General features: G+C 66.4%; 53 protein-coding genes and 1 tRNA gene (1 of these 54 only partly in view). 14 read left to right on the plus strand and 40 right to left on the minus strand.

Translation table 11 applies throughout. The annotated features are described in order from the left end of the window. The 6 genes from HNO81_RS14900 to HNO81_RS14925 all read right to left on the minus strand — a co-directional run. Positions 1–1,534 (minus strand): protein kinase (locus tag HNO81_RS14900; protein ID WP_175318891.1); only part of this gene is annotated, 1,534 nt, incomplete at its 3' end. After that, positions 1,531–2,991, minus strand: a complete 1,461-nt coding sequence (locus HNO81_RS14905; protein ID WP_175318892.1) for a penicillin-binding protein 2 — start codon at positions 2,989–2,991, stop codon at positions 1,531–1,533. The genes HNO81_RS14900 and HNO81_RS14905, both read right to left, overlap by 4 nt. Then, positions 2,988–4,376 carry an FtsW/RodA/SpoVE family cell cycle protein gene (locus HNO81_RS14910; protein WP_175318893.1) on the minus strand — a complete coding sequence of 463 codons (1,389 nt, stop codon included), beginning with the start codon at positions 4,374–4,376 and terminating at the stop codon, positions 2,988–2,990. Before HNO81_RS14910 ends, HNO81_RS14905 begins: the two co-directional genes overlap by 4 nt. Continuing rightward, entirely contained in the window at positions 4,373–6,070 is a 1,698-nt protein-coding gene (locus HNO81_RS14915) for a PP2C family serine/threonine-protein phosphatase (protein WP_371818280.1), read from the minus strand. Before HNO81_RS14915 ends, HNO81_RS14910 begins: the two co-directional genes overlap by 4 nt. A 2-nt stretch (positions 6,071–6,072) precedes the next feature. After that, the gene (locus HNO81_RS14920) at positions 6,073–6,555 is read right to left on the minus strand and encodes an FHA domain-containing protein (protein ID WP_175318894.1); all 483 of its coding nucleotides are present in this window, start codon (positions 6,553–6,555) and stop codon (positions 6,073–6,075) included. Next, positions 6,552–7,298: a DUF3662 and FHA domain-containing protein gene (locus tag HNO81_RS14925; protein ID WP_175318895.1), complete on the minus strand. Its 747-nt coding sequence runs from the start codon at positions 7,296–7,298 to the stop codon at positions 6,552–6,554. Before HNO81_RS14925 ends, HNO81_RS14920 begins: the two co-directional genes overlap by 4 nt. 396 nt (positions 7,299–7,694) lie before the next feature. On the opposite strand from HNO81_RS14925, the gene HNO81_RS14930 reads away from it, so the two are divergent. Further along, positions 7,695–7,777, plus strand: a tRNA-Leu gene (locus HNO81_RS14930). A gap of 187 nt (positions 7,778–7,964) precedes the next feature. Here HNO81_RS14930 and HNO81_RS14935 read toward each other — a convergent pair. From HNO81_RS14935 to HNO81_RS14945, 3 genes are all read right to left on the minus strand, one after another. After that, positions 7,965–8,669 carry a FadR/GntR family transcriptional regulator gene (locus HNO81_RS14935; RefSeq protein WP_175318896.1) on the minus strand — a complete coding sequence of 235 codons (705 nt, stop codon included), beginning with the start codon at positions 8,667–8,669 and terminating at the stop codon, positions 7,965–7,967. A gap of 23 nt (positions 8,670–8,692) precedes the next feature. Beyond that, positions 8,693–9,820, minus strand: coding sequence for a mandelate racemase/muconate lactonizing enzyme family protein (locus HNO81_RS14940; protein ID WP_175318897.1), 1,128 nt, complete (start codon positions 9,818–9,820; stop codon positions 8,693–8,695). A gap of 105 nt (positions 9,821–9,925) precedes the next feature. Continuing rightward, a complete protein-coding gene (locus tag HNO81_RS14945) occupies positions 9,926–10,636 on the minus strand; it encodes a TetR/AcrR family transcriptional regulator C-terminal domain-containing protein (protein ID WP_175318898.1) in 711 nt (236 codons plus the stop codon). 136 nt (positions 10,637–10,772) lie between these two features. On the opposite strand from HNO81_RS14945, the gene HNO81_RS14950 reads away from it, so the two are divergent. Further along, on the plus strand, positions 10,773–12,164 hold the full coding sequence (locus HNO81_RS14950) for an NAD(P)/FAD-dependent oxidoreductase (RefSeq protein WP_175318899.1): 1,392 nt from the start codon (positions 10,773–10,775) through the stop codon (positions 12,162–12,164). 68 nt (positions 12,165–12,232) lie between these two features. Beyond that, on the plus strand, positions 12,233–12,715 hold the full coding sequence (locus HNO81_RS14955; RefSeq protein ID WP_175318900.1) for a pyridoxamine 5'-phosphate oxidase family protein: 483 nt from the start codon (positions 12,233–12,235) through the stop codon (positions 12,713–12,715). A gap of 27 nt (positions 12,716–12,742) precedes the next feature. On the opposite strand, the gene HNO81_RS14960 is transcribed toward HNO81_RS14955, so the two are convergent. Continuing rightward, positions 12,743–13,351 (minus strand): hypothetical protein, encoded by a 609-nt coding sequence (locus HNO81_RS14960; protein WP_175318901.1) that lies wholly within the window; start codon positions 13,349–13,351, stop codon positions 12,743–12,745. Between the two features lie 59 nt (positions 13,352–13,410). After that, on the minus strand, positions 13,411–14,028 hold the full coding sequence (locus tag HNO81_RS14965) for a hypothetical protein (RefSeq protein ID WP_254703502.1): 618 nt from the start codon (positions 14,026–14,028) through the stop codon (positions 13,411–13,413). A 171-nt stretch (positions 14,029–14,199) separates the two neighbouring features. On the opposite strand from HNO81_RS14965, the gene HNO81_RS14970 reads away from it, so the two are divergent. Continuing rightward, positions 14,200–14,580 carry a VOC family protein gene (locus HNO81_RS14970; RefSeq protein WP_175318903.1) on the plus strand — a complete coding sequence of 127 codons (381 nt, stop codon included), beginning with the start codon at positions 14,200–14,202 and terminating at the stop codon, positions 14,578–14,580. A gap of 90 nt (positions 14,581–14,670) precedes the next feature. On the opposite strand, the gene HNO81_RS14975 is transcribed toward HNO81_RS14970, so the two are convergent. Beyond that, positions 14,671–15,072, minus strand: coding sequence for a DUF5997 family protein (locus HNO81_RS14975; protein WP_175318904.1), 402 nt, complete (start codon positions 15,070–15,072; stop codon positions 14,671–14,673). On the opposite strand from HNO81_RS14975, the gene HNO81_RS14980 reads away from it, so the two are divergent. Together HNO81_RS14980 and HNO81_RS14985 are read left to right on the plus strand one after the other, a co-directional pair. Further along, complete coding sequence (locus tag HNO81_RS14980; RefSeq protein ID WP_175318953.1) at positions 15,035–15,856, plus strand: LysR family substrate-binding domain-containing protein; 822 nt, start codon at positions 15,035–15,037, stop codon at positions 15,854–15,856. The genes HNO81_RS14975 and HNO81_RS14980 overlap by 38 nt on opposite strands. Before the next feature lie 128 nt (positions 15,857–15,984). Continuing rightward, the gene (locus HNO81_RS14985) at positions 15,985–16,515 is read left to right on the plus strand and encodes a MarR family winged helix-turn-helix transcriptional regulator (RefSeq protein ID WP_175318905.1); all 531 of its coding nucleotides are present in this window, start codon (positions 15,985–15,987) and stop codon (positions 16,513–16,515) included. Positions 16,516–16,518: 3 nt separating this feature from the next. On the opposite strand, the gene HNO81_RS14990 is transcribed toward HNO81_RS14985, so the two are convergent. From HNO81_RS14990 to HNO81_RS15030, 9 genes are all read right to left on the minus strand, one after another. Then, positions 16,519–17,658, minus strand: coding sequence for a Vms1/Ankzf1 family peptidyl-tRNA hydrolase (locus tag HNO81_RS14990; RefSeq protein ID WP_175318906.1), 1,140 nt, complete (start codon positions 17,656–17,658; stop codon positions 16,519–16,521). A 159-nt stretch (positions 17,659–17,817) separates the two neighbouring features. After that, positions 17,818–18,156: a hypothetical protein gene (locus HNO81_RS14995; protein WP_175318907.1), complete on the minus strand. Its 339-nt coding sequence runs from the start codon at positions 18,154–18,156 to the stop codon at positions 17,818–17,820. A 22-nt stretch (positions 18,157–18,178) separates the two neighbouring features. After that, positions 18,179–19,429 (minus strand): D-arabinono-1,4-lactone oxidase, encoded by a 1,251-nt coding sequence (locus HNO81_RS15000; RefSeq protein WP_175318954.1) that lies wholly within the window; start codon positions 19,427–19,429, stop codon positions 18,179–18,181. 158 nt (positions 19,430–19,587) lie between these two features. After that, complete coding sequence (locus HNO81_RS15005) at positions 19,588–21,363, minus strand: amidase (protein ID WP_175318908.1); 1,776 nt, start codon at positions 21,361–21,363, stop codon at positions 19,588–19,590. Further along, positions 21,360–22,463: an agmatine/peptidylarginine deiminase gene (locus HNO81_RS15010; protein WP_175318909.1), complete on the minus strand. Its 1,104-nt coding sequence runs from the start codon at positions 22,461–22,463 to the stop codon at positions 21,360–21,362. The genes HNO81_RS15005 and HNO81_RS15010 overlap by 4 nt, the downstream gene beginning before the upstream one ends. 42 nt (positions 22,464–22,505) lie before the next feature. Beyond that, complete coding sequence (locus tag HNO81_RS15015; protein ID WP_175318910.1) at positions 22,506–23,222, minus strand: alpha/beta fold hydrolase; 717 nt, start codon at positions 23,220–23,222, stop codon at positions 22,506–22,508. A 46-nt stretch (positions 23,223–23,268) separates the two neighbouring features. Beyond that, positions 23,269–24,414, minus strand: a complete 1,146-nt coding sequence (rsgA, locus tag HNO81_RS15020; protein ID WP_217509483.1) for a ribosome small subunit-dependent GTPase A — start codon at positions 24,412–24,414, stop codon at positions 23,269–23,271. A gap of 334 nt (positions 24,415–24,748) precedes the next feature. Continuing rightward, entirely contained in the window at positions 24,749–25,789 is a 1,041-nt protein-coding gene (locus HNO81_RS15025; RefSeq protein WP_175318912.1) for a hemolysin family protein, read from the minus strand. Then, the gene (locus tag HNO81_RS15030; protein ID WP_175318913.1) at positions 25,782–27,143 is read right to left on the minus strand and encodes a hemolysin family protein; all 1,362 of its coding nucleotides are present in this window, start codon (positions 27,141–27,143) and stop codon (positions 25,782–25,784) included. The genes HNO81_RS15025 and HNO81_RS15030 overlap by 8 nt, the downstream gene beginning before the upstream one ends. A 207-nt stretch (positions 27,144–27,350) precedes the next feature. Here HNO81_RS15030 and HNO81_RS15035 point away from each other — a divergent pair, with 207 nt between their 5' ends. Further along, positions 27,351–28,502 (plus strand): diguanylate cyclase, encoded by a 1,152-nt coding sequence (locus HNO81_RS15035; RefSeq protein ID WP_175318914.1) that lies wholly within the window; start codon positions 27,351–27,353, stop codon positions 28,500–28,502. 33 nt (positions 28,503–28,535) lie between these two features. Here HNO81_RS15035 and HNO81_RS15040 read toward each other — a convergent pair whose 3' ends face one another. The 7 genes from HNO81_RS15040 to HNO81_RS15070 all read right to left on the minus strand — a co-directional run bounded on the left by HNO81_RS15040 (position 28,536) and on the right by HNO81_RS15070 (position 35,845). After that, positions 28,536–29,651 (minus strand): Gfo/Idh/MocA family protein, encoded by a 1,116-nt coding sequence (locus tag HNO81_RS15040; RefSeq protein ID WP_175318915.1) that lies wholly within the window; start codon positions 29,649–29,651, stop codon positions 28,536–28,538. Further along, on the minus strand, positions 29,636–30,334 hold the full coding sequence (locus HNO81_RS15045) for a ThuA domain-containing protein (protein ID WP_175318916.1): 699 nt from the start codon (positions 30,332–30,334) through the stop codon (positions 29,636–29,638). The genes HNO81_RS15040 and HNO81_RS15045 overlap by 16 nt, the downstream gene beginning before the upstream one ends. Before the next feature lie 48 nt (positions 30,335–30,382). Continuing rightward, positions 30,383–31,387 (minus strand): sugar phosphate isomerase/epimerase, encoded by a 1,005-nt coding sequence (locus HNO81_RS15050; RefSeq protein ID WP_175318917.1) that lies wholly within the window; start codon positions 31,385–31,387, stop codon positions 30,383–30,385. A gap of 69 nt (positions 31,388–31,456) precedes the next feature. Next, complete coding sequence (locus HNO81_RS15055; RefSeq protein WP_175318918.1) at positions 31,457–32,647, minus strand: Gfo/Idh/MocA family protein; 1,191 nt, start codon at positions 32,645–32,647, stop codon at positions 31,457–31,459. A gap of 30 nt (positions 32,648–32,677) precedes the next feature. Beyond that, positions 32,678–33,583: a carbohydrate ABC transporter permease gene (locus HNO81_RS15060; RefSeq protein WP_175318919.1), complete on the minus strand. Its 906-nt coding sequence runs from the start codon at positions 33,581–33,583 to the stop codon at positions 32,678–32,680. 1 nt (position 33,584) lies between these two features. Beyond that, complete coding sequence (locus HNO81_RS15065) at positions 33,585–34,520, minus strand: carbohydrate ABC transporter permease (protein ID WP_175318920.1); 936 nt, start codon at positions 34,518–34,520, stop codon at positions 33,585–33,587. Beyond that, positions 34,517–35,845: an extracellular solute-binding protein gene (locus HNO81_RS15070; protein ID WP_175318921.1), complete on the minus strand. Its 1,329-nt coding sequence runs from the start codon at positions 35,843–35,845 to the stop codon at positions 34,517–34,519. Before HNO81_RS15070 ends, HNO81_RS15065 begins: the two co-directional genes overlap by 4 nt. 237 nt (positions 35,846–36,082) lie before the next feature. Between HNO81_RS15070 and HNO81_RS15075 the strand changes: the two genes are divergently transcribed. Beyond that, positions 36,083–37,126 (plus strand): LacI family DNA-binding transcriptional regulator, encoded by a 1,044-nt coding sequence (locus HNO81_RS15075; RefSeq protein ID WP_175318922.1) that lies wholly within the window; start codon positions 36,083–36,085, stop codon positions 37,124–37,126. 88 nt (positions 37,127–37,214) lie between these two features. On the opposite strand, the gene HNO81_RS15080 is transcribed toward HNO81_RS15075, so the two are convergent. The 6 genes from HNO81_RS15080 to HNO81_RS15105 all read right to left on the minus strand — a co-directional run bounded on the left by HNO81_RS15080 (position 37,215) and on the right by HNO81_RS15105 (position 43,342). Beyond that, a complete protein-coding gene (locus HNO81_RS15080; RefSeq protein ID WP_175318923.1) occupies positions 37,215–38,075 on the minus strand; it encodes a phosphogluconate dehydrogenase C-terminal domain-containing protein in 861 nt (286 codons plus the stop codon). A 1-nt stretch (position 38,076) separates the two neighbouring features. Then, positions 38,077–38,877 (minus strand): sugar phosphate isomerase/epimerase family protein, encoded by an 801-nt coding sequence (locus HNO81_RS15085; RefSeq protein ID WP_175318924.1) that lies wholly within the window; start codon positions 38,875–38,877, stop codon positions 38,077–38,079. Then, entirely contained in the window at positions 38,874–39,677 is an 804-nt protein-coding gene (locus HNO81_RS15090) for a triose-phosphate isomerase family protein (protein WP_175318925.1), read from the minus strand. The genes HNO81_RS15085 and HNO81_RS15090 overlap by 4 nt, the downstream gene beginning before the upstream one ends. Next, the gene (locus HNO81_RS15095; RefSeq protein WP_175318926.1) at positions 39,661–40,131 is read right to left on the minus strand and encodes a ribose-5-phosphate isomerase; all 471 of its coding nucleotides are present in this window, start codon (positions 40,129–40,131) and stop codon (positions 39,661–39,663) included. Before HNO81_RS15095 ends, HNO81_RS15090 begins: the two co-directional genes overlap by 17 nt. Then, positions 40,128–41,870, minus strand: coding sequence for a dihydroxyacetone kinase family protein (locus HNO81_RS15100; RefSeq protein ID WP_175318927.1), 1,743 nt, complete (start codon positions 41,868–41,870; stop codon positions 40,128–40,130). Before HNO81_RS15100 ends, HNO81_RS15095 begins: the two co-directional genes overlap by 4 nt. A 107-nt stretch (positions 41,871–41,977) precedes the next feature. Next, positions 41,978–43,342 carry an MFS transporter gene (locus tag HNO81_RS15105; protein WP_371818281.1) on the minus strand — a complete coding sequence of 455 codons (1,365 nt, stop codon included), beginning with the start codon at positions 43,340–43,342 and terminating at the stop codon, positions 41,978–41,980. A 233-nt stretch (positions 43,343–43,575) separates the two neighbouring features. Between HNO81_RS15105 and HNO81_RS15110 the strand changes: the two genes are divergently transcribed. Beyond that, a complete protein-coding gene (locus HNO81_RS15110) occupies positions 43,576–44,319 on the plus strand; it encodes a FadR/GntR family transcriptional regulator (protein ID WP_175318929.1) in 744 nt (247 codons plus the stop codon). A 10-nt stretch (positions 44,320–44,329) separates the two neighbouring features. Here HNO81_RS15110 and HNO81_RS15115 read toward each other — a convergent pair whose 3' ends face one another. Next, complete coding sequence (locus tag HNO81_RS15115; RefSeq protein WP_175318955.1) at positions 44,330–45,781, minus strand: SulP family inorganic anion transporter; 1,452 nt, start codon at positions 45,779–45,781, stop codon at positions 44,330–44,332. A gap of 228 nt (positions 45,782–46,009) precedes the next feature. Here HNO81_RS15115 and HNO81_RS15120 point away from each other — a divergent pair, with 228 nt between their 5' ends. Together HNO81_RS15120 and mptB are read left to right on the plus strand one after the other, a co-directional pair. Continuing rightward, on the plus strand, positions 46,010–46,411 hold the full coding sequence (locus HNO81_RS15120) for a MerR family transcriptional regulator (protein ID WP_175318956.1): 402 nt from the start codon (positions 46,010–46,012) through the stop codon (positions 46,409–46,411). A gap of 150 nt (positions 46,412–46,561) precedes the next feature. Then, positions 46,562–48,187 (plus strand): polyprenol phosphomannose-dependent alpha 1,6 mannosyltransferase MptB, encoded by a 1,626-nt coding sequence (gene mptB, locus HNO81_RS15125; protein ID WP_175318930.1) that lies wholly within the window; start codon positions 46,562–46,564, stop codon positions 48,185–48,187. A 22-nt stretch (positions 48,188–48,209) separates the two neighbouring features. On the opposite strand, the gene HNO81_RS15130 is transcribed toward mptB, so the two are convergent. Then, positions 48,210–49,466 carry a glycosyltransferase family 87 protein gene (locus HNO81_RS15130; RefSeq protein WP_175318931.1) on the minus strand — a complete coding sequence of 419 codons (1,257 nt, stop codon included), beginning with the start codon at positions 49,464–49,466 and terminating at the stop codon, positions 48,210–48,212. Between the two features lie 28 nt (positions 49,467–49,494). Further along, positions 49,495–50,838 (minus strand): glycosyltransferase family 87 protein, encoded by a 1,344-nt coding sequence (locus tag HNO81_RS15135; RefSeq protein ID WP_371818282.1) that lies wholly within the window; start codon positions 50,836–50,838, stop codon positions 49,495–49,497. Between the two features lie 303 nt (positions 50,839–51,141). Between HNO81_RS15135 and HNO81_RS15140 the strand changes: the two genes are divergently transcribed. After that, positions 51,142–51,345, plus strand: coding sequence for a hypothetical protein (locus HNO81_RS15140; protein ID WP_175318932.1), 204 nt, complete (start codon positions 51,142–51,144; stop codon positions 51,343–51,345). 104 nt (positions 51,346–51,449) lie between these two features. Here the strand turns inward: HNO81_RS15140 and HNO81_RS15145 are convergent, their stop codons facing one another. Continuing rightward, positions 51,450–51,710: a DUF3072 domain-containing protein gene (locus HNO81_RS15145; protein ID WP_175318933.1), complete on the minus strand. Its 261-nt coding sequence runs from the start codon at positions 51,708–51,710 to the stop codon at positions 51,450–51,452. A gap of 136 nt (positions 51,711–51,846) precedes the next feature. On the opposite strand from HNO81_RS15145, the gene HNO81_RS15150 reads away from it, so the two are divergent. After that, complete coding sequence (locus HNO81_RS15150) at positions 51,847–52,719, plus strand: NAD(P)-dependent oxidoreductase (RefSeq protein WP_175318934.1); 873 nt, start codon at positions 51,847–51,849, stop codon at positions 52,717–52,719. A gap of 176 nt (positions 52,720–52,895) precedes the next feature. On the opposite strand, the gene HNO81_RS15155 is transcribed toward HNO81_RS15150, so the two are convergent. Further along, positions 52,896–53,468 (minus strand): MOSC domain-containing protein, encoded by a 573-nt coding sequence (locus HNO81_RS15155; protein ID WP_175318935.1) that lies wholly within the window; start codon positions 53,466–53,468, stop codon positions 52,896–52,898. A 61-nt stretch (positions 53,469–53,529) separates the two neighbouring features. Between HNO81_RS15155 and HNO81_RS15160 the strand changes: the two genes are divergently transcribed. After that, positions 53,530–54,489 (plus strand): alpha/beta hydrolase, encoded by a 960-nt coding sequence (locus tag HNO81_RS15160; RefSeq protein ID WP_175318936.1) that lies wholly within the window; start codon positions 53,530–53,532, stop codon positions 54,487–54,489. Here HNO81_RS15160 and HNO81_RS15165 read toward each other — a convergent pair. Beyond that, positions 54,486–56,388, minus strand: partial view of an excinuclease ABC subunit UvrA gene (locus tag HNO81_RS15165; protein WP_175318937.1) — the 3' portion only. The gene runs 485 nt beyond the window's last position; only the last 1,903 of its 2,388 coding nucleotides appear in the window; its start codon lies off the right edge, out of view — the gene reads right to left on this strand; it ends in the stop codon at positions 54,486–54,488. The genes HNO81_RS15160 and HNO81_RS15165 overlap by 4 nt on opposite strands.

The raw sequence follows: 56,388 nt of genomic DNA on the forward strand, positions 1-56,388 counted from the left end.
GGACGGGGGTGGGGGTGGGCGCCGTGGCGTAGACAACGGTAATCAGCGAGCCCTTCGGCACGGTTCCCGTGGGGTTCAGTTCCACCACCGTTCCAGGCGTATCGGTGCTGCTTTCCTGCGGAAGGACAGTCACCTGCAGGCCCAGACGTTCAAGTTCCGTACGGACCTGGCGGTAGTCCTTCCCCAAGTAGCCGGCCGCCACCACGTTGACGGTGGTCTGCGTTGGCGTCGGTGTCGGAGTAGGCGTCGGCGTGTTGCGTGTAGGCGTCGGCGTGGCCGACGCCGTGGACGGCGTGGGAGTGGCGGACGACGGCGGTGCGCTGCTGGCAGTGGCGCTGGAGCTCGGGTTGCCGGTCGGCGAGAAGAGCCCCACCTGGTTCAGGAGGAACCCCACCAAAGCAAAGAGGAGCAGCAGGATCAGGGCCACCAGCGGCCAGGTCCAGGGACTGCGTCCTTTGCGCCGGGGCTCATCGGTGGGCTCGTCGTCGTACGTGTCCTCGTTCTGGTCCCAGTTCCTCTCCGCAGCCACTCCCGCGGCCGCGCCGGCCTCGGCCGCACCAAGCACCGGAAGGGCTGATGTTGCAGTGGGGGCTGAGTCGCGCTGTGCGCCAATGACGCCGGTGGGGGCTGTAGCGGTGTCAACGGGCGCGGTGATGGGGCCGGTATCGCCGTCGAAAAGGAGCATGCCTGGCACCGCGGCGCGGGCTGCGTTCACATCCCCGTTGCGGATGGCCTCGGCGGCCTCGGCGAGTTTGATGGCATTCGCCGGCCGGTCCTTGGGGTCCTTGGCCAGCATGGACATCAGGAGTGCCCGGACCGGGGTGGGCAGGCTTTCCGAAAGGGGCGGCGGAGCGTCATTCACCTGCGCCAGGGCAATGGCGATCTGTGATTCGCCGGAGAACGGACGGTGGCCGCTGAGGCATTCGTACCCGATGACTCCAAGGGAGTAGATGTCCGAGGAACCGGTGGCGGTCTGTCCTGTTGCCTGCTCCGGCGCCAGGTACTGGGCGGTCCCCATGACCTGTCCGGTCTGGGTGAGCGGCACCTGGTCGGCGAGGCGGGCGATGCCGAAGTCGGTGACCTTGACCCGGCCGTCAGGGGTGATCAGGAGGTTGCCGGGCTTGACGTCACGGTGGACCAGGCCCTGTGCGTGCGCAACGGCCAGGGCGCGGGCGGTCTGCGCGATGATCGAAAGCGTACGGTCCGGCGAGAGTACCTGTTCGTGTTCGATGATGCTGCTCAGCGGCTGGCCGGGAACCAGCTCCATGACCAGGTAGGCCGAGCCTTCTTCCTCGCCGTAGTCGAAGACATTGGCGATCCCCACGTGGTTCAGGAGTGCGGTATGGCGGGCCTCCGCGCGGAAGCGCTGGAGGAAGCCCGGATCCCCGGTGTACTCCTCCTTCAGCACCTTGATGGCGACGATGCGGCCCAGGACCAGGTCTTTGGCCTTCCAGACTTCCCCCATGCCGCCGATCGCTATCCGCGTGGTCAGCTGGAATCTGCCGCCGAGGGTGATTCCCGTTGTAGGCCTCACTTATTCAACACCGCCTCAAAAATCTTCTTCGCGTTGGGACTGGTCAGCTTTGCTCCCGCGTAGATGTCTACGCCTTCCATGACGATCGTGACACTCACCTGTGGATTGTTGGCCGGGGCGAACCCGGTGAACCACGAGTTGTTGGTTCCGTTACCGAGTTCGGCAGTGCCGGTCTTTCCCGCCACCTGGACGCCGGGGACGGCGGCACCCTTGGCGATGCCGTCCGTCACCACGCTGGTCATCCAGTCAGTGATTTGCCTGGCGATCTCCGGGGTGGTGGACGTCCTGAGTTCGGCCGGCTGCGGCTCATCTATCACCCGCAGGTCAGGGGACCGCAAGGTCTTGATGAGGCTTGGCTGCATCTGCTTGCCGCCGTTGGCAATGGCGGACGTCATCATGTTGACCTGCAGCGGGGTGGCGCGGACATCCTTCTGGCCGATGGCGGACTGGGCCAGCCCGGGGGCGTCCAGCTTGTCCGGGAAGCCGTTGCCCGTTGCGTGTCCAAGCTTCAGCTGGTCCCCGACGTCCTCGCCGAAGCCGAACTTCCTGGCCTGCTCGGCAATGGCGTCGCGGCCCAAATCCAGGGCAATGCTGGCGAATGGGGTGTTGCAGGACTGCTGCAGCGCGAAAGCGAACGAGGCGGTGTCCTTGGTGTAGCAGTTGCCGCCTGCGTAGTTGGGCAGTTTGTACTGGATGCCGTCAAAGGGCATCTCTGCCGGGTTGGGCAGGACGCTGTCCTTGTTGTACTTTCCCGATGCCAGTGCAGCGGCTGTATCCACGAGCTTGAAGACCGACCCCGGGGCCAGGAGCTCACCCGTGGGGCCGCTGACGTTCTGGTTGAGATTGATGCCCGGGACCTTGACCAACTCGTTCATGTTGGTGCTCTCAGCGGCAGCATCCTGCGTGGCCACCAGGTTCGGGTTGTAGGACGGCTTGGACGCCATCGCCAGGATGGCACCGGTCTTGGGGTTGCTGACCACGATTGAGCCGCGCTGGCCGTCCGGAATCAAGCTGTAGGCAAGCTGCTGGATCTGGGGATCGATGGTCAGCTCCACGGATGCACCCTTTGGCTGGTTGCCCAGGAAGAGCTGGCCCACTCGGTCAAGGAAGAGCTGGTCGGAGTTGCCGGCAAGCTCGGCGCCCATGGCCTGCTCAAGGCCTGTGGCGCCGTAGTTCTTTGAGAAGTACCCGGTGATTCCGGCATACAGCTCAGGCTGTGGGTAGGTGCGCTGGAACTTGCAGGTTTCCGAACCGGTCTCCACCGACTCGGCGACGGGCGTGCCGCCCACAATGATGGCGCCGCGGTCATTGCAGTAGTTCTGCAGGATGGCGCGCTGGTTCAGCGGGTTGGTCTTGAGGTCGTCGGCCCCCACCACCTGCACATAGCTGATGGCACCGAAAAGCAGCGCAAACATGGCCACCGCGGCCACCCATGAATGTCGAATCGCCTGGTTCATGCCTGCTTCACCGCCTCGGTTGGAGTATCAATGCCGGTTGCCGCTGCGGCGCCGGTGGGCGGAAGCGGAGTGGTATCCACCGGCCCTCGGGCCGCGTGCGAAATCATCAGCAGGAGCCCCACAATGATCCAGTTGGCCAGGAGCGACGACCCGCCGGCCGCAAGGAAGGGCGTGGTGAGGCCGGTCAGCGGAATGAGCCGGGTGACGCCGCCGATGACCACGAAGCACTGCAGGGCCACGGCGAAGGACAAGCCGCAGGCAAGCAGTTTTCCGAACGCGTCACGGGTGCCCAACGCGGCGCGGAAACCGCGGGTGATGAACAACAGGTACAGCAGGACGACGGCGAACAGGCCGATCAGCCCCAGTTCCTCGCCCAGGGAGGCGATGATCATGTCGCTGTTGGCGAAGGGGACCAGGTCCGGACGCCCCTGTCCAAGGCCGGTGCCCACCAGGCCGCCGTTCGCCATGCCGAAGAGGCCTTCGATGACCTGCCGGCTGCCGTTCTCGTAGACGTCCGGCGAGAAGGCATTGATCCAGCCGTAGACGCGCTGCTGCACGTGGGAGAACACCTGCGCCGCCACGAATCCGCCGCCAATGATCAGGGCCAGGCCAATCACGACCCAGCTGATCCGGCTGGTGGCTACATAGATCATGACGATGAACAGGCCGAAGAACAGCAGGGATGAACCCAGGTCACGCTGGAAGATGAGCACGCCAATGCTTACCAGCCATGCGGTGATCATGGGGCCCATGTCCTTGAACCGCGGGAACTGCATGGGGCCGATCTTGCGGCCGGCGAGCAGGATGAGGTCCCGGTTGGAGGAAAGATACCCTGCGAAGAATATGGCAAGCGTAATTTTGGCGACTTCACCCGGCTGGAATGTCATGGGCCCGACCCTGATCCATACCCGGGCACCCAGGATTTCACCGGCGCTGATCCCCGGGACAAGCGGCAGGATCAGGAGCAGGGCCGAGGCCGCCAGCGAGATGAAGGTGAACCGGCGCAGGATGCGGTGGTCTTTCAGGAAGAAGACAACCGCAATGGCCACCGCCATGGCGATGAGGGTCCACCGGAGCTGGTTGTTTCCGGTGTCCTCTCCGGGGGCGTCGAGGCGGTGGATCATCGCCAGGCCCAGGCCGTTGAGGGCCACGACTATCGGAAGTATTACCGGATCGGCATACTTAGCCCGGAAGCGCAGGACGCCGTGAAATACCAGCGCAGCCACCGCCAGCAGGCTGGACTGGAACCAGAAATCGGAGTCGAAGGCCTTCTCCTGGTCCACGCCCACCAGCATGTTGGCGCCGATGCCGACGGCGAGGGCCAGCAGGATCAGCGCAAGTTCAACGTTCCGGCGAGGCTTGGGCATGGTGCTTACCTGGCTCATTTGGCCGCCTCGCAGGTGATGGTGGGAGTGGGTGAGGGGGTCGGTGTGGACGGAGCAGGCGCAGGAGCGGATGCATCAGGTGCCGGCGGGGGCGCCGCTGCGCTGGCAGGAGGCGCACTGCTGGACGGGGCGGTGGCAGTGGGCGTCGCGGAAGGCTTGGGGCACTCTTCCTCGGGGGAGGTTGTCCCGGTGAGCTCAAGGTTCTTCACGATCCGCTGGGCGTCATAGAGGTCATTGGCGGGAACCGTTTGGCGGACCCGCTGCTGCGAGAACGGCGGGAGCGAATCCATGCGGATATCCGTCACTGCCTCGAGGGAGGAGAGCTGGATGGGACCCAGCCGCTGGGACACTCCGTTGTAGATGGCCACGCGGGAATCGAATTCACCCACGTAGTAGCGGGTCTGGGTCCAGGCGTACCCGAGCCAAAGGCCAATACCCACCACCACAACCACGGCGGCCGCAATGGACCAGGTCAACCAGCGGCGCGGGCGCAGGGACGGCAGGGCCTCTTCCCCGTCTGCCGGGCCGGCTTTGTGCGTGAGCAGCGTTGCAGCCCGCCGGGCCACGGTACGGCCGGCCACGGTGGGAATGGAACCGGATTCGGCGGCAGCAGCCGCAGCGCCCACGAGTTCGTGCGGGCGGGAGGCAAGTTCTTCGCGCAGGACCTCTGCGGAGAGGTGTTCGCCCAGATGGGGGTCGGTGCTGCCGGATTCGGCCGCAGCGCCATCCTTGGCCACGCCATCTGCCGGCTGCTGTGCCGCCGGCGAGCCCGGCACCGTATCTGCCGGACCTGAAGTGGACGATTCCTTGCCCGCGGCGGTGGCGGCAGCAGCTGTGGTGGCCGGGCCGGCATCTGCTTCAGCAGCGGGCGTGCTGCCCTGCACGGGCGGGATGATTTCGACGGCGGCCGTGCTGACGTCGTCGGGCGTTTCCTCGACGATGTCCACCATGACCACGGTGACGTTGTCCGGGGAACCGGCCTCGAGTGTCAGTTCGACGAGGGTTTCGGCGCACTCATGCAGGTTGTGGGTTTCGCGGACAGTCCGCTCCACGGCATGGGCCGCAACGTAGTTCAGGCCGTCGGAACACAGCAGCCAGCGGTCACCCGGGCGGGCATCCAAGGTGTCCAGATCCAGTTCCGGGCTGGCATCAACGTCGCCCAGGACGCGCATGAGGACGTTCTTGTGGGGATGCGTTTCCGCTTCTTCGGGCCGCAGCCGGCCCTCGTCAATAAGCCGCTGGACAAAAGTGTGGTCCACGCTGATCTGCTTGAATTCACCGTCCCGGAGCCGGTAGGCGCGGGAGTCGCCAATGTGGGCGAAGTGCAGCTTGTCATCGGCCAGCAGGAGGGCGGTCACCGTGGTGCCCATCCCTGCCAGTTTCGGGTTGATGTGCACCAACTCGGAAAGCAGGGAGTTCGCTGTCTGGATTTCGTCGGCCAAAACCGTTCCGGCGTCCTCGCCGTACTCCGGGCTGTCCAGGTGGATCATGTCCAGGACTGTCGCGGCCGAGGCGACGTCACCGCCCGCATGGCCGCCCATGCCGTCAGCCACCACAGCGAGGTGGCGGCCGGCGTAGGCGGAATCGTCATTCTTGGAACGGATCCTGCCGACGTCAGAGCGTGCGGCGAAGCGCATGATGAGGGGCCGCTGAGCCGGACTGGAGCCGGTTGCGGGGTTTTCAGCCTCGGCCACGGTTACGGCCTCAATTCAATGACCGTCTTGCCGATTCTCACGGGTACCCCTGGCTCGACGGGCAGGGCACGGGTAAGTTGCTGGTCGCCAAGGTAGGTTCCGTTGGTTGAACCAAGATCCTCGATGAACCAGCGGCTGCCCTGCGGGAAGAGCCGTGCATGGCGGCCGGAAGCGTAATCGTCCTCGAGGACCAATGTGGCCTCCTGGGCGCGTCCCAGCAGGATGGGGCTGGCCGCCAACGGGAGGGTGCGGCCTTTGAGCGGGCCCTCCAGCACCACCAGTTCGCGGGCCTGCTGCTTCACGGGCTGCGGAGGTGCTTCGGCCAGTTCAGGGTTGCGCCTGACCTGCCGTGCCGTGGGCGCACCGGCCGCTGCTTTCCGGCCCACCATGAGGTCCCTGCGCATGGCGGAGACGATGCTGAAGATGAGTACCCACAGGAGCAGGAGGAAACCGAACCGCAGCGCGGTAATGGTGAGGTCGCTCATGCGCGGCCACCCTGGTTGGCAGGAAGCAGGCGGAAAATGATCTTTGTCCGTCCCATCGTGATGGTGGAGCCGTCTGTGAGTTCGGTGCTTCCGGAAACCTTTTGGCCGTTGACGTAGCTGCCATTGGTGGAGCCGAGGTCCACGGCACTGGTGGCACCGTTGGCCGTGCGGATCTCCAAATGGCGCCGCGATACGCCTGTGTCGTCGATGTGGATGTCTGCCTCGGACGACCGGCCCAGGATGATGGAGGGGGCATTCAGCGAATAGCGCTGGCCGTCTATGTCCAGCACGGGCTGGAGCCTGGCCGGCTGCCTGCTGGGGGCCGCCGGAACATTGGGCTGGGGCTTCGGCTGGGCCGGGCCTGCGCCCTGGGATTTCTCGGCAGAGGAAGCGATTTCGAAGTCCCCGGCCCGAAGCTGGGAATCACGCCGGAAGGAAATGCGGACGGGCCCCTGCAGGATGTAGCCCTGGCTGCGGACGTGGTTGATGACCACGTCGCAGAGTTCCTCTGCCAGCGGGGTGCCCCATTCCTGCGCGCGTCCGAAGTCATCGTCACTGAGCTGGACGTCGAAGATATTGGGGACCAGGGTGCGCCCGGCCGCCACAGTGAGGGCCTTGTGGTCCACCTCGCGGCGGAGCCGGCTGGCGATCTCCACGGGTTCGACCTGCGCTTTGGAACCGGTGGAGAAGACACCGCGGACGGCCTTTTCAATGCCACGTTCAACCTTGTCCAGCAGACCCATGGTTCTTCTCCTTTCCCCCCGGCTCCGGGGCAGTCGTTGTTGCTGTCCAGCACCTGCAGGAAGGTCCACCGTTGCACGGTGATGCCCGCGGGCAGTGGCCACTCCTACATCCGATACTAATGGCCAGCCCTGCGAATGACCTTAATCCACAACGGCCGGGTGCCGGCAAAAGTTCGGATCACCCGCTGTTCGGGGCTGCCCCGGCGGGGGCTGCCGGGTGCAGCGGCCGAACCCGTGGTGCCTGGTTTTGGGCGGTTTCAGGCCCGGTCCCGGAGGCTTGCGCGGGCGCTCCCGGGCGCCAATTGGTAATTTGCGGCATCTGTCCGTTATGCTTGATCTCGCTGCTTTTACAAGGCACGGAACGGGAAACCGGGCGGGCTTTGTTGGAGAAGTTGCGCGCGAGTGGCGGAACGGCAGACGCGCTGGCTTCAGGTGCCAGTGTCCGAAAGGGCGTGGGGGTTCAAATCCCCCCTCGCGCACGCAAATAAAAGAGCCCCGGTCTTGGACCGGGGCTCTTTTGCGTTTCCCGCATGACACAACCGTTCTGGTGGATGCACCCGCCGGGACACAGCACCCCCGCGTGGACGTTGCACCCGCGCGTTCCAGGGTGAATTGTCCGTTGGCGGGTGTGCTGGGCGCCTGGCCCGCGCCGCTAACGGACGGGACCTAGCTGGACGGGCGCGCCGAAGCCTTGAACCGGCGTCGTGAGTTGGCCAAATGGCTGCGCATGGCTGCCGCCGCGGCCGCCCCGTCCCCGTCGGCGATCGCTTCCAGGATGGAGCGGTGCTCCTGCACCACCTGGTCAAAATGGTCCCGGGCGTAATGCTCGACGCCGGTCATCAGGCGGGTGCGCGGCATGGCAATCATGGTCTGGCCCAGCGCAGCCAGGCAATCGGAGTAATAGGGGTTGCCCGATGCTGCAGCCACGGCCCGGTGGAACTCAAAATCCGATTTCATGGCACGCGCCGGATGGCCGGCACTGTCGGTGAAGGCCTCCAGCGCCGTGCCGACTGCCCGCAGTTGCCGGTCAGTGCGGTTCCGGGCAGCCAGGGCCGCAGCTTCCGTCTCCACGCCCATGCGGAACGCCAGCAGGTGCAGCCGGTCCTCGGTGCTGGCCACCGGCCGGACGCCCGGGACCGCCAGGGGGCCGTCCGACGGCGGCGTGAGCGCGAAGCTTCCGCGTCCGCGCTCGGTTTCCACCAGTCCCTCCGCCTGCAGCCGGGTGAGGGCGGCCCGGACCACGGTCCGGCTGACACCGAATTCAGTGATGAGCGTGTTCTCGCTGGGCAGCTTGTCGCCCGGCTGGATCACGCCGTCCACGATGCGGTTGCGGAGGTCGGCGGCAAGGTCCGAGGTGAGGTTCCGGCTCATGGCTCAAGGTTACGGCGTCCGCCCTAGGCTCCGAACTCAACGCTCTCGGTGGTCCAGGCGCGCGCCTGGTCGCTCAGTGTGATGCCAAGGCCGGGGCGGTCCGGGACGATCATCCGGCCGTCCTTAGTTTCGAGCCGCTCGTTGAACAGCGGATCCAGCCAGTCGAAGTGCTCCACCCACGGCTCGCGGGGGTAGGCGGCGGCGAGGTGCAGATGGATTTCCATGGCGAAATGCGGGGCAAGGCCCAGGCCGCGCTCGTCCGCAAGGGCCGCAAGGCGGAGGAACTGGGTGATGCCGCCGACGCGGGGTGCGTCCGGCTGGATGATGTCGCACCCGCCGGCTGCAATGAGTCCCTTGTGTTCGGCCACCGACGCGAGCATTTCACCGGTGGCGATGGGAGTGTCCAGGACCCGGGCCAGGTGGGCGTGGCCTTCGAAGTCGTAGGCGTCCAGCGGTTCCTCGATCCAGGCGAGGTCGAATTCCTCAAGCCGGCGGCCCATGCGCAGGGCGGTGGTGCGATCCCACTGCTGGTTGGCGTCCACCATGAGCGGGACGTCCCAGCCGATGTGCTCGCGGATGCCGGCGACGCGGCGCAGGTCCTCCTTGCTGTCCGGGAGGCCAACCTTGATCTTGATCCCGCCGATGCCTTCCTCGATGGACTGCGTGGCGCGTGCCTTGACCTCCTCCAGCGTGGCGTTCAGGAAGCCGCCCGAGGTGTTGTAGGTCCGCACGGAGTCGCGGTAGGAGCCGAGGAATTTGGCCAGCGGCAACCCGGCGCGCTTCGCCTTGAGGTCATACAGGGCGATGTCGACGGCGGCGAGGGCCTGGGTGGCGACGCCGGACCGGCCCACGGACGCGCCTGCCCAGAGAAGTTTGGTGTAGATCCGGGCGATGTCGTTGGGGTCCTCGCCGATGAGGCCCCCGGCAACTTCCTTGGCGTGCGCGTACTGCGCCGGGCCGCCGGCACGCTTGGAGTAGCTGAAGCCGATGCCGGAGTGGCCCAGCCCGGTGGTGATCTCGGCGAACAGGAAGACCACTTCGGTCATGGGCTTCTGCCGGCCGGTGAAAACCTTGGCATCGCTGATGGGAACGGCGAGGGGAAGGGTGGCGGTGGACAGCTTGACGTGCCGGATGAAATCGACGGTGCTCATATAGCCTCCTAGGGCGTGATTGGGCTCCTTCGCCCACATCCCTAGGATATAAGTTCAAAACTTGTATTACAAGTAAGGCGGCGGTCCGGTTATTGCAGGGTGCGCTCAGGCCCTGGTGGTTCCGAAGCCTGCGATCAGGGCCTCCAGTCCCAGGCGGAAGGCGGTGTCGGCCGGGCGGCCCCGTTCCTGTCCGGCCGGTACGTCCTGCCCTTCGGCTGAGCTCCGCACGGCGGCCGTGAAGTGCGGAGTGGAGGCGGCCATGGATCCGGAGTCAAAAATATCCTCCGGCGCCGTGACGTCATACGCAGAGCCGAAGATAAAGGACTCCAGCGCCACGATGGCGGGCACAATGCGCTCCTGGGGAAATCCGGCGTCGGAAAATCCCTTGCTGACGGTCTCGTACATGGCGAGGGTCTGCGGGGCGTCGGTCACGGGCAGCACGGCGATCACCGGAATCAGCGGGGTGTGTTCGGCGAAGACGTCGCGATAGCTCCAGGCCCAGGTGCGGACGGCGTCTTCCCACGTTCCGCCGCCGAAACCGGAAACGTCCACCAGCGACATCAGGTGGTCCTCCACCAGGAGCAGAACGTCTTGTTTTGACGCAACGTGGTTATAGAGGGCGGAAGGTGCCACGTCGAGCAGCCTGGCCAACGCGGCCATGGTCAGCCCTTCATAGCCTTTGCGCCGGACCAGCTCCAGTGCAGCTGCCGTGATCCCTGCTTTATCCAGCACCGCCGCCGACGGCCGGCCTGCACGCCTCTTCTGCGCCGCGCCACTGCTGGTGGTGCGCCCCTGCGCGGCTGATACTGTCGGCATCACTGCCCTTTCGTCGGTGTCCCCTGCATTATTCCATCCGGTACTTCCGCTCCCGGCAGGCACCGGCTATAGTTTCAACTAAATGAACGTCATTCATTTAGTGACTCCCGTTACAGCGGGGCACAGAGAGGACATCATGCTGAAGCTGAACCGCGACGTCGTGGTCGTTGGAGCCGGGCCGTCCGGACTCACCGCCGCCCGTGAACTGAAGAAAGCCGGCCTTACCGTCGCCGTGCTGGAAGCCCGCGACAGGGTGGGTGGACGCACGTGGACCGACACCGTGGACGGCGCCATGCTCGAAATCGGGGGCCAGTGGGTCTCCCCGGACCAGACCGCCCTCCTGGAACTGCTTCGGGAACTGAACCTGGAGACCTACCCGCGCTACCGCGAAGGGGAGTCCATCTACATCGGCGCCGGCGGCAGTCCCGTGCGCTACACGGGGGACTCGTTCCCCGTAGACCCGGACACCGCCGTCGAAATGGACCGCCTGGTGGCGCTCCTGGACGGCCTCGCCGCAGAGATCGGGCCCACCGAACCCTGGGCCCACCCCAAGGCGCGTGAACTGGACACGATTTCCTTCCATCACTGGCTCCGGCAGAAGTCCGCCAACGAGGAAGCCTGCAGGAACATCGGCCTCTTCATCGCCGGCGGCATGCTCACCAAGCCCGCGCACTCCTTCTCCGCCCTGCAGGCAGTCCTGATGGCCGCCTCGGCCGGCTCCTTCACCAACCTGACGGACGAGGACTTCATCCTGGACCGCCGCGTGGTCGGGGGAATGCAGCAGGTATCACAGCTGCAGGCGCAGGAGCTGGGCGAGGACGTCATCCTCAACTCGCCCGTGCGCGCCATTAACTGGGAGGCGGACCCGGACGGCGGCCACCGCGTCACCGTCGAATCAGACCGCGCAGTGGTCAACGCCCGCTTCGTCATCATGGCCGTGCCGCCCAACCTCTACTCCCGGGTCTCCTTCAATCCGCCGCTGCCGCGCCGGCAGCACCAGATGCACCAGCACCAGTCCCTGGGCCTGGTCATCAAGGTGCATGCCGTGTACGGCACACCGTTCTGGCGGGACAAGGGACTCTCCGGGACCTGCTTCGGCGCCGATGCCCTGGTCCAGGAGGTATACGACAACACCAATTACGGGGATCCCCGGGGCACCCTGGTGGGGTTTGTTTCCGATGAAAAAGCTGACGCATTGCTTGAACTCAGCGCTGAGGACCGCAGGAAGGCCATCCTGGAATCGATCGCCGGCTACCTGGGCGGAGAGGCCCTGGCGCCCGAGGTCTACTACGAATCCGACTGGGGTTCGGAGGAATGGACCCGCGGCGCCTATGCTGCCAGCTATGACCTGGGCGGACTCCACCGCTACGGCAAGGACCAGCACGCCCCGGTCGGCCCCATCTACTGGTCCTCGTCAGACCTTGCGGCCGAGGGTTACCAGCATGTGGACGGCGCCATCCGCATGGGACGCATCACCGCGGCCCGCATTGCCGAGGTGGCCAAGGTTCCGGTGGCATCCGGCTGGTAAATAAGCATGCTTACTAATAGGCTGGCGACCGGGGACTGTCCCCAACTTTTCGACGAACGAGGTGAGGCATGACTGACGCCCAGAGCATCAGCAAGGTTACTGAGATCATCAACGATTCCAAGATCGGCATGGTCACCACCATCAACGAAGAAGGCGCCCTCGTCAGCCGGCCGCTGGCGGTCCAGGAGGTTAAGGACGACGGCGACATGTGGTTCTTCACGGGCCTTGGCACCTCGCAGGTTGCCCACGTCCGGGCTGACCCCCGCGTCAACGTGTCCTTTGGCAAGAACACCGAATGGGTCTCCGTGGCCGGAACCGCAGAGGTGGTCACGGACCGCGCCAAGATCCACGAGATGTGGAACCAGGTGGTTGAAGCCTGGTTCCCGGACGGCCCGGACACCCCCGAGGTCTGCCTCCTCCGGGTGGACTCGGACTCCGCGGAGTACTGGACCAGCCCGGGCGGAACTGCTGCCACGGTCCTGCAGTGGGTCAAGTCCAAAGTAACGAACAGCCGCATGAGCGTTGGCGAAAGCGGCACTGTGGAGCTGTAGCGCCGGATATCGGCGGGGGCGGGGCGGCTACGGCTGCTCCGCCCTTTTCAGTGCCTGCAGGACTGCCGGCAGCAGCACATCATTGCGTCCCCACACGGGGTCCAGGACCTCCACGTACCAGGAATCAGCCAGCAGGAGGGCCAGGGCATCGTTGGTTTCCCCGGCCCAATCCCGGATCTGTCCGTCTGTCACGGGATTTTCACTGGAGCCCAGCACGGTGGCGATCTCCGTTCCGGCGAGCGTCACGGGAATGGCGGCGCTGCTTTCCTCTCCCGGTGCATGCGCCACGGTCACCAGCTCGGTCCGGGTGGACAGTGCCAGCAGACCCCGCGCGGTTTCGGCGCCGCAGAATCCGGTCACATACTGCCGCTGCGCGGCGCCACCGCCGAGGATGCCCGGCTGGGACTCCTTGGTGAACAGCCCGTTGCGGTTCAGCTCCGCCAAGGCGTTGGCCAATGGCACGGTCTCTGCGTCGAACGCGGCGGCAAGGTGTCCCGGCTGGTATGAACTCCCGCCTTCCAGCCACCGGGCGGTTAGCTCGCCGGCGGCCTCCAGTGTGGTGGCTTGCCGCCAGACTCCCCGGTCCTCCAGGAGCCGGCCGTACTGGTCATGTGCTGGCAGTTCCTCAGGTTTCATCCTGGGATGCTACCGCCGGGCCTCCAGGCCGATCCAACCCTGCGACACAGCACTTAACGTCAGCCGGCCTGCTTCGCCGGCAACGCCGAGGGGATTCCAGCCGCCCGTTCCGCCGCTGCCAGCGAGGAAGCCAGGCTTCCGACAGCTGCAGGGTATCCCTTGTGCGTGGCCGTCCGCAGCTGGTCTGCGGTCCGCATGGCCTTGATCAGCGCCGACGTTTCCGGCCGCCGAACGTCGGTCAATGCCGGGTAGTCGATGCTGCAGCCGGGATCCAGCTCATAGCGCTGCCATCGCAGCATCAGCTCATCATGCTGGATGCGGGCGGCCTGGTGGGCGGAAAGCTGCTCCCTGTGTTCGCGCCGGGCGGCGCGCTTCGCCAGCAGCTTCGGGCTGCCCCGGTAGGCGGCCACGCCGGATGCGCCAGCTGCCCCGGCCAGCACCAGCCCCGCCCATGGTGAAACAAGGGTGGGGATCAACAGGGCCGGAACGGCAACGCAGGAGCCGAGGAAGATGTCCCAGAACAGCTGGTCCGGGCCATCGGGTGAGCTGCCTGCCTGCGCCAGCGACCGTCGTCGTACAACAAACACGGTGCCGGCGACGGCGGCAACCAGGACAGGACCGCACAGCAGGGCCGCCCACACGCCGTGAAGCAGCCCCTGGGTCAGGGATTCCGCCATGCCTGACATCCTGTACCTCCCGCGCCCGTCATTCCCCGAAGGGACGTGGCCCCGGCCGCACAGCCCGGGCTGGTCCTTCCATTGGACCGTTTTCCGCGCACAGCGTCAATGGCTGCACGCCAGGGGACAGGTCACTCCAAAGAGCATCACAGGTGGCGGTACCGTGGGAGCATGCGACTCAAAATGTGCAGCATCCACGTTCAGGACCCGGCGGCCGCCCACGCTTTCTACACCGGCACGCTGGGGTTTGACACCCTGATGGCCATGCCGGAGTACAACCTGTACATCATCAAGGATCCGGGGGCGGAAGACAGCTCGGTGGGGCTGCTCCTGGAACCCAGCGACAACCCCATCGGCGCCAGCTACATGAATGCCGTCCGCGAAGCCGGACTCCCCGCCATCGTCTTTGGCGTACCCGACGTCCAGGCAGAGTATGACCGCCTGCTCGCTGCGGGGGTCAGCTTTAAGACTCCGCCCACCACGGACTCATTTGGGACCAGCGCCGTGTTCGACGACGGTTGCGGCAACTACATCCAGATCCACCAGGACTGACGGCCCGGGACGCACAGAAGCTTGTCCGCGCATCCGGACGCTCTGGCTCCGGACTGGCGAACAAGCTCCTGAAAGTGCTGCGGGTGCAGGCTAGGCCTGTGCGCGGTCCTTCTTGGCCTGCTTCTTCGCGGCCTCGTCCTTGACCCGCTGGGCCTCGGCGCGGACGGCTGCGTGCGTGGCACGTTCGGCGACCAGCCACTGCGGGGGAGCCTGCAGCAGCGCGGTGATTTCCGCCGTCGTCAGCGCTTCCTCCACGCCGGCGCGGGCCAGGCCGCTGATGGATACGTTCAGCTTCTGCGCCACCACGGGGCGGGGGTGCGGGCCGTTGCGGCGGAGTTCGGCGAGCCACTCCGGCGGGTTGGCCTGGAGTTCGGCGAATTCCTCGCGGGTGACGGTTGAATCCTGGAACTCCTGCGGGGTGGCCGGCAGGTAGATGCCAAGTTTCTTGGCAACAGTGGCCGGCTTCATGGACTGGGAGTTTGCAGAGGTCATGCTTCAAGGGTATCCGGGCGGCGGGTACTGTGAAGACGTGCCCGCCGATAACACCCCCACGCCTGATGCCCAGCCCGCTCCTGACGAGGCGGCCCCGCGGGTGCTGCGCATCGCGTATGTGGCAGGGGTGACACCGGGCAAGTGGATCCGCCGCTGGGAGGAGCGGATGCCCCAGGTTCCCCTTGAGGCGTTCATGGTGGACGACGCCGTGCAGCGCCAGGTGCTCGACGGCGGCCAGGCCGACATGGCCTTCGTCCGCCTTCCGATTGACCGGGAGGGCCTCAGCGTCATCCCGCTTTACGAGGAGCAGCCCGTGGTGGTTGCCCCCAAGGGCCACGAGATTTCAGTGTTCGAGGAAGTGGCGTTTGCCGACCTCGCCCAGGAGTCCTTCCTCGATGCCGCAGCGCTAGGCGGACCGGAGGCGGCGCTCCAGGTGGTGGCCTCCGGCGCTGGCCTGTTGGTCCTCCCGATGTCAGTAGCCCGCCACTTCAACGTCAAAGACACCGTGGCGCGCCGGCTCACCGGGGCGGACGTGACCGAAATCGCCCTCGCCTGGCCCTCGGAAGCCACGGACGACGTGCTGGAAGAATTCATTGGCGTAGTACGCGGCCGCACCGCGCAGAGCTCGCGCCAGCCCTCTGCCCAGCCCCAAAAGGTCAAGAAGGAGCCCAAGCCTGACCGCCGCGGCACCGGCACGAAGAAAGCGCCCAAGGTGGCGCAGCGCTATGCTCCCAACCCTGACAAAGGACGCGGCAAGGGGTCCCGGAAGAAGGGCAAGCGCTAGCTCAAAGGGATCGTTGCCGACTGTTGATAGTAAGCCTACTTGCGAATATGTTGCTAAGCATGCTTATTGTAGGGGTGTAGCGAAGCATTGTGACCAGCGCTTCGCCACCTACAGGAAGGCCGCGGCCGATGACCAGCAACCTCGATCCGGATGCCCGGAGCAGCTACCGCCTGATCACTTTGGCGGCGCGGCTGATCCAGCGGCGCCAGGACGATGCCCTGGCCCCCCTTGGCCTTACCCGTGCTGCCGTCATTGCACTGGAAGGCCTGATGGAGGGCCCGCTGAACCAGGAACAACTTGCCGACGCAATCAGGGTCCAAAGCCAAACATTGGGCCGGGTCCTGACGCGGCTTGAGGGGGCCGGCCTTATTACCCGGACCCGGCAGGCCTCGGACCGGAGGCAGCTGAAAGTCGAGCTGACAGAGGCTGGCTCTGCCGCCGTGTCAGCGGCACGCCAGGCGGAGGTTAATGCCTATCCGGATGATCCGGACATTGAGTGGACGGAACTCCGTGAGCAACTGACCAGGTTTGTCCGTGCCGTGCCCCTCAACAGGGATAACGGCGTGCTCCCATTTGCCCCACCGGAGCACCGGTCCGGCCACGCGTCACCTGCCGGGCGGGCAGCCGGTACCCGGGGCTGGGAACAGCCGCGGCAGTAGGGCCTACGACGACGTGACGTCCGGACCCAGGGGCCAGCGCAGGATTGCTGCAACGTTGACTCCCTTGGGCAGGACTGGTCCCGGGACCAGGAGAACGCGGGCGTCCGTCAGCGCTGCGGCACGAAGCAGTGCCGCGGGCGCGGGGACCTCTCCCAGGACTCCGGCCGGCGTCGTGGGAGCCCCCTTGGCTGTGGCAATCCACGGCTCGCCGTCGAGGGCCACCAGGGTTTGTTCGGACAACGCGTCATCATCGAAAGCCAGGACGTCTGCCTGTGCCTGCCGGAGTGCGTGCACCACGGCTTCGATGCCAAGGGCTGCCTGCGGGTTGTCCCGTCCTTCCTGTGCCGCCAGCCTGTCCATGACGTCTTGTTGCTCCTGCGACCACAGCTCGGCAACGTGCTTGTTGACCTGGTCCTCCAAATGGGCGCTTTGGGCGCCTGCGGTATGGGTGTGGGAATCCACTTCTGCCACCAAGGACCTGCCAGCCTCGGAGAGGTTGTCCTTGACCAGGCCACGGGCCCGGATGTCACCCGCGAGCACGATGAGGCGGGCGCCACTGGATCTGGCCACCCGATCGATTTCGGCTGCCACCTCGTCGGCGTTCCGGCGCCAGACGTCCTCGGTGTGGTGTTGGAAGCGCAGTTCCGACCAGCCTCCGCCGTGGAACTTGTGCACGTGTTCGGATTCTCCTGACACGTCCTGCACGGCGGCGGGAAAGCCGGCCCCGGCGCGGTACAGCCGGATTTCCCCGTGTTCACGGCTTACTTCGGCCACAACGTAGGCGAGGTCTTCCGGCCGGTGCTTCACCAGCGGCAGCAGGTCCGGGATGGGCAGCACCGCGACCCGCTCGGGCAGGGCAACGGGTCCGGGAAGCACCTCGTTGACCTCGGTTTCGCCCGCGTGGACCAGGGCGAACCGTGCCACGGGGGAGGGGACGCCGGTTGCGGGCCGGAGCGCCCGTTCCATGGCGTCAATATCGGCGGAGCCTGCACCCGCTGCTTCCAGCCGGGCACGGGTATTTCCGGCCCTGACATCCCCGGCTTCAAGGGTGTCCACCGTTCCGGTTCCCGCATCCACGTAGGCCGTGCACCACGGGCCGGAAATGCGGTAAAGACCGGCATATTTATGCAGGCTCGTTGTCACTTTCCGTCCTTCCCGGCGCATGCGGATGACCTGGAATTTCCCTGTTCCGCCATGACGATCTCCTTCGCCCGTGGCTTACCGCCACAGGTCTGTTGGTTCGTCTTTTCACGGTAGCGGGCGGAAAGATGCCCATGAAGGGCCTTCCGGCCCGTTTGCCGGTCAGGCGCGGCAGGCGTCCTGCAGGGCCCGGACGGAGTCTGTTGGCACCTGGTCACCGGCGTCCGCAATTTGGCCCAGCGGCGTCGTGATTTCGGCAGGAACGCCTGCGGTCCGCGCTGCCGAGACCAGCCCGGCCAGTGCCTGACGGTCCTCGACGCTGACCAGGCCGTCCTGGACCACGTCGCAGATTTGGCGGTTGACCTCCTGGGCGGCGGCGGAGGCTGCCTTGGAAGCAGCATCGCTGGCCGCGGTGCCTGCGGCCTCCCCCACGGCGCCGCACCCCGTCAAGAGCAGGGCGGCGGCGAGGGCAGTGGCGGGGACGGCGGCACGAAGTGTCATGCCTCCAGCCTACCGGCGGCTCTTACCGGCGGGCAGGCACGCCCAGGATGCTGTCCAACAGTGCATTGCGGAATTTGCCCTGGGGATCATGGCCGGCGGCAAAGGCCCGGAAATCGTTAAAGCGCGGGTACAACGCTTCCCAGTCATAGCCGTCCGGCGTGAACAGCTTTCCCCAGTGCGGCCGCGCACCGAAGGGCCGCAGGGCTTCCTCGAGGACCGGCAGGAAAGCCTCCACCTCAGCCTGCAGCGGCTTCCAGGTGAAGTGCAGGGCAACGCTCTGCCGGCGGTGGAACGGGCTGAGCCAGAACTCGTCCGCGGCGCCGGTGCGCACCTCCGAGACGAACAGCAGCGGTGCAAGGTCCGCGGCCAGCGCGCGGACGGCCTGGAGGGCGGCGGGGCCGTGCTCCAGGGGAAGAATGAATTCGCTCTGGAGTTCGTCCCCATTGCTGGGGGTGAACTCGTGCCGGAAGTGCGGCAGCCGGTCCAGCCACAGCCCGGGTTCATCCATCTGCGCAGTGCAGTTCTCCGCCGACATGTCCGGCAGGGGGTGGCGGGGACGCAGTGCGGGGGTCGCCCCGAACAGGTTTTGGAGCGGCGCCTCCCCATCGAGCGCTTTGAGCCAGACCTGGTTGATGCTGTTTCCGGTGTAGTCGGTAAAGAGGCTGACGCTGTAGGCGCTGGAGACGATGGTGGAAAAATCTGACAGTGCGGTGTCCCATGGCAGGTCCTCCAGGACTCTCTGCCGCATCCTGAAGCTGGGCCGCACTGCCAGCTCCAAGCCGGTGACAATGCCCAGCGCCCCAATGCCCACCACGCTGGCCAGGAACTCGTCGCCATCGTCACGGGTCAGCCGGACCTGCTCTCCGGAAGCGCGGACCAGGTCGATCGATTCCACGGCGCCGGCCAGGGAGGGGTTGTCCACGCCTGAGCCGTGCGTGCCGGTCTGTACCGCGCCTGCCACCGAGATGTGCGGCAGCGAGGCAAGGTTGTGGATGGCCACGCCGGAGTCCTCAAGGGTCCGGCAGAGTGCCCCGTAACTCACGCCGCCGCTGACGCGTACTGTTCCTCGGCCGGCATCCACCTCCACCTGCTGTGGCAGGGCATCAAGCAGCACGTGGACGCCGTCCGTGTCCCCCACGCGGTTGAAGGAGTGGCGGGACCCCAGGGCCTTGATCCGCGGCGCGGCGGCCACGATGGAGGCCAGCTCCTCGACGGATTCCGGCCGCCTGACATCCGCGGAGGAGTATTCGAGGTTTCCTGCCCAGTTCTTCATCGAGTGGCTTTCGCTTGGCGGTGGTTTCATCCCACTGTCAGCGCTAACAATCCCGGCTGTCAAGGTGCTTCCGCTGGGTGGGCGGGATGCTCCGGGGCCTGGTTTCCCGTCCCCCGGCCGCGCAAGACCAGCCGGGGGGACGGGACCCTGAAGGTCGTTCAGGCTGGTTCCGCGCCGTTGGCGGGCGGCGTGGTGCGGGGCGGCGGCACGCGTCGCTTACCGGTGGCTTCGAAGGCGGCAGCAAGCTGGAGCAAGGCAGCGTCGGAGTATGCCCTGCCGGCAATGGTGAGTCCCACCGGCATCGCAATGTCCGCAGCGATGCCCATGGGCACCGTGACAGTGGGGATGCCCAGGTGCCGGGGGACCAGGTTGCCGTTAGACACCCACACGCCGTTGCGCCAGGCGAGGTCCGCTGAGCGCGGGTTGGTGTCCGCGTCCGCCGGAGCCACATCGGCGGCGGCCGGGAACACCACGGCGTCCAGGCCCAGGCGGTCCATCCAGTCCTCCAGGTCCACCCGGCGGGTTTCCTCCAGTCCCTCCAGGCCTTCGGGCAGGTGCGGGATGTCGGCCAGGGCGGGCGCACCGTGCTCCCGGATCCATTCCGGGTAGTCCGCGATATCGTCGTCGAAGCCGTCGTAGCGGTCCGGCAGCGCGCCGTCCGGGGCGGGGAAGATGGTTGCGCCGTCCACATCGGCCAGGCGGTTCAGCTGCGGGTCGCCGTTGGCGGCGAGGAAGTCATTCCATGCCCAGGCGGACAGATCCACGATTTCCCGGCGGAGGTATTCCGGACCCACCAGCCCGCGGGTGGCGATGGTGGGTGCGCCGGGCCGGTCGCCTTCGTAGTTGGAGACTACGGGGAAGTCCACGGCCACCACCTCGGCGCCTGCGGCTTCCAGGTCGCGGCGGGCCGCGTTCCACAGCTCAAGGATGGATGCGCGGGTTTCAATCCGCTGCCCGGTGGGGCCACCGATGCCTGGCGCCCGCGCAGTGCCGGCCTCCGGGTCCGCATTGATGTACATCCGGGGCACGCCCAGACGCTTCCCTGCGAGCAGGCCGGCCGCCGCGGTGGCGTCCGGGACGCCGAGGCTGGGGTACGACGACGGCCGGACAGCGGATGCCTTGGGTACCGGGATCCAGGGCTGGACGCGCCAGAAATCGCCGCGCGGGTTGGCGTCGTCCGCCACCACCACGTCCAGGACCTCCAGCAGGTCAGCCATGGTGCGGGCATGGGGGACCACCACGTCCATGGTGGGGACCAGCGGCCAGTTGCCGCGCACGGAGATGACACCGCGGGACGGCGTGTAGGCGCACAAGGCATTATTCGATGCCGGCGCCCGGCCTGAGGACCAGGTTTCCTCCGCCAGCCCGAACGCCGCGAAACTGGCGGCGGTTGCGGTGCCGGAGCCATTCGAGGATCCGGAGGCGAAAGCTGCGGTAAGGAAGTCTGCGTTGTAAGGGCTCTCCGCACGGCCGTATACCCCGCGCTGCATACCTCCATTGGCCATGGGAGGCATGTTGGTCAGGCCGATCAGGATGGCGCCGCCGGACCGCAGGCGCTCGATGGTGAAGGCATCGTGCCGGGCCACCAGGTCCTTGAAGGCCGGGGATCCGGCGGCCACGGTGAGGCCCTTGACCTGGTAACTGTCTTTCGCGGTGTACGGGATGCCGTCCAGGGGGCCGAGCGTGTGCCCGGCCGCACGCCGGCGGTCCGATTCCTGTGCCTCGGCAATGGCGTCCGGGTTCATGACGACCATTGAGTTCAAGCATATTCCTAATGAGTCATATTTCTCGATACGCGCCAGGTAGAGGCGGACCAGGTCCTCGCTGCTGACCTCACCCGCCGCAAGGGCTGCGCGGAGCCGGCTGATGCCGGCTTCCACCACATCGAAGGTTCCCGTCCCGGCCGAATGATGAGTGGCCTGCGCCTGCTTCATGCTGCATCGCCTTCGCGCCGGGCCGGCTGCTGCTGGGTGATGCAGTGGATGCCGCCGCCAAAGGCGAAGATGTCCCGGGCATCCACCAGTTCCACGGTGCGGCCGGGGTAGGCACGTTCCAGGATTCCGGCAGCGATGGCGTCGTTGGGGTCGTTGAACCCGCAGAGCACCACCACGTTGTTGGCCACGTAGTGGTTGATGTAGGACCAGTCCACCCAGTCCTCATCGTCCCGGAGAGTGGTGGGGGCGGGTACGTCGATGATGCGCAGCGGCCGTCCCTGGGCGTCCAGCTGGCCGGCCAGGACTTCCTTCAGCTGCGCATAGACGGCATGGTCGGGGTGCGCAGGGTCGTCCTGCCGGTGGAGCAGGATGGTTCCCGTGCCTGCGAAGACCGCCACGATGTCCACATGGCCGCGGGTACCGAACTCGCTGTAGTCCCGGGTGAGGCCCCGCGGAAGCCAGATGGCCTTGGTGGTGCCCAGTGCTGCATGGACTGCCGCCTCGACGGATTCCTTCGTGGCGCCGGGATTGCGGCCGGGATCGAGCTGGACCGTTTCGGTGAGCAGCACGGTGCCTTCGCCATCCACGTGGAAGCCGCCGCCCTCGTTGACCAGGGAACCCGGCCGGACCGGCACGTCGATGGTGGCCGCCACGTTCCGGGCCACGTCCTGGTCCTTGGCCCACTCAGCCCATTCCTGCGCACCCCAGCCGTTGAAGATCCAGTCGACTGCTGCCAGTGAGCCGTCGGCAGCGTGGACGAACGAGGGGCCGCTGTCCCGCAGCCAGGCGTCATCCAGAGGAACTTCCAGGACGTCGACGTCCTGGCCGAGCCATTCCCGTGCGGCGGTGGCGTCCCGCGGATCGGCGATGACCGTGACGGGCTCGTAGCGGGCGATGGTCCGGGCCACCCTGCTCCAGGCTGCCCGTGCGCGGTCCAGGGTGGGGCTTCCCAGCGGGCCGAAGGTGTCATTGGGCGGCGGGAAGGCCATCCAGGTGCGCTGGTGCGCTTCCCACTCAGCGGGCATGTGGGTGGTGGTGCCGGTTAGAGCGTGGTCAGGGGCAGCGGAGCCCTTGACAGCGGTCGAATAAATGAATGCCATTCATTTATTATGGGGACGGCGTTGGCCACGCGCAAGGGTGTTTCAGGCTTTGCCCGCATCCGTTCTGTCAACAGCCGCCAGAATCGCCCTGCCTAGTTCCTTTGGCCTGGTGAACTGCGGCCAGTGCCCGGTGGGCAGGTCGATGTACTCCACATCATGGACCTGGACCAGTTCGGCGACGAAGGGGTGCCCGGCGTCGATCCATTCCCGGATCAAGGCAGCTGGCAGTTCGCAGGCGATCACGGTGGCGGGGACGTCGTAGCGGCGTTCGTCATGCAGGTGCTGCCTGCCGTACGCCACGCCCTTGGGTTCCGGAATGGCGCGGGCGCGGAAGTCCCGGCGAAGCCCGTCATCGAGATCCACCAGGTCGGCATCCTCGAAGCTGTCCCACGCCGGCAACGGCACCTCGTCCCCAACGGCCGGCAGCGCATCATTGATCGACTCGCCTTCTCCGAGCGGACCGCTGTCCACGTAGATGGCACGTTCCACCTTGTCCGGACGCGCATCCACGGCGCCGTGGATGATGGCGCCGCCTCCGGAGTGGCCCACCAGCACCGCTTTGCCGGGCAGGGTGTCCAGGACGTCCACCACCGCATCGATGTGGTCCTGGAGATCGATTCCCGCCCGGTGTGCGTCCGCGGACTCCTTTCCGGGAAGGGTGAGGGGATGGGGGCGGTGCCCCGCCGCTTCCAGTGCAGGGGTCACCGCCGCCCAGGATGAGGCGTCCAGCCAGAAACCGGGAACCAGGATGATGTCCATGACCGAACCCTACTCCCGGCCCCCGACGCGGGAATACGGTTCCCCCTTACCGCTTTCGGTTCCGGTCCTTGCCTGCGCCCCCACGCTCGGATGCCTGCCGCTCCGCCCACCGCTGCGATTTTCCGGCGGTGATCACCTTCTGGTGCCACTCGCGGTAGTACGCACGCTGTGCTGCCACATCCGAGCGCCGCGCCAGCGCCGCGAGCTCCCGCTGCATCTTCTGGTAGGAGTTCCAGCGGCGCTGCGTCAACACGCCGTCGTCAATGGCTTTGCGGACGGCGCAGCCCGGTTCGGTGCCATGCCCGCAGTCGCCGAAGCGGCACCGATCCGCAAGCTCCTCCACATCACCGAACATCTCGCCCATGCCCTCACCGGCGTCGAACAGCCCGAAGCCGCGGACACCGGGAGTGTCCATGAGGACCGTGCCGTCGGCCAGCGGGACGAGTTCCCTGGACGTGGTGGTGTGTTTGCCCTTGAAATCCCCGGACCGGACTTCACCTGTCTGCCGGACCTCCCGGCCCACCAGGGCATTGATCAGGGTGGATTTTCCTGCGCCGGAGGGACCCAGCAGCACGATGGTGCCCCCGGCCGGGATGTGCGCCATCAACGCGTCGATTCCATCCCCGCTTTCCGCGGACGTGGTGACCACGTCCACGCCGGCCGCCTGCAGCATGACTTTTCCGACGACGTCATCGGCACCATGCGAAAGATCGGCCTTGGTGATGATCACCAGAGGGGTGGCGCCGGAGTCCCACGCGGCAACAAGGGTGCGTTCGAGCCTGTTGTGCGTGAGCGGCCGGTCCACGGGGACCACAACCCCCACGGTGTCCATGTTTGCGGCCAGGACCTGCTCAGCGGACGAGTCCTCAAACGCGCGTTTGCGGCTGAGTTCCGAGCGGCGGGGAAGGACTGCCAGGATCTGCCGGTCACCGGCCCGGTTGGGGCCGATCCAGACCCAGTCGCCCGTGACGGCCGGCTGTCCGGACAGCGGATACGACAGGTGGAGCAGGCCGTCCCCGACGGCGACCAGGAGCAGGGTGCGGTCCACGCGGACCACCCGTCCCGGTCCCGTGGCGCCGGGGCAGGGGTGCTGGTCGAAATGGCGGGCGACGGCCGCGGTGTACCCGTAAACAGCGGGGCCGTCGGGCGTTTGCCGGGTGGTGCTCGGGGTGGTGCCAGGGGTGTTGTCCAGCGGGTTGGCTGAAAAATTGTGCACGATGGTTTCCTTGCGGCTTTCCCGGTGCGGCAGCCGTGCTGCGGACGAAACGCTGCCGTTCAGGCCAGGCGGGCGCAACCGGGACGGATGGTTGATGTGGTGGATGCGGTGCGCTCGGGGCGCGCGGCAACTGCAGTCATCAAAACCACCTCCAATCCCTCGCGGGTTCACCGTCCTCCTGCCGGGAACGGCAGGCTGTGAACGGGACCCACTCTAGCGCCCGCCGCCGTCGGGGGCTATGGGCCGGTGGAAAAAGGTGGGACGCGGATCTTCCTGGATCCGTGCCCCGTCACCACCGGATCACGGCTGGCTATGCACTGGTGGCGTCCTGCACCTCGCCGACCAGTTCCTCGATGATGTCCTCGAGGAAGAGCATGCCGGTGGTCCTGCCGTCGGCGTCGAACACCCTGGCCACATGCGCGCCCGTCCGCCGCATCGCCGCCAGCGCATCCTCAAGGTCCGCCCCCGCAAATGCCGATGCAAGGCGGCGCACCCTCTTGGCCGGCACCGGACGGTGGAACTTCTCCGCCGAAGTGAGGTCCATGACGTCCTTGAGGTGCAGGTAGCCGGCCGGCTCACCTGCCCCGCCGGCCAGGATGTAGCGGGAGTAGCCATGGGATGCGACTGCCTGCTGGATGTCCGCCGGCGTGGCGGGGTCAGGCAGCAGCACTATCTCCGCCATGGGCACCTGGACATCGGCCACGGTTTTAGCCGTGAACTCGAAGGCGTTGGTCAGGGCGCCGGTGGTGTCCTTGAGCATGCCGTCCCGGGTGGACTGTTCCACGATGGTGGCCACCTCGTCCAAGGTGTAGGCGCTGGTGGCCTCATCCTTCGGCTGCACCCGGAAGAGCCGGAGGACCGAATTGGCAATCCCGTTCAGCGTCCAGATCACCGGCTTGAACACCTTGGCCACGAACACCAGTGGCGGGGCGAGCAAGAGGGCTGCCCTGGTGGGCACCGAGAAGGAGATGTTCTTGGGCACCATCTCACCCACCACCACGTGCAGGAACGTCACCAGCAGCAGCGCCACGATGAACGCGACGACGCCGATCGCCTCGGCAGGCAGCGGAGTCAGGCCCAGCGGGATCTCCAGCAAGTGGTGGATGGCAGGCTCGGACACATTCAGGATGACCAGCGAACATACAGTGATTCCCAGTTGGCTGGTGGCCAGCATGAGCGTGGCATGTTCCATGGCCCACAGCGTGGTTTTGGCGGCTTTGCTGCCGGCTTCCGCGCGGGGTTCAATCTGGGACCGGCGGGCCGAAATGACGGCGAACTCCGCCCCCACGAAGAAGCCGTTCACCAGAAGGAGCACCACCAGCCAGATGATGCCGGGAAGGTACTCACTCATGGGTCAGCTCCTGGGTCAGGTTGTCGATGATGCGGTCATGCGGGCTGCGGGGCGGTTCACCGGATGCGGCAGGGGTGAACCGCAGCCGTTCCACGTGCATGCCTGACACGCGCTCCACGCGGAGGGTGCCGCCGTCGACCGCTACCTCGTCGCCCAGCTCCGGCAGCCGGTCCAGCCGGTCCGTGACGAACCCGGCGACGGTGTCGTACTCCTCCCCGTCGGGGACCTCGATACCGGTGCGGTCCAGCAGTTCGTCGGGCCGGAGGGCGGCGTCGAAGGTGACCGAGCGGCCTACCCGGACAACGCCCGCCCGGGCCCGGTCGTGCTCGTCCTCCAGCTCTCCCACGATTTCCTCCACCAGGTCCTCCAGCGTGACGATCCCGGCGGTGCCACCGTGCTCGTCGGAGACGATTGCCACCTGGAGACCCTGGCGGCGCAGCAGGCCCAGGAGCGTGTCGACGCCCATGGATTCCGGTACCCGCAGCGGCTCGATCATGAGCTCCGCCGCGGTGGTGTCCGCCCGCAGCCCGAGGCCCACGGCGAACGCCTGTTTGACGTGCAGGAGGCCCAGGACCTCGTCCTTGTCACGCCCGATCACCGGAAAGCGGGAGTACCCGGTGGAGGTTGCCAGGGCCACGATGTCCCCGGCGCTGTCCGACGCCGCGACGGCGGCCATCCGGACGCGCGGGGTCATCACATCCGCCGCGCTGTACTCGGAGAAGCGGAGGGTGCGGTGCAGCAGGGTGGCGTGGTCCAGGTCCAGGACGCCCTCGACGGCGGAGCGGCGCACCAGGGAGCTCAGCTCCTCCGCGCTCCGGGCACCGGACAGTTCCTCCTTGGGCTCAATGCCAAAACCGCGGATGATCCGGTTGGCAGTGTTGTTGAAGAGCAGGATCACGGGCTTGAACACGGTGGTGAAGAGCGCTTGGAACGGCACCACCACCTTGGCAGTGGCCAGGGGCAGGGCCAGGGCGAAATTCTTGGGCACCAGCTCGCCGATCACCATGGAGAATACGGTGGCCAGGAAGATGCCGGCAACGGATCCTACGACCGGAACCAGCGCTTCGGCCAGCCCTGCGGACTGCAGCGGGCCGCTGAGCATCCGGCTGATGGCAGGTTCGAAGGTGTAACCCGTCAGCAGGGTGGTCAGGGTGATGCTCAGCTGTGCGCCGGAGAGGTGGGTGGAGGTGATGCGCAGGGCCTTGATGGTGGGGCCAAGGCGTTTCTCCCCGCGGGCCTGGCGGGCTTCGAGCTCATGCCGGTCAAGGTTCACCAGCGCGAACTCCGAGGCGACGAAGAAGCCGGTGCCGACGGTCAGGACCAGGCCGATGCCCAGCATGATCCATTCATACATTGGGGCGCCCCTCTCCTGGTGTGGCCGGTGATCCGGTCAGGCGGCAGAGGGGCCAGGGCATGTGTGAAGGAGGGTCGTCCATGGTTTGTTCAACTCGGGTGCGGGCGGGGAAGTTCCCGCAGTCGGGCCGGGACGTTCTGGACTGTCAGTGTGAGGTGCGATACTTGCGTGAGCAGTAATCGCCGCGTTTGGGGGGACTTCTGGCACATGGTTCTGGATACGGCAACCCTGCGCATCGCTTTTGGCCTGATGGCCCTGGTGCTGGTGGTTCTCTTCTACTTTTCCGCTTACCGGGTAACGCGCTCGTCCTACAGCGCCTGGTGGTGCGGCGCCCTGCTGTTCTTCCTGTCAGGATCGGGTTGTTTCCTCCTCGATGGAACACCCCACCAGGTGTGGGCCAACCCGGCAGGGAACACCCTGCTGGTCCTCGGCGGGGTTGCCGTGTGGGCAGGGGCGCGCTCGCTGCGGACGGTACGGCCGCCCCAATGGGCGTTCACCGGGATCCCGCTGGCAACGCTTGTGGCCTCACTGTTTGACCATCCGGCCACCAACACCTGGGCAGGCGGGCCGGTGTTCCTGGCCGCGATGAGCCTCACCGTCGGGCTGGCTTCGCATGAACTCTGGCGCCTTGAACCAGGGTATTCACGGGTACGCATCCCCATGGCGGTGGCAGCGGGAGGCCTGTCCGCCTTCTACTTCTTCCGCTGGCTGGCATTCCTGGTGGAGGGGAAGGACGGCCCGGTCTTCGTCACCGTGTTTGGCTCCGCCGTAACCACCATGGTGACCATGGTGCTGCTGGTGGTGGTGTCCTTCAGCATGGCCGCGCTGAGCAGCGAGCAGCAGACGCGCGCGCTTCGCGTGGTGGCCACCCGGGACGACCTCACCGGGCTTCTGAACCGCAAGGCCTTCATGGACCTGGCTGCGGAGCAGGTGGCTGACCGGAGCATAACGGGCGGGGCCGGAGCCTTGATCCTGGCCGACCTGGACCATTTCAAAGCGGTCAACGACACCCACGGCCACGCCGCCGGGGACCTGGCGCTGCAGGCTTTCGCCGATGCCTGCGTTGCCACGGTGCGTTCCACCGACCTGATTGGACGGTATGGCGGGGAGGAGTTCGTCATCCTGGTTCCCGGGGCAAGTGCCGAACGCGCGGAAACCATCGCCGAGGAGATCAGCAGGCGCCTGGCCTGCGCGAAAACACCGGACGGGATGGAGATGCCCACCGTGAGCTACGGGATTTCCACGTACCACGCCGGGACGTCCGATGTGGATGACCTGATCGCCTTTGCGGACGCTGCCCTGTACAGGGCCAAGTCCCTGGGCAGGAACCGCGCCGCGCGCAGCGACGGGCTGTATTAGCCCTGCTGGACGCGGCGCGGCTCCGGGAACCGGCTACTTGGACTGGAGTGCGTCCGCCTGCTCGGCCAGGACGGTCAGTTCCACGCTCCGGGGCCGCTCGACGGTGCTGTGGATGGCCACCGCCGTGCCTTTGTGCGCGGACTCCAGGACCGATTCCATGACCTCCAGGGCGTGGTAGGCCAGGGCACCGCCCGCCCGCGGCTCCTTACCCTCCGGGGTGGCGGCGAGGTCCGCGATGCCGAATCCGCGGCCGGAATCGACATAGCCGGCGGATACCGGAAGGGTCTCCCAGTCCTCGGCGCCCAGCCGGAACAGCTGGACATCGCCGTCGAAGTGGTTGGGGTCCGGTACCACCAGGGATCCCCGCTCGCCATGGATCTCGATGTTGGGGGACTTGGACTTCACGGCGTCAAAACTCATGAAGAGCGTGGACAGCGCCCCGGAGGCATGCATCAGGACACCGGTGACGTGGGAATCGATGTTCACGGGCACCTTTTCCCCCTGCCGCGGGCCCGAGCCGATGGTCCGTTCGTTCCGGGTGTGGCTGGCGGCACCCATCACCGACACCACCGGGCCCAGCAGCGTTACCAGTGCCGTGACGTAGTACGGACCCATGTCCAGGAGGGGCCCACCGCCGGGCTGATAGTAGAAGTCAGGGTTGGGGTGCCAGCGTTCATGGCCCGGGGTGACCATGGTGGCCGACGCCGAAACAGGGGCACCGATCAGGCCGTCGTCGATGGCTTTGCGGGCGGTCTGGATGCCCGTGCCCAGCACGGTGTCAGGGGCACAGCCGACGACGACGCCGGCCTCCCGCGCCGCTTCCAGCACTGTGCGGGCTTCTTCCGTGGTGGCAGCCAGGGGCTTCTCGCCGTAGACACTCTTTCCTGCTGCAATCGCCTTCAGGGCTACGTCAGCGTGTGCGGCGGGGATGGTCAGGTTCAGGACCAGGTCCACGTCCTCCGCGGCGAGCAGTTCCTCCACGGAGAGGGCACGGACGCCGTCGTAATCATCCGCCACTGCCTGGGCGCGTGCCGGGTCCAGGTCCGCCACGGCCACCAGCTGGATCTGGTCCAGCCTCCGGAAGTTGGTGAGGTACTGCGCAATGATGGCTCCGCAGCCAACAATTCCTACTTTCAACGGCTTGCCCACAGCAGGCCCCTTTCGATGATGGTGCGTACGTTCCGGTCCTGGAGGATTTCCACGCGGTGGCCCGGGGTGGACACGAAGATCCGTCCCTTGCCCCACTGGCGGGTCCAAATGGCAGGGGATGTCACTTCGCGGTTCCACGGGTCCCATTCGCGGACCTTTTGGGTGGTGGTGGCCAGGACGTCCACGTAATCGTCCGAGAGGACCCAGTACTGCTCTGTGACCAGGTCAAAGTCCTGGATGCCCTTGGTGATGGGGTGGTCGGCGGCGGCCGGCAGCATGTTCACGGTGTACGGCACGTAGTTGTCCGACTGCTCCCCGATGCACTCGTCCGGGTGCTTGCCGGGGTGGCAGGCGAACTGGCCGCCAATGAGGTGCAGGTAGTCGGAGGTGTTCCGGTACGAGTCCGCAATGCCGCCATGCCAGCCGGCCAGGCCGGTCCCGTTCTCCACGGCCGCCCGCAGCCCGGCGAATTCGTCCTTCTCGATGGTGGTCATGGTCATGCACTGCATGATCAGGTCAACCCCCGCCATGTATTCGGCATCGGCGTAGACCTTGGGAGATTCCTCCACCCTGACGTCGTAGCCGTTGTCCTTGAGGAAGGGGATGAAGAGCTCGGTGGCCTCGTAGGGCTGGTGGCCGTCCCAGCCTCCGCGGACCACCAGGGCGTTCTTGCGTTCTGTCATTGGAGTTTCCTTTGGTTGGCTGCCGGCCAGTGCCGGCAAAGCGTAGGGTCAGCGGCTGGCGAAGGCGGCGTCGAACGCCGCTGCCGGCGGGGCGATCCGGGCCAGTTCCTGGACCATGGCCAGCGCCTGCGGGGCGCCGATGAGCCGGTCCATGCCGGCGTCCTCCCACTCGATGCTGGTGGGGCCGGTGTAGCCGATGGCGTTCAGGGTCCGGAAGATCCGGTTCCACTGCACGTCTCCATGCCCTGCCGTAACGAAGTCCCAGCCGCGCCGCGGGTCCGCCCAGGCCAGATGCGAGCCCAGGCGTCCGTTGCGTCCATCCAGCTGGCGGATGGATTCCTTCACGTGCACGTGGAAGATCTTGTCCGCAAAGTCCTGCAGGAACATCACCGGGTCCAGGTCCTGCCAGATGAAATGGGAAGGATCGAAGTTCAGGCCGAAACTCTCCCTGTGGCCGATTGCCTCCAGGGTGCGTTTGGCGGTCCAGTAGTCGTAGGCGATTTCTGACGGGTGGACTTCCAGGGCGAACCGGACTCCCACCTCATCGAAGACGTCCAGGATGGGGTTCCACCGGTCCGCGAAGTCCTGGTATCCGGCATCGATCATGGCTTGGGAGGCCGGCGGGAACATGGCCACTGCCTTCCAAATGGAGGAACCGGTAAAGCCGGTGACCGTCTTCACCCCCAGACGGGCAGCCGCCCTGGCCGTGTCCTTCATGGCCTCCGCTGCCCGGCGGCGGACGCCGTCCGGCTCGCCGTCACCCCAGATTTCTGCGGACAGGATGCCCTGGTGGCGCTCATCGATGGGATCATCACACACGGCCTGGCCGGTCAGGTGGTTGGCGATGGCGAACACTTTGAGGTTGTTCTTTTCGAGGATGTCCAGGCGGCCTTGGAGGTAGTTGTCATCCTCGGCAGCCCGGCGCGGGTCAAGGTGGTCTCCCCAGCAGGCGATTTCCAGCCCGTCAAAGCCCCACTCGCCCGCGAGCCGTGCCACCTCCTCGAAGGGCAGGTCTGCCCATTGGCCGGTAAACAGCGTGATTGGTCGTGTCATGTGTGTTCCTTGAATCGCTTGATGCTGGTGGTTGGCTGTGGCGAACCGCTGCCCGTGGTCTGCCACTGCTCAGACTTTTTGCCATTGGCTGGAGTTCGCGGCGCTGGACTCCACGGCCGCCAGGACCCGCTGGACCTGGAGGGCGTCGGCGAACGACGGTTCCGGCTGGCGGCCTTCGCCGATGGCCGTGACGAGGTCCACCACCTGGTGGGTGAAGCCGTGCTCGTACCCCAGGCCGTGGCCCGTGGGCCACCAGTTCCCCACGTAGGGGTGTTCGGGCTCGGTGACGAAGATCTTCCGGAAGCCGGCGTCCGGTGATTCGGCGGCGTCGTAGAAGGACAGGACGTTCATGTCCTCGAAATCGAAAGCCAGGGACCCCTTGGTGCCGTTGACCTCCAGCCGCATGGCGTTCTTCCTGCCCAGGGCGTAGCGAGTGGCTTCAAAGACGCCGATGGCACCTGCTGACGCGCCGCCGTCGAACTTTGCACTGAAGATCGCCGCGTCATCCACGGTGACTTTCCCGCGCGGAGCGTCACTGCTGAGGTCGCCGTGGCCGCCGAGGCCCACCAGGTCCCCGGCCAGCGGCCGTTCCTGCACAAAGGTCTCCAGCAGTGCCGAGACCCCGCTGATATCCAGGCCTGTGACCCACTGGGCCGCGTCAATGCTGTGCGCCCCAATGTCGCCCAGGGAGCCGGAGCCGGACTTGCTCTTGTCCAGCCGCCAGGTCATGGGGGCATTGGCGTCGGTCAGCCAGTCCTGCAGATACTGGGCCCGGACATGGCGGATATCGCCCAGCCTGCCCTGTTGTACGAACCGCCTTGCCAGGGCCAGCGCCGGGGTGCGGCGGTAGCTGAAGCCGCACATCGAGAAGACACCGTTCTTTGCGGCCGTTTCCGCGGCGAGCGTCATCCGTTCGGCCTCCTCCACGGAATTGGCCAGCGGTTTCTCGCACAACACGTGCTTTCCGGCTTCCAGGGCGGCGATGGCGATCTCGGCGTGCGTGTTGCCGGGAGTGCAGATATCGATGAGGTCGATGTCGTCGCGCTCAATCAGGCGCCGCCAGTCCGTCTCAACCGATTCCCAGCCGAGTTTGTCCGCTGCGGCACGGACGCCGTCGGCATTCCTTCCCGCCACTGCGGCCAGCCGGGGCTGGAGGGGCAGGTCGAAGAACCGGGGCGCTGTGCGCCAGGCGTGGGAGTGGGCTGCACCCATGAAGGCGTAACCCACCATCCCGACCCGCAGGGGTTGTGCGGTGGTCATGTTGAAAGTCCTTTCTGAAGATCCCGGGCGCTATTTGCTGAAGCCGGCGGTGAGGCCTGCCAGCAGCTGCCGCCGGCCAATGACATAGAGCACCAGGATGGGCAGGGTGCTCAGCACCACGGAGGCCAGAACGGCAGGGATGTTGACGCTGAATTCGCCCTGGAAGGTCCACAGGCCCAAAGGCAGGACCCGCAGTCCGGGGCTCTGGGTGAGGACCAGCGGAAGCAGGAACCCGTTCCAGACGTGCAGGCCGTTGTAGATGGCTACGGTCACGATGGCGGGCCGGGTAAGGGGAAGCGCAAGCCGCCACATGGTCTGCCATTCGCTGCAGCCATCCAGCCGCATCGACTCGAACAGTTCGTTCGGGACGTCCCGGATGAAGTTGGAGAGGATCAGAACCGTCAGCGGAATGGCGAAGGCGATCGACGGCAGCATCAGTGCCAGCAGGCTGTCATATAGGTTGAGCCGGATGATCATCAGGTAGATGGGGATGATCGTGGCCTGCAGCGGGATGGCCAGCCCCATGAGGAACATCCCGTTGACCAGCTTGAGGAACCTTCCACTGCCGCGGACGATGGCGAAGGAGGCCATGAAGGAAACCAGCACCGTGGGAATCACGGAGCCCAGCGTGACGATGGCGCTGTTCATGAAGTACGTGGCGAAATCTGCCTCTATGACCATCTGGTAGTTTTCCAGCGTTGGCGAGGTGGGGAGGGCCAGCGGATTCTGGCCGAAGTACCCCGCCTGCGTCTTAAGGCTGGTGATCACTACGTAATAGACCGGCAGGATGATGATGGCCAGCCAGATCCAGCCGCCGAGGCCGCCGGGGATGTTCAGCCGCCTCAACCGTGGGCCGAGGCCCCGGTTCGCGGCCGGAGGGCCGCCGGCGGATGCGGTCCGGGCTTCCTGCGCAGTGCTTTTCAGGACGGTGCTCACCCTACAAACCTTCCAATTGGCTGCCCTGCTTGTCCTTGCCCCCAAGGCGCTGGAGGAACAAGGCGAGTACAAGGCCGATGACGACGAGAATGACGGCGATGACGCTGGCGGGGCCCATGAGGTTGGCCCGGAAGCCCCGCAGGTACATGTCCAGGGCCAGGATCCGGGTGGAGTTTCCGGGTCCGCCGCCGGTGAGGACGAAGATGAGGTCGAAGTAGGTCAGCGAGCCCACCACCATCAGCGTGGATGAGGTGATGATGGTGTACTTCAGCTGGGGAAGGGTGATGTGGAAGAACTGCTTGATGGTCCCGGCGCCGTCGATCTGGGCTGCCTCGTACAGCGACTTGGGAATTTGCCGTACCCCGCCCTGGTAGATGAGCGTGTGGAACGGCACGAACTGCCAGGCGATGACGAAGATGACCAGGCCCAGGGCCAGTTGCGGGACACCCAGCCAGTCCTGCGCCAGGAAGGGAAGTCCCAAGCCTGTGGCCAGGCCGAAGTTAGGGTCCAGCAGCGCCTTGAAGGCAATGGCGACGGCGGCCGAGGACAGCAGCAGTGGCAGGAAGTACAGCACCGCCAGGGCCGCCCGGTAGCGCTGGCTTCCGGCGGTGAAGACGCCCAGCAGGAGGCTGATGGGCGTCTGGACCAGCCACGAAACGATCATGATCAGGAACGTCAGGCCCAGCGCGTTGTACAGCCCCGGATCCGCCAGCACGGAGAACCAGTTGTCCATCCCCGCCGCCCCGATGGCACCGATTCCGTCCCAGCTGGTGAAGCTGAGGATGAGGACGCCGACCAGCGGGATGACGGCGAACACCAGGAAAAAGAAGAGCGCCGGCAGTGTCAGCCAGGCCAGGGCGGCCTTGCGCTGTTCGGTCTGTTTGGATTCCTTGATCCTGGCAGTGGCCCGCGGGGCGGTGGAGACGGCGTTACTCATTTCCCGAGGGTGCCGTTCATGTTCTCGGCGAACTGCTGGGGCGTAATCGACTTCAGGAACAGCTGGTCGATGTTGTTCAGCAGGGCCTCGGCGGCGGTGGGGCTGAGCGCCTGGTCCCAGGACTGCTGGAAGCTGGGTGCGTTCTTTGCCATGTCGTAGACGAAGTTCAGGAACGCCTTGTCCTCGGAGGTGTTCAGCTTGTCCTCGATGCCGTTGACGATCGGCACCGAGCCGGAGTTGATGTAGGCGTCAATCACCGTCTCGGTGAGGATGCCGTCCTTGAAGAACTTCTTGGCGGACTCCTTTTCCTTGTCGCTGGCCTTGGAGGAGATGGACATGTAGGCTGCGGGGTTTCCCACGCCGTTCTTCGGATCGCCCTTGCCGCCGGCAACGGTGGGGAACGGGGCGAAGCCCAGCTTGCCGTCCTGGACGAAGTTCTGGCCGGCCTTCTTCATGGAGCCGTAGGTCCAGGAACCGTGCAGCATCATGGCTGCCTTGCCGGAGAACAGGAGGGCCTGGTCTGCCTGCGAGTCGGCGGTGATGGAGGAGAAGCCCTTGATGAATCCGTCCGCGGAGACGAGTTCCTGGATCTTGGTGCCGGTCTCGATGACGGCCGGATCCATCCAGGCGTTGGGCTTGCCTTCGAAGATGGCCTTGAACACCTCCGGGCCGCCAATGCGGTCCAGGAGGTATTCGAGCCACATCATGGAGGTCCACCGCGACTGGCCGCCCAGCGAGAACGGGGCCACGCCCATGTCATTGAAGGTCTTGACCAGGGACATGATGTCCTCCCAGGTCTTGGGCGGCTGGACGCCGGCCTTTTGGAACAGTTCCTTGTTGTAGAACAGGACGATTGGAGCCACGTACTGGTTGGGGAGGGCGTAGATCTTGCCGTTGATCGTTGCGGCGCCGAAGGAGGCCGGGAAGAACTTGTTCTTGAGGTCGGGGTTCTGCTCGAACCAGCTGGTCAGGTCCTCAACCTGGTTTGCTTCGGCGTACGTCTTGAGGCCGCCGCCGCCCCAGCCGTAAATGATGGTGGGTGCCTGGTTGGCGCCGATCGCGGTCTTGATCTTTGTCTTGTAGGCGTCGTTCTGGAAGTAGGTGACGCTGATCTTGTCCGCGGAGTTGGCTGAATTGAAGGTGTCGACGGCCTTCTGCATGGTGGTCTGGTTGGGTTCTCCGGACAGATACCACATGCTGGCGCCTCCGTTGGCGCTGGACGCCCCCGGACCTGACGTCCCGCAGGCAGTGGTTGCGGCAACGGCGAAAGGAGTGAGGGCAGCGAGGGCGAGGAAAGAGCGCCGCGAGGTCTGGGGTTGCTTCATTGCTTCTCCAAGGTGAATGTGCTGTCGAGGTACGGGGCGTCAGCTCCGACGTTCGTTCGAAACATTTCGAACGGTGATATAAGTCACGCTGTAAACTAAAGCCCTAAAACGCGGCGCGGTCAAGGGATCGTAGAGGATCTTTTTCCGATCTGCTGTGAAAATCCGGACACGCTTGACCCCGGCAGGGCCATGTCCGCACAATGGTGGCACTCTTCATCTTCGAAAGATTGCGAACCAATGTCGACCAAATTGCCTGAGCGGACCAAGCCGACGCTCGCCACCGTTGCCAGGCAGGCGGGAGTCTCGGCACCGACTGTGTCGAAAGTGGTGAACGGCCGGGATGATGTGGCGCCTGAAACCAGGGCGAGGATCCTCGCGGCACTGGAACAAGCGGGGTACCGGTCTCCCGTGCAGCGCCGTGCAGCCACGGAAAGCGCCCCTGTGGTGGAAGTGGTCATCGATGTGCTCGACTCCGCCTACACCATCCAGGTCCTGAACGGCATCCTGCAGTTTGCGGCCGGCGCCGGCGTCGAGATCCTGGTGAGTGTGACCGGCCAGTCAACCAGCGGACCGCACAGTCCCGAACGCCGCGCCCAGCGGATCCTGGAAGAGGGCAGGGCAGGCATGATCGTGGTCACCTCAGCCTTCAGCGAGGACCAGCTGAATGCCTTCCGTCGCCGCCAGATTCCAGTGGTGGTCATCGACCCCCTTAACCCGCCTTCCGCCGACGTCGTCAGTGTAGGGGCAACCAACTGGGCCGGCGGCAAGGCGGCCACCGAGCACCTGCTGGGGCTGGGGCACCGCCGCATCGCCTACATCGGCGGGATCGAGGGTGCTGAATGCAACCAGGCGCGGCTGCATGGCTACATGGCGGCCCTGATGGCGGCCGGTGTTCCGGTGGACCCCCGGTACATTGTTTCCGGTGGCCGGTTCCGGACCGAGAGCGGGGTCAAGGGCCTCAAAGCCCTGCTGGAGTTGGAGGAACTTCCCACCGCCATCTTCGCGGGGAGCGACACGATCGCGCTGGGCGTCCTCAGTGAGGCGCACCATCACGGGATCAGGGTCCCGGAGGACATCAGCCTTATCGGTTTCGACGGCACCAACCAGGGAGAGCAGTCCGTTCCTTCCCTGAGCTCGGTGGCCCAGCCCCTTGAGGAGATGGGACGCGCTGCGCTGAGGTCGCTGCTGCGCCAGGCGCGCGGAGAAGTCCTGGATTCCCACCGGGTGGAGCTGGCCACCCACGTCATCGTCCGCGAATCCACCGCTCCGCCGGGCGCCTGAGCGCCAAGACAGTGCCATAGACACCAAAAGCGGCGGCTGCCACCCGGGCCATGGGGCCGGGTGGCAACCGCCGCTGTGGTGAGGGGTCTTAGCGCTTGACCGCTTCCAGCTTGAGCATCTTGGCGATGACGCCGTCGAGTTCGGAGTCGTCGAAGATCTTCTTCCAGTCGTCCTTGATGATGGTGTCCTTGCCGTACTGGATGGCGATTTCGCAGGCCTCGGAGAACGGGTTGGAGCCTCGCAGTGCATTGGTCAGCGCGATCTGGACGTGGCCGAACAACATGGCCTTCGCGGCTTCCTCGGGGACGCCCGCGGTGTGGACAGTCTCGTGCAGTGCTTCGTTGAGCAGGGTGCCGATCATGCAGGCCACGGTCTCCACCAGGGTGGGTTCAAGGATGGCGAGCTGCTTGACGGTGACCCAGTGGACGTCGATGACGGGGGCATAGATGGTGCGGATGGTCGCCTCCGCAGCAGCCTTGGCCGCCTCCGGGGCATCCTGGTCGATGGCTGCCACGACGTTCTGGGGGGCACCCTCGCCGCCGAAGGTGTCGGCCCATTCCTCCTTGGTGGTGCGCTCCAGGAACACGGATGGGTGGCAGGGGTGCGCAACTGCCTGGACGACGTCGTCGCGCTTTGCCAGCAGGCCGGCGTAAGCGGCGGCGGGGTCCAGGGTGAGGAGGATGGATCCGGCTTTCATCTGCGGGACAACGCCCTCGGACACGATGCCCAGGACGGTGTCCGGGACGGCGAGGATCACCACGTCGGCGCCCTTGACGGCGGCGTCCGTGGCGGTGATTTCGCGGCCTTCGGCCTGGACGCGTTCCTGGCCGGCGGGGGAGTTTTCGCTGTAGAAGACGGTGTGGCCGGACTTCTGGAGGTTGCGGGAAACACGCAGCCCCATCTTTCCTCCGGCTCCGATGACGGCGACGGTCAAAGTTTCTGCTGACATTTCACTTGCTCCTTAGGAATTCGATGCTTTGCCGGGTCCACTGGTTTTCGAGCCGGATGGTTTCCGCCTCGGAGTCCTGCCAGGGCAGCCAGTGTTCGACGATCTGGTTGATGTTGCGTTCGTGCGGCCGGATCTTCCCGGCCATGTACCCGTAGTCGAGCAGGCCTTCGCCCAAGGGTGCGCCGGAGTAGGTGAAGCCCACCCACCCGTCTTTGCGGCTGAAGGCAAAGTCCTTGATGTGCATGTTCAGGACGTAGGGCGCGACGGCGTCAATCACCTCGCGCGGCATCTCCAGTGCCGCGACGGTGTTGGCGGGGTCGCTGCAGATCCCCAGGGACGGGCTGTCCACGCCGCGGATCACGTCCAGGACCCGGGCGGTGGGGACCTGTTCGTAGGTTTCCACCGCGATCTTCACCCCGGTGGCTTCGAACGCCGGCAGGACGTCCTTGAAGATGCCCACCGCTTCCTCCGTGGTGGGGGTGTGGCCCGGGGAGTTGAACATGGTGCGCAGCAGCGGCGAGCCCAGGATCCCAGCGATGTGCAGGAATTTACGCAGGTGCTCCGGGCGGATGCCTTTGGTGCCCAGCTCAAGGCTGATACCCAGCCGGTCCGCGGTGGCACGGACGGCGGCCAGGCCGGCGTCGTCCATCTCCTCCAGTGGTGCGTAATCGCAGACCTGGAACAAGTCCACGCCCAGTCCCGCTGTCCGTTCCAGGGCGTCATGGATGCTCAGGGGGCGGGAGACCTTGTCCGAGAGCTGCCAGAAGAACGCGTAGCTGCTCAAACCGATTCGTGAGGTCACGCCGCCACCTCCGCATCGTCCAGACGCGCCGCGGTCTCGTCCAGGATGGTCTTCAGCGCCTTGGGGTCGTGGGCGAAGCGGCCCAGGAACAAGCCGGCGACGGCGGGGTCCAACTGGGTGATCAGGCCCGGGCCGGCACTGCCGCCGTAGATCACCCGGCTGTCCTCCTGGCCCGGCAGGCTGCGCAGGTGCGCGTCCAGCCCGGTGATAACCGCGCTGATGTAGTCCGGCGTCGCCGGTTCCGGGGCCCCAATGGCCCACTGCGGCTCGTAGGCCACGATGGTCCGCCCTGCCGGTCCCAGGGAGGAAGCGCGGTTCAGGACGCCGTCAATCTCGGCAGTGCACTGTGCGATGGCTTCCTCCACCGATCCTTGCTGCTGCTCGCCAACGCACAGGACCGGGGTCAGGCCGTTGCGGTAGGCAGCTGCGGTCTTCAGTCCAATGACGCGGTCATCCTCGCCGAAAATCCGGCGGCGTTCGGCGTGGCCTACTTCTGCATAGCGGCCGCCGAGCTCGGCGATGGTCTTGCCGCCCACTTCGCCGGTGAAGGCGCCTTCGTCCTCCCAGAAGATGTCCTGGGCACCACTGGCGGCACCGGCCGGGCCAAGGATCCGCGTGGCTTCCGGCAGTGCCGGGAGGACGGGCAGGACGAAAAGTTCGATCTCACCGCTTTGCACCGCCGGATGGGCGAAGGCGATGGCGGCCACGTCGTGGCAGTAGTCCACCGTGTGGGCGTAGCCGAAGTACATCTTCAGGCTGACGCCGATGATGGCCTGGGGGTTTTTAGCAGGAAGTGACACCCTCGTAGTCCTTAATCAGTGCGACCTTCTCTGCCGAAGCGGAGCTTTCGTCGAAGGTGTAGGTGAGCCATTCCTTCGCCAGACGGCGGGCCAGTTCCAGTCCGACAACGCGCTGGCCGAAGGTGAGGACCTGGGCGTTGTTGGACAGGATGGCCCGCTCAACGGAGAAGGAATCGTGCGCTGTGACGGCGCGGACGCCCGGGACCTTGTTCGCAGCGATCGCGACGCCGAGCCCGGTGCCGCAGACCAGGAGGGCCCGGTCGGCCTTGCCGGCGGCCACCAGTTCTGCCGCGGCGATGGCCACGGAGGGGTAAGGAGTGTGGCTGGCAGCGTCCACCCCGACGTCGGTCACGGATTCAACCAGTTCGGAGGATTCCAGGTCAGCCTTGAGGGCTTCCTTGTAGTCGAAACCGGCGTCGTCGGCTCCAATGACCAGGCGCAGCTTGGTGCTCATGCGTTCTCCTTGATGGTGATGTTTTGGCTGAGGGTGTTGTGGATGGCCCGGACAATCAGGGCCATGGAAACCGCGCCGGCATCAGGGGTGCCCAGGCTTTTTTCGGCGTGGGGCCGGGCACGGCCCATGAGGGGCAGCAGGTTGGCGGTGTCCTCGGCAGCCTGCTGGGCAGCTCCGGCGGCCGCATCCCACGCGTCGGCCAGCGGCTTGCCGCCGTTGACGCCGGCGGTGAGGGCGTCGCGGAAGGGGACCAGCACGTCCACCAGTGTTTTGTCGCCCACCTTGGCCTTGCCGAAGTCCATGATCGAGGCTGCGGCGCCGGCCACTCCGGCGGCGACAGCACCGGCGTCGGGTGCATTGCTGTCACCCACGGCGTCGCCGACGGCGCGCAGGGCCATGCCCCAGAGCGCACCGGATGTGCCCCCTGCCTTGTCGGCCCAGGCATCGGCGGCGAAGTAAAGGGTGGTTGCTGCGCCGGCACCGCGGGCAACGGCATATGCCGCGGCTTGCACGGCGGCGCGGACGCCGCGCTCCATGCCGAGGCCGTGGTCGCCGTCGCCGGCGACCGCGTCGATCCGGCCCAGTTCGGCGGCGTTGGCGTCCACCACGTCCTTGGCGGCGCCAAGCGCCGCGAGGATGCGGACCGCACCGGCCCGGGATTCAGCGGTTGCCTCGGGGATGGAAAGTTCGACGTCGGCGGTCTCGCCCGCCGTCTCCTCCAGCGCTTCGGCGGTGACGGCGCCGCGGCGGAAGGCCGGTGCGTCGGCGGGGGCGTTCCAGAGGGCCTCAAGTTCCTCATCGAGCCAGAAGAGCGTCAAGGAGGTGCCGGCCATGTCGAAGCTGGTGACCAGCTCGCCCACCTGCGGGTCCACCGCTTGCAGGCCTGCCTCAGCCAGGAGTTGAGCCACGCGGCGGTACACCACGAAGAGTTCCTCGTACTTGACGCTGCCCAGGCCGTTGAGGATCGGGACCACACGGGCGTTGGTGGCCTCAACGCCGTCGGGTATTTCGCTGAGGAGCTTGCCAACCAGCAGTTCGGCGAGCTTATCCGCCGTCGGAATGCCGGTTTCTTCAATTCCCGGCTCGCCGTGGATGCCCATGCCCACCGCCATCCGGCCCTCGGGAACGGAGAACAGCGGCGCTTCGGCACCTGGCAGCGTACAGCCGGTGAAGGCGACGCCGAACGAACGGGTGCGGTGGTTGGCGCGTTCTGCGATTTCCATCACCGCATCCATGCCATAGGCGGCCTCCGCGGCGGCGGCCGCCACCTTGAACACGGTGAGGTCTCCGGCAATGCCGCGGCGCTTGGTGTGCTCTTCGATCGGGGCAGAGGAAACATCGTCCGTGACGGCGATGCTGCGGCAGTCGATACCTTCGCGGCGGAGCTTTTCCTGGGCCTGGGTAAAGTGCAGGACGTCACCGGCGTAGTTGCCGTAACCCAGCAGCACGCCGGCGCCGTTGTTGGCGGCCCTGGCCACGTTGTAGACCTGCTGGGCCGACGGCGACGCGAAGAGGTTGCCCATGGCGGCGCCGTGAGCCAGGCCTTGGCCCACGAGTCCGGCAAAGGCCGGGTAATGGCCGGAACCGCCGCCAATCACCAGTGCCACAGTGCTTGGCGTGCTCTTGGTGTTGCGGACAACGCCTCCGGAAACACGCCTCACCCAACGGCCGTGGGAGGCGACAAAGCCATCGATCATTTCGTCAGCGAAGGCTGACGGTTCGTTGAACAGGCGGGTCATGGGAAAAGCTCCTGGGCCTAGCTGGGGAAGGGTGTTGGGGACTGTGGTTGGTGTGGGGGCGCCTTCGGGCAAGGAAGGCGCCCCGGGGTTTTACGGTGCTTTGCCGCTCAGCGTTCGGCGTGCTGCCCGGCGGCTGCGGGATCCAGTGCCTCGCCGGAGACACCCTCGGCGACACGGCCGGAGCGGCTCAGCACCACCATCAGGACGGCGGAGAGGAGCATGAAACCGCCCACCACGAACATCGGCACCGAGTAGTCGCCGGTCCAGTCCTTAAGCCAACCGGTGATGTAGCCGGCGCTGAAGCCGGCCAGGTTGCCCACCGTGTTGATCAGGGCGATGCCCGCTGCGGCGGCAGCACCGGTGAGGAACTGGGTGGGAACCGTCCAGAAGTTCGGCAGCGCAGCGAAGATGGCCATTGCCGTGATGGTGATGACGGCAATGGTGGCTGCCGGGGAGCCGGCGAACAATGCCAGCGGGATGCTCAGCCCGCCCACCAGAGCAGGGACTGCGATGTGCCAGGTCTTGACGCCGCGCTTGGTGGCGTCCTTGGACCAGAAGTACAGGGCGATGGCTGCCGGCAGGTAGGGGATGGCGGTGATCAGGCCCTTCTGGAAGACATCGAACTTGGTGCCGTAGATGCCTTCGAAGCCGGCGATGATGGTCGGCAGGAAGAAGCCGAGCGCGTACAGGCCGTAGATGAAGCCGAAGTAGATCAGGGAGAGCATCCAGACGCGGCCGTTGCCAAAGACGGTGCGGACGCTGACGTGCTTGTTTCCCGCGGCGGTTTCGTTCTTCTCCTTCTCCAGTGCGCCCGTCAGCCAGGTCTTTTCCTCGGCGGTGAGCCACTTGGCCTTGGCGGGGGAATCGGCCAGGTAGAACCAGGAAATGATGCCGATGAGGATGGCGGGGACGGCAACGCCGAGGAACATCACGCGCCAGCCTTCGAGCCCGAAGAGGCCGTGCTGCTGGATGAGGATGCCCGCCAGCGGGGCCCCGATAACGGTGGTCAGCGGCTGGGCCAGGTAGAACAGTGCCAGGATCTTGCTGCGGTGCCGGGCAGGAACCCAGAGGCTCAGGAAAAGGATGGCGCCCGGGAAGAAGCCGGCTTCGGCAACGCCGAGGATGAAGCGCAGGATGTAAAGCTGCTCAACGTTGGCCACCCAGGTAAACAGCAGGGAGACGATGCCCCAGCTGACCATGATGCGGGCCAGCCACCGGCGGGCGCCGAACTTGTGCAGTGCCAGGTTGGAGGGGATCTCCAGCAGGATGTAGCCGATGAAGAAGACGCCGGAGGCGAAGCCGAACTGGGCGGCGTTCAGGGCCAGGTCCTTGTTCATGCCGTTGGGGCCCGCGAAAGAGATGGCGGTGCGGTCGAGGTAGTTGATGAAGAACATCAGGGCGACGAACGGCACAAGCCGGATTGCCACTTTCCTGATTGCGGATTTTTCGACCACCGATTGTGTGGTGTCCACGTTGACTCCTAGATGTTGGTGTCCCGGCCGCATCCGTCACTGGAGGCGTGGGGCTGTCTCATGTGCACGCGGGCTTGGGGGGGGGGGTCCGCGGCGGCTGAAGCTGTGAGTTCCACCATAGAATCGAAACTAGAATTGGTCAACCGGTTGACTGATTTCTTTTGTTTTGGGTCTTGCTGACTCCCATTCGTGGGCTCGACTTCACAGCGGCCCGTAGTTGTTACGCTTGGGAGGTGTCCGTAGAATCCGCCGCTGCAACGGCCAAGATCAGCGCTGCCCTCGGTTCCGTGGGGCAGGGCTCGGCAGTGTCGGAAGTGGCGGAACGCCTGCTCGCATTCTTTACCAGCGGCGATATCGCACCGGGCACCAGGCTTCCGGCCGAGCGGACGCTCGCGGCTTCCCTGGGCGTGGGCCGTTCCGCGGTACGCGAGGCCCTCGCGGCCCTGGAAATTCTGGGCATCGTCGTGGTCCGCCCCGGCTCCGGCACCTACCTACGCGACGGCGTCTCCGAGCTCTTGCCCAGGACTCTCAGCTGGGGCCTGATGCTGGGAGCGCCGCGCACTCGCGAGTTGGTTGAGCTGCGCAGTGGCCTGGAAGTGCAGGCTGCCCAGTTGGCTGCAGAGCGCATCACGGATGAGGCACTTGAGCGGATGCGCGGAAACCTCGACACCATGGCCGGAACCCTGGACGACCTCGCGGCGTTCGTGGAGGCTGATGCCTCCTTCCACCGCGAGATTGCTGCGGCTTCCGGAAACCAGGTCCTTCAGGAGCTCCTGCAGAGCATCCGTTCGCTGCTGCGGATCTGGGTGGACCGGGCCCTGACGGACGAGGGGCATGCTGCTGCCGCGCTGAAGGAGCACACCAAAATTTACGAGGCCTTGGTTGAGCGGGATGTCGGGGCCGTTACGGCGACCATGAGCTCCCACATGAAGACGGCCACCCGGCGCCTGCTCGCGGGATTCGACGCCGCCCAGTAGGTCGCGCCGGTCAGGCGCCCAGGTGGCCGGTAAGCCGGCGGTGGAAGCCCGTGCTCCGCTCATCGAGGCCTTCAATGGCCACCGTGGCGCCGTGATGCCCGTACTTGGTCTCGATGGAGTCCAGGGCGGCCACCGTTGACGCGTCCCAGATCTGGGCGCGGCTCAGGTCGATGGTCACTGCGGCGGGATCATCCGCGTATGCGAAATGTTCCACCAGGTCGTTGCTGCTGCCGAAGAACAGCGGCCCCACCACCTGATACCGCACGCTGCCGCCGTCCTCCGCCACGGTCCGCTCCACGGTGATGACGTGGGCCACCCGGCGCGCGAACAGCACCATCGCCAGGATGACGCCCACCAGGACGCCGTAGGCCAGGTTCCCCGTGAAGACCACCACGGCCACCGTGATGGCCATGACAATCGTCTCCGGCAGCGGCATCCTTTTGAGGGTGGCCGGCCTGACACTGTGCCAGTCCACCGTGGTGACGGCCACGACCATCATGACGGCGGCCAGCGCCACCATGGGAATCTGCCCCATGATCGGGCTGAGGCCGGTCACCAGGGCCAGCAGGAAAACGCCTGCCACCACCGTGGAGATGCGGGTCCGCGCCTGGCCGGTCTTCACGTTCAGGACTGTCTGCCCGATCATGGCGCAGCCGGCGATGCCGCCATAGAAGCCCGCGAGGATGTTCGAGACGCCCAGGCCCCAGGCCTCACGGCCCTTGTGCGAGGGGGTTTCCGTGATGTCATCCACCAGTTTGGCCGTGAGGAGGGTTTCCATGAGCCCGACGAACGCCACGCTCAGAGCCGTGGGCAGGACCAGCCGGAACGTCTCAAGGGTGAGCGGAACGAGGAAGGGGGTGATGCCGGGCATCTGGCCTGTGAGGGGCCCCTCGTCGGCGACGTTCGGAACGGCCAGGCCCGCAATGATGGCGATGGCCGTGACGACGACGATGGCCACCAGGGGCGACGGGACCACCTTGGTGAAGCGGGGCAGGATGAAAATGATGGCCAGGGTCAGGGCGAACAGGGCGTAGGCGAGCCAAGGGACATTGATGACGTGCGGCACCTGCGCCATGAAGATCAGCACACCCAGGGCATTGACGAAGCCGATCATCACCGAGCGCGGGATGAACCGCATCAGGCGGGCGAGTCCGGCCAGGCCAAAGACCACCTGGATCACCCCCGCCAGCAGCACGGCAGGCAGGACGTACTGCACGCCGTGCTCGTGGACCAGTGGGGCGATGACCAGCGCAACGGAGCCTGCCGCCGCCGTCACGACGCCGGGCCGTCCACCCAGGATGGACATCGCCACGGCAAGCACGATCGAAGCGACCAGGCTGACCATCGGGTCCACGCCCGCCACGATCGAGAACGAGATGACCTCCGGGACGAGGGCAAGGGTGGTGACCATGCCTGCGAGGACCTCGCGGCTGAGCTGCCGCGGAGAGCGCAGCGCGGTCATGACGGTGTTCACGTGCCGCGTGGGCAGGCGGCGGTCGGCAACGGCCAAGGAGCGGCTCCAGGAACTTGGCGCTCAAGGGAGAGCGGGTGGGAAACGTTCAGCGCGCCACGGTGCGCGCGGGTCCAGCCCTGCCATGGAAGACAATGGGGTGGAGGAAAGGCGCCGGTGATTGCCGGCTGCATATGCAACACTACCCTAACGTGAGGGTTGAGCAGGATTGGTGACGTGATGGTGAAAGAAATGACCGCTGAAGAAGTGGTGGCAACGATGCATATCGGTGAACTGGCGGACCGTTCACAGATGTCCCTCCGCACCATCCGCCACTACGACGAGGTGGGCCTGCTGAAGCCGTCCGGGCGCACCGAAGGCGGGTTCCGGCTATACACCGAACGGGACTTTGGGCGGCTGCTGCTGATCCGCCGCATGAAACCACTGGGATTTACGCTCGACGCCATGTCAGGGCTCCTGAAGGTCATCGACGCACTGGAGGCGGCCGGTCCCGGCGAGGATGTTGCGGACATCAGGTCCGAACTGAACGCCTTCATCGAGGAGGCAGCGCGGCGCCGTGCCAAGCTGGAGGAACAGCTGGGTATGGCGGATGAGTTCCTGGCGCTGCTCCGCGCACGGTAGGAATCCACTCCGCCGTTGCCAAACTGTGCCTTGCTGCCCGGCGAAGGCCCCGGGGCGGAAGTAAGCACGGCTGATAAAATAGCCGGGTTGCAGGGCGGCCCAGAGAGCCGGTGCAACCAGTGCCGTAACAAAGTAGGGGACCACACAATCATGACGGCAGGCGGGTCACACCTTGAGACGTCGGAGAGCCGGCCGGGCACACCGGCCGACGCCTCCGCGCCCGCCCGGGGCCGCGCCTACGTAGCCACCATCGAAGGCTTCGTTGGCGCCCTCATGATGTTCGTCGGTTCCATCGGCACCGGCTGGATCGCCAACGGCTCGCCCATGATCCGCCAGCCGGTGGTGATCGCGCTTCGCACCGAAGGGTGGGGAGTCGCCGTGTCCACCGTGCTGCTGACGGCGGGCGCCATGCTCCTGATGCGCTCCTGGCTGAGGCTTGGCCAGCGGCTGGGGGGCTGGGGCCAGTCGTCGCTGCGCTCCGTGGTCATCGCGATCTCCGCCTGGTCGCTGCCGCTGCTGTTCTGCGTCCCCGTCTTTTCCCGCGACGTCTACGCCTACACCGGCCAGGGCCGCCTGGTCCAGGAGGGCCAGAACCCTTACGAAGTAGGCATCTCCACGCTCAACAACTGGTTTGCCCTGGGCGCCGACCCCGCCTGGGCCGAGAACAGGACCCCCTACGGCCCGTACTTCCTGTGGCTGGCGCGCGCGGTAGTGGGGCTGACCGGTGCCCAGCCCGACGCGTCCGTCCTCCTCTTCAGGCTCCTGGCCGGCGTCGGCGTCCTCCTCTGCGTCGTCTACGTACCCAAGCTTGCCGAACTTCACGGCATCAACGGCGCGCGTGCCCTCTGGATCTCCGTAGCCAACCCGCTCTTCCTCATCAGCTTCATCGCCAGCGCCCACAACGACGCACTCATGGTGGGGCTCGCCGTCGCCGGCGTCTACCTGGCGGCCACCCGCCGCTACCTGCTGGGCATCCTCCTGGTCACCGCCTCCATCGGCATCAAGCCCATCACCGTGCTGCTCTTGCCGTTCATCGGTGTCATGTGGGCCGGGCCCGGCGCCTCCTGGCCCCGCAAGTTCCTGACCTGGGGAGGGACGGCGGCCATCAGCTTTGGCGTGCTGGCCCTCAGCGGCATCCCATACAACCTTGGCATCGGCTGGACCTGGGCCATCATGGACCCCACCCCCGGCTATACCGGCTACTCACCGTCCGGCTTCCTGGGCCAGCAGGTGGAGATGCTGGCCAACGCCCTGGGCCTGCCGGGCGGAACCCTGGCCACCTGGCTGCGCACGGCCATGAAGTGGGCCGCCATCGCCGTGGTCCTGCTGCTCATGTTCCGCGGCGACTACTCCCGGGCGGTGCGCCGGATGGCCCTGGCGTTCACCGCCGTCGTGATGCTGTCACCCATCATCCAGCCCTGGTACATCCTGTGGTTCCTGCCGTTCCTGGCCGTCACCGGCATCAGGGACGACTGGCAAATCCGCTCGCTCTACGTGGGCGTCACGTTCTTCGTGGTCTTCGGCGCCCAGGACCAGCTCTCCGTCTGGTCCTTCGTGGAACTGCCCATCGACGCGTCCTCCCTGGCGTTCTTCACGGCCCTGGCCTTCACGTTCTACCTGCTGGTGCTGGACGTCCACACCCGGAAGCTGCTCATTGAAGGCAAGCCACTGGACCTGGCCCGGCGCGGCTGGCAGTGGGCGGTGGAGCGGCGGGCCGCGCGGCGCGCCGCCGCACCCCAGGCACCCGCCTCCGTGGACCGGTCCGAAGGCCGCTAGCTGGGTTTGGCCTTCGCGTCAGCTAGGTTCCGGCGGGCACCTGGGTGGACGCCTTGCGGCCCAGTTCCGCCGTGCGCTTCACGGACCACCACAGCAGCACCACCAGGAGCACGTTGCGGGTGGTGAGGATGGCCGCCATGACTGGGTGGGCGTGGATCAGGGGCGTATAGAACAGCGGGTAGATCACGAAGGTGGTCATGGCAATACCCATCAGCAGGGCTGCGGGGACCTTCCAGCGCTCCCAGTCGTGGGTCAGGCCGGCGATGATCACCGGGGCCAGCCAGATGATGAACTGCGGCGAGCCCACCTTGTTGAACACAATGAACGCGGTGACCATCATCAGGGAGCCCTCGAGGAACAGCTCCTCGCGCTCGGCGCCGCGGCGCATGGCGCGCACCAGGAGGATGGCGGCGGTGACGGCGGCCAGGACCAGGAGCGGCTGCATCAGGAAAGCTGCGGTACTGGCTCCGGGCCCGTAGACCTCGGTGGAGTTGATGGCCGTGTTGTCCGCCATTCTGGACCCGGCGATGTGGAAGACGCTCAGCCAGACCCACGGTGTGGAAAAGGTGGCCTCCAGCTGCATCCCGCGCTCGCCCTGGTTCAGCAGGAAGTCCATGATGTGCGGCAGGCCGCCCGTCAGCCAGGTCCCCAGGCCCACGACGGCGGTCACGGCGGCGCCGGCGAGGACCACCTGGACGCGCTTGTGGCTGGCGATGACGATGGGTACCAAAACGGCTGCCGGCCACACCTTGATCCACGTGGCGATGCTGAGCAGGACGCCCGCCACCACGGGCCGTTCGGCGGCGTAGAGCAGGGCGATCAGCACGATCGGTGCGGTGATGCCTTCCACCCGGGCGAAGCTCAGGTAGCCCATGAAAACAGTGAAGAACAGCCACCACCAGGCCGGGGCCACGCCCGTGACCTTCCGTGGGCCGCGGGTCAGGTAGAGCAGGCCCACGGCATTGAGCGCGGTGATGATCAGGAACCACACCAGCAGGTAGAGGCTTGGCCCGGCGATGTTCGCCAGGAAGATGGGGAGCTGCGCCAGCACCGGGTAAACCCAGGGGCTGATCTTGCCCGTCAGGTCCGCGGGGTTGTACCCGTCCACCGCCCACTGCCGGTACTGCTCGGTGTCGCTGAACGTGTCGCCGTTCAGGAAGAAGGACGCCATCCAGCCCAAAAAGTAGAGATGGACGACGGCGAAGCCCCACCACACGCTGGACGGCCGGGCGAACCAGTCCACCACCGTGGCCGGCAGGACTTTGCTGCGGACCGTCACCAAACGGTCAAAGAACCTCGTGGAAATCTCAGCTCTCCTTGAGCGCGGGGGAGGGTGCTGCCGTCTTCTTGCCCAGCAGGTACAGGCGACGGACGCTCCACAGGAACAGGACCACCAGCAGGATGTTGCGGATGGTCAGCACCAGTGCCATCCACGGGTTGTTGTGGCTGAGGGCGTCGTAAAAGAGGGGGTAGATGAAGTACGTTGCCACGGCTATCGCGATCAGCATCAGTGCCGGGACCCGCCATTCTCGCCAGCTGTGCGCCAGGCCTACGGCGACGGCGGGGCCCAGCCACACCATGAACTGGGGCGAGCCCACCTTGTTGAAGACCACGAACGCGGCGGCCAGGGCGAGGGCGCCGGCGAGGAGCAGCTCGGTCCGGTCCACGCCGCCGGCCACCTTGTGCTGCTTGCCGTTGTGCAGGGCCCAGAAGGCCAGGCCGGCCACCAGCAGGGCGGCCAGGACCAGCAGCGGCTGCATCAGCACGGACATGGTGGCGGTGCCGGGGCCGTCCACCTGCATGGAGTTGATGTCCGTGTTCATGTACATGCGGGAGCCGCCCACGTTCAGGACGGAAAGCCACAGCCACGGAGTGGTGAAGGTGGCCTCGAGCTGCATGCCGCGGTCGCCCTGCTGGGTGAGGAAGTTCAAGAGCTTGGGGACGCTGCCCAGGGCTGCCGCCAGCGCGACGACGCCTGCCGTCGTCGCGATTCCTGCCAGTACCACCAGCAGGCGGTTCTTCACGACGGCGAAGAGGGCCAGCATGATGGCCGCCGGCCAAACCTTCACCCAGGTGCCGACGGCCAGCAGGATTGAGGCGATGAACGGGCGCTGGACGCCGTAGGCCAAGGCCACGAGCACCAGCGGGGCGGTGAGGCCGTCAACGCGGGCGAACCCCAACCAGCCCATAAGGAAGGTGAAGGCGAGCCACCACCAGCCGGCGGGGATGGCGCTGGCGTTGCGGCCCCGTCCCGTGAGTTTGAGCAGGGCCCAGCCGTTGAGGAGGGTTGTCATGAGGACCCAGATGAAGAAAAACGGCCCCGGACCGGCCAGGCTTGCGATGGCCATGGGGATCAAGGCCAGGATGGGGTAGACCCAGGGGCTGGGGCCACCGCGGAGGTTTGCGTCGTTGAACCCGGCCATGGCCCAGTCGCGGTAGATGAAAGTGTCGCTGAATGCTTCGCCGCGAAGGGACAGTGAAGCGGCGAAGACCAGGAAGACCAGATGGACCACGATGAAGCCGCCCAGCAGTCCGCGCCCGGAGTTCAGTCCGCTCCGCACGGGGGTGGGGAGGATGACGTTGCGGATCCTGGTCAGATTGCCGAAGAGAGCGTCGGTGGAAATGGCGGAATCCTTGTCAGGTCGTTGCACAGCCAGCGGTGGCGCAATAATGGCTCGGGTGGGCCGCGGGGCGGGTTTCAGGGGCAGGTGGAAGCTCCGAAAACCAGCCCCCACTCCCTTTCAACTCTAAGTGACGGCGCCCTGGGGCCAGTAATTGTCAGGACAAATGGACGCTCCCAAGGCGCTGACCTGCGTCATTTATCTAAAGTTGCTGGCACATTTTCGCTCAGGCACCATGGGTCGAGGCGCGAAAGCGCCCACTGCCCATGCAGCCAGGGGGAGCGCCGGGCGGCGTTTGCCCACCCAGCCCCTTGAAAGACACAGGCACAATCCATGAACTTCCCCCTGACCGTCACCGTTTCCGACCGCCACAGCATGGACACCGAACTCGACGCCGCCGTCGCAGCCGCCAAGGCCCATGCCCTCGATGGCAAGCGCCACGGCATCCTGGTGACCAGGCATGGCGCTGACAAGTTCACGGTGGACCTCAGCGACACCGTCCCCTTCGGTCTCACCCGCGAACACCAGGCCTGGTAACGGCTGCCGGCCGGCACCTGAATTAGCCGGCACCAACGCAGCCTGCCCCTAACAGGGGGCTCCCTGGTACCGCCGTGACTTCCGGCGTCGTCCGTTGACCGTGTCTAGCTGCCGGCGCTGTTGTCCGCCTCGCCGGCCACGCGGTTGCTGCGCTGCTGCAGCCGGTCGATGTGCTTGGACGCGTCCGCCTTGCTCAGGTCTGCAGGGAGTTCCTCCCCTGCCTCGCGTGCAAGGGTATCGAGGTAGCTGCGCTGGGCAGCCGTCATGGGTTCATCCCCGGTTACCCAGTCCTCCGGGTCCCTGTTGAGGCCTGCATTGGGTTCGGGTTCCGGGCTGCCGATTGTTTCTTGGTTGCTCTCGCTCATGGGACGAGTCTAGGGCGGTGCACCGACATTGCGTGGAAGCACTGGTGCGGCAAGCCCTGGCTTGAATAAATCGGGGAATCATGGAGACGTTGAGTGGGTAGGCGCCAAACATCAACGCAGCCAGGAGAATGACCCGATGGATACCAAGCTCAAAGTCGCAGTTCTGGGGACGGGAATCATGGGAGCGGCCATGGCCCGGAACCTCCTGCGGGCCGGCCACGAGGTCTCAGTGTGGAACCGTGACGCAGCAAAAACAGAACCCTTGGCCGCTGAAGGTGCGCGGCGCGCCGCCAGCCCTGCCGACGCCGTCGAAGCGGCCGGTCTGGTCCTGACTATGCTCTACGACGCCGCTGCCGTGCAGGAGGTCATGCGGGCCGCGGCCCCCGGCCTTCGGCCCGGAACGGCCTGGGTGCAGTCCACCACCGTCGGTATCCCGGACGTACCCGCTTTGGCCGGGCTGGCCCGGGAACTCGGGCTGGACCTGGTGGAAGCGCCCGTGTCCGGCACCCGCGCTCCCGCAGAGGCAGGCCAGCTCCTGGTGCTGGCCGCCGGGCGTGGGGATGTACGCCCCCGGGTGGCACCGGTCCTGGATGCCATCGGCGCCCGGACCATCTGGACAGGACAGGACCCCGCCGAAGGCTCCGCCACCCGGCTCAAACTCGTGGTGAACAGCTGGGTGATCGCTGCCTCCAACGCGGCCGGTGAAGTGGTCGCCCTGGCAGAGGCGCTGGGCGTCGATCCCCAGCAGTTCCTCGGTGTGATCGACGGCGGGGGCCTGGACCTTCCCTACCTGCGCACCAAGATGGGCCTCATCCTCGATGGGGAGCTGGAGCCTGCGTCCTTCGCGGTGGACACTGCCCGCAAGGACGCCCACCTGATCGTCGATGCCGCCGCTGAGAAGGGCCTGAAGCTCGATGGCGCCGAAGCCTATGCTGCCCGGCTGGACCGCGTGGCGGAGCAGGGGCGCGGCAAGCAGGACATGGCCGCGGCGTACTACGCCGGGCGGTAGCAGGGCCAGCCCCGGAGGGTTCCTGCCGGATTGACCTGTCAGGCCCGCGTCACACCGGGCACGTTTTCAGGCGGCGCACGACGGCGGTTCCCCGGGTTTCCGGGGCACCCCCGCCCCGGGTGGGCCGAAAGCATGCCGTGCGTGACGCCGTCGTACGCCACGGCAGCCCTAGGTCCCTAGGGCAGCCGCGACGGCCGCAGGACGCTCGCCGCGCCTGCCCGGTCAGGATCCAGCGGCACCGGGCTGACCAGGACGGCAGGCCCGCGGTGCAGGAACCCGCCGGACAGGGCCTGGCAGCGGATGCCGCCGCGGCCGCGCATGGCCGGATGTGCGCCGGGGGCGAGCATTTCGTTCATCCACGCGCAGGGCTGGGCGTGCCTGCCGCCGTGCAGGGCCACCGTGGACCCGCCCGATTCCAGCACGAAATCCTGCCCCAGCAGAGGGGGCAGCTGGGCGCCACGCAGCACCACGTTCCGTCGGGTCAGCAGGGGGTTGAACGGTTCCGCGCCCAACTCCGCCGCGATCGCCTCAAGGGACTCGACGGCGAAGAGAGTCACCGCAGCGTCCATGTGTGCGGCCTTGCCGAAGAACCGGTCACCCACGATGCCTTTGCCGGCCACCACCTCAGCCTGCGGGGCATCAGTGGTGGGAACGTCGGCGGCACCGTCCCGGGCACGGCCGAAGTACGCGTGTGCGGGGGATACCAGCAGGTGCAGGATTTCGACGTCGTACCGGAACTTTTCGGACATACGGCCAAGCGTAGGCCAGCCGGCATTGAAATCCTGCTGCCGGGTGGAAGGATCAGGACTCATGGAGACCTCACCAGCCGGCCACACCACAGCGCGTCCGCGGAACCGAACCGCCCTCTTCTGGGCGTCGGTGGCATGCGCCGCCGCCCTGCTGGGAGTGGCCGTGTGGATGCTGGCCGGAAACCCGGCCGTCCTGGGCGGGCACCCTCTGCTGCCGGGCATCCTCCTGGCCGCCGCTGCCGCTGGTGCCGCGTGGGCCGTCCTGCTCTGGCGCCGCCGCGAGGTGCCCCGGCCACGCTCGCGCGTCCGCACCATCGGGGCCTGGGCCGGCCGGCTGGCCGTCCTGGCACTCGCCGCCGGGCTGGCCTGGCTCAACCCCTTCGCTTACCAGCCGGGCCCGACGGCGGAGGCCGGGCCGGCATCGGACTTCACCGTTACCGAAACGGACACCACCATCACCATGTCGCCCGATGGTGCCGCCACCAAGGGGCTGGTGTTCTACCCGGGTGCACGCGTGGACGCCCGGGCTTACCAGGACGTCCTGGCGCCGGTCGTCGGTGCAGGCTGCCGGGTGGTCATCCTCAAGGAGCCGCTGGGGCTCAGCCTGCTGGACGGCAACCAGGCCCGCAGCGCCATCGAGGCGAACCCGGACATCACCACATGGGCGGTGGGCGGCCACTCCCTGGGCGGGGTGTCTGCCTCATCGTTCGCCCTCAACAACACCGAGGTCACCGGCCTGGTCCTGTACGCGTCCTACCCGGTGGAATCCCTGCGCGGGAGGACCGGCCTGTCCGTCCTGTCCGTCTCCGGAACCCAGGATGGACTCAGCACCCCGGAGAAGATCGAGGCCTCCCGTGAACTCCTCCCCGTGGATACCGAATTCGTCGCGGTCCAGGGCGGGGTGCACGCGTTTTTCGGTGACTACGGCCCACAACCCGGCGACGGCGAACCCGGCATCAGCCGCAGCTCCGCCCAGCAGCAGATCGGCTCGGCCACGGCCGGCTTCCTCGGGCGGTTCTAGGCACCCACATACGCCGCCAGGTGCCGGCCGGTGAGCGTCGCCCGCCCGGCCACCAGCTCGGCCGGGGTGCCCTCGAAGACGATCCTGCCGCCGTCGTGCCCTGCCCCCGGACCGATATCGATGATCCAGTCACCATGCGCCATCACCGCCTGGTGGTGCTCAATGACAATGACGGACTTTCCGGAGTCCACCAGCCGGTCCAGCAGCCCCAGCAACTGTTCCACGTCCGCCAGGTGCAGGCCCACTGTGGGCTCGTCCAGGATGTAGACGTCCCCGGACTCCGCCATCTGGGTGGCCAGTTTGAGCCGCTGGCGCTCGCCGCCGGACAGGGTGGTCAGCGGCTGGCCCAGGGAGATGTACCCCAGGCCCACGTCCGCCAGGCGCTCCAGGACCTTGTGCGCCGCCGGGGTCTTGGCGTCACCTTCGCCAAAATACGCCAGAGCCGCGTCCACGGACATGTCCAGGACGTCCGCGATATTCATGCCGCCCAGGGAATATTCCAGGACTGCGGGCTGGAAACGGCGTCCCCCGCAGTCCTCGCAGGTGGACTCCACAGTGGCCATGACGCCGAGCTCCGTGAAGATCACGCCAGCGCCGTTGCAGGTGGGGCAGGCGCCCTCTGAATTGGAGCTGAACAGCGCGGGCTTCACGCCGTTGGCCTTGGCGAAGGCCTTGCGGATAGGCTCCAGCAGCCCCGTATAGGTGGCCGGATTGCTCCGCCGGGAGCCCTTGATGGCGCCCTGGTCAATCACCACCACCCCTTCACGTTTTGCCAGCGAGCCGTGGATCAGGGAGCTCTTCCCGGAACCGGCCACGCCCGTCACAACGCACAGCACCCCGAGCGGCACATCAACGTCCACATCCTGCAGGTTGTTGGTCGAGGCGCCGCGGACCTCCAGTGCCCCTGCGGCCTCCCGGACCGAGTCCTTCAGGCGGGCGCGGTCGTCCAGGTGGCGGCCCGTGATGGTGCCGCTGGAACGCAGGCCCTCCACATCGCCCTCGTAGACAATCTCGCCGCCGGCGGCGCCTGCCTTGGGCCCGAGGTCGACGACGTGGTCGGCGATGGCGATCATCTCCGGCTTGTGCTCCACCACCAGGACAGTGTTGCCCTTGTCCCGCAGCTGCAGCAGCAGCGTGTTCATCCGCTCGATGTCATGGGGGTGCAGGCCGATGCTCGGTTCATCGAAAACATAGGTGACATCCGTGAGCGATGAACCCAGGTGCCGGATCATCTTGGTCCGTTGCGCCTCACCGCCGGAGAGCGTACCGGCCGGACGGTCCAGCGACAGGTACCCCAGTCCGATGTCGGTGAAGGAATCCAGCAGGTCCCGCAGGCCCGCCAGCAGCGGCCGGACTGTTGGTTCGTCCAGCCCGCGGACCCACTGGGCCAGGTCGCTGATCTGCATGGTGCACAGCTCGGCGATGTTCCTGCTGTTGATTTTCGAGTTGAGGACCTCCGGCGTCAGGCGCGTGCCGCCGCAGTCCGGGCAGGTGGCAAACGTGACCGCGCGCTCCACGAACCGCTTCACGTGCGGCTGCATGGCCTCCACGTCCTTGGAGAGCATGGATTTCTGGATCTTGGGGATCACGCCTTCGAACGTGAGGTTGACGCCTTCCACTTTGATCTTGGTGGGTTCGGCGTACAGCATCGTGTCCAGCTGCTTCGCCGTAAATTTGGCGATCGGCTTGTCCATGGGCAGTCCCATGCCCTCGAACAGGCGGCCGTACCAGCCGTCCATGGAGTAGCCCGGAACGGTGAGCGCGCCTTCGGAAAGGGACTTCGATTCGTCGTACAGGGCGGTCCGGTCGATGTCGCTGATGTTCCCCATGCCCTCGCAGCGCGGGCACATGCCGCCCAGGTAGGTCACCTGGCGGACCACGTTCTTTTCCACCCGGCCG

It is taken from the genome of Pseudarthrobacter sp. C4D7 (assembly GCF_013359725.1).
Classification (GTDB): domain Bacteria; phylum Actinomycetota; class Actinomycetes; order Actinomycetales; family Micrococcaceae; genus Arthrobacter.

Coding starts and splice junctions, on each gene's coding strand:
- HNO81_RS14905 (WP_175318892.1), bottom strand. CDS start 2,991: ATGAACCAGGCGATTCGACATTCATGGGTGGCCGCGGTGGCCATGTTT.
- HNO81_RS14910 (WP_175318893.1), bottom strand. CDS start 4,376: ATGAGCCAGGTAAGCACCATGCCCAAGCCTCGCCGGAACGTTGAACTT.
- HNO81_RS14920 (WP_175318894.1), bottom strand. CDS start 6,555: ATGAGCGACCTCACCATTACCGCGCTGCGGTTCGGTTTCCTCCTGCTC.
- HNO81_RS14925 (WP_175318895.1), bottom strand. CDS start 7,298: ATGGGTCTGCTGGACAAGGTTGAACGTGGCATTGAAAAGGCCGTCCGC.
- HNO81_RS14935 (WP_175318896.1), bottom strand. CDS start 8,669: ATGAGCCGGAACCTCACCTCGGACCTTGCCGCCGACCTCCGCAACCGC.
- HNO81_RS14940 (WP_175318897.1), bottom strand. CDS start 9,820: ATGAGCACCGTCGATTTCATCCGGCACGTCAAGCTGTCCACCGCCACC.
- HNO81_RS14945 (WP_175318898.1), bottom strand. CDS start 10,636: ATGCCGACAGTATCAGCCGCGCAGGGGCGCACCACCAGCAGTGGCGCG.
- HNO81_RS14950 (WP_175318899.1), top strand. CDS start 10,773: ATGCTGAAGCTGAACCGCGACGTCGTGGTCGTTGGAGCCGGGCCGTCC.
- HNO81_RS14955 (WP_175318900.1), top strand. CDS start 12,233: ATGACTGACGCCCAGAGCATCAGCAAGGTTACTGAGATCATCAACGAT.
- HNO81_RS14960 (WP_175318901.1), bottom strand. CDS start 13,351: ATGAAACCTGAGGAACTGCCAGCACATGACCAGTACGGCCGGCTCCTG.
- HNO81_RS14965 (WP_254703502.1), bottom strand. CDS start 14,028: ATGGCGGAATCCCTGACCCAGGGGCTGCTTCACGGCGTGTGGGCGGCC.
- HNO81_RS14970 (WP_175318903.1), top strand. CDS start 14,200: ATGCGACTCAAAATGTGCAGCATCCACGTTCAGGACCCGGCGGCCGCC.
- HNO81_RS14975 (WP_175318904.1), bottom strand. CDS start 15,072: ATGACCTCTGCAAACTCCCAGTCCATGAAGCCGGCCACTGTTGCCAAG.
- HNO81_RS14985 (WP_175318905.1), top strand. CDS start 15,985: ATGACCAGCAACCTCGATCCGGATGCCCGGAGCAGCTACCGCCTGATC.
- HNO81_RS14995 (WP_175318907.1), bottom strand. CDS start 18,156: ATGACACTTCGTGCCGCCGTCCCCGCCACTGCCCTCGCCGCCGCCCTG.
- HNO81_RS15000 (WP_175318954.1), bottom strand. CDS start 19,429: ATGAAGAACTGGGCAGGAAACCTCGAATACTCCTCCGCGGATGTCAGG.
- HNO81_RS15005 (WP_175318908.1), bottom strand. CDS start 21,363: ATGAAGCAGGCGCAGGCCACTCATCATTCGGCCGGGACGGGAACCTTC.
- HNO81_RS15010 (WP_175318909.1), bottom strand. CDS start 22,463: ATGGCATTCATTTATTCGACCGCTGTCAAGGGCTCCGCTGCCCCTGAC.
- HNO81_RS15015 (WP_175318910.1), bottom strand. CDS start 23,222: ATGGACATCATCCTGGTTCCCGGTTTCTGGCTGGACGCCTCATCCTGG.
- HNO81_RS15025 (WP_175318912.1), bottom strand. CDS start 25,789: ATGAGTGAGTACCTTCCCGGCATCATCTGGCTGGTGGTGCTCCTTCTG.
- HNO81_RS15030 (WP_175318913.1), bottom strand. CDS start 27,143: ATGTATGAATGGATCATGCTGGGCATCGGCCTGGTCCTGACCGTCGGC.
- HNO81_RS15035 (WP_175318914.1), top strand. CDS start 27,351: ATGGTTCTGGATACGGCAACCCTGCGCATCGCTTTTGGCCTGATGGCC.
- HNO81_RS15045 (WP_175318916.1), bottom strand. CDS start 30,334: ATGACAGAACGCAAGAACGCCCTGGTGGTCCGCGGAGGCTGGGACGGC.
- HNO81_RS15050 (WP_175318917.1), bottom strand. CDS start 31,387: ATGACACGACCAATCACGCTGTTTACCGGCCAATGGGCAGACCTGCCC.
- HNO81_RS15055 (WP_175318918.1), bottom strand. CDS start 32,647: ATGACCACCGCACAACCCCTGCGGGTCGGGATGGTGGGTTACGCCTTC.
- HNO81_RS15065 (WP_175318920.1), bottom strand. CDS start 34,520: ATGAGTAACGCCGTCTCCACCGCCCCGCGGGCCACTGCCAGGATCAAG.
- HNO81_RS15070 (WP_175318921.1), bottom strand. CDS start 35,845: ATGAAGCAACCCCAGACCTCGCGGCGCTCTTTCCTCGCCCTCGCTGCC.
- HNO81_RS15075 (WP_175318922.1), top strand. CDS start 36,083: ATGTCGACCAAATTGCCTGAGCGGACCAAGCCGACGCTCGCCACCGTT.
- HNO81_RS15080 (WP_175318923.1), bottom strand. CDS start 38,075: ATGTCAGCAGAAACTTTGACCGTCGCCGTCATCGGAGCCGGAGGAAAG.
- HNO81_RS15095 (WP_175318926.1), bottom strand. CDS start 40,131: ATGAGCACCAAGCTGCGCCTGGTCATTGGAGCCGACGACGCCGGTTTC.
- HNO81_RS15100 (WP_175318927.1), bottom strand. CDS start 41,870: ATGACCCGCCTGTTCAACGAACCGTCAGCCTTCGCTGACGAAATGATC.
- HNO81_RS15115 (WP_175318955.1), bottom strand. CDS start 45,781: ATGACCGCGCTGCGCTCTCCGCGGCAGCTCAGCCGCGAGGTCCTCGCA.
- HNO81_RS15120 (WP_175318956.1), top strand. CDS start 46,010: ATGGTGAAAGAAATGACCGCTGAAGAAGTGGTGGCAACGATGCATATC.
- mptB (WP_175318930.1), top strand. CDS start 46,562: ATGACGGCAGGCGGGTCACACCTTGAGACGTCGGAGAGCCGGCCGGGC.
- HNO81_RS15140 (WP_175318932.1), top strand. CDS start 51,142: ATGAACTTCCCCCTGACCGTCACCGTTTCCGACCGCCACAGCATGGAC.
- HNO81_RS15145 (WP_175318933.1), bottom strand. CDS start 51,710: ATGAGCGAGAGCAACCAAGAAACAATCGGCAGCCCGGAACCCGAACCC.
- HNO81_RS15150 (WP_175318934.1), top strand. CDS start 51,847: ATGGATACCAAGCTCAAAGTCGCAGTTCTGGGGACGGGAATCATGGGA.
- HNO81_RS15155 (WP_175318935.1), bottom strand. CDS start 53,468: ATGTCCGAAAAGTTCCGGTACGACGTCGAAATCCTGCACCTGCTGGTA.
- HNO81_RS15160 (WP_175318936.1), top strand. CDS start 53,530: ATGGAGACCTCACCAGCCGGCCACACCACAGCGCGTCCGCGGAACCGA.